Origin of the sequence: Enterobacter cloacae complex sp. 2022EL-00981, assembly GCF_028737495.1 — a bacterium.
Taxonomy (GTDB): Bacteria; Pseudomonadota; Gammaproteobacteria; order Enterobacterales; family Enterobacteriaceae; genus Enterobacter; species Enterobacter cloacae.
Genome location: NZ_JAQZRK010000027.1, coordinates 1 through 57,671 on the forward strand (window position 1 = coordinate 1; position 57,671 = coordinate 57,671).

The 57,671-nt window shown below is 55.1% G+C and carries 51 protein-coding genes, 1 rRNA gene and 1 pseudogene (1 of these 53 running past the window's edge); 38 read left to right on the forward strand and 15 right to left on the reverse strand.

The window, feature by feature from the left end; translation table 11 throughout:
• The 5 genes from rrf to aceK all read left to right on the forward strand — a co-directional run.
• Positions 1-73: ribosomal RNA gene (gene rrf / locus PUZ33_RS25285) — 5S ribosomal RNA — on the forward strand; the annotation flags it as partial.
• Between the two features lie 175 nt (positions 74-248).
• The gene (gene metA, locus PUZ33_RS19375; protein WP_013095021.1) at positions 249-1,178 is read left to right on the forward strand and encodes a homoserine O-acetyltransferase MetA; all 930 of its coding nucleotides are present in this window, start codon (positions 249-251) and stop codon (positions 1,176-1,178) included.
• Between the two features lie 270 nt (positions 1,179-1,448).
• On the forward strand, positions 1,449-3,050 hold the full coding sequence (aceB, locus tag PUZ33_RS19380) for a malate synthase A (RefSeq protein ID WP_013095022.1): 1,602 nt from the start codon (positions 1,449-1,451) through the stop codon (positions 3,048-3,050).
• 32 nt (positions 3,051-3,082) lie between these two features.
• Entirely contained in the window at positions 3,083-4,387 is a 1,305-nt protein-coding gene (gene aceA, locus PUZ33_RS19385) for an isocitrate lyase (RefSeq protein ID WP_023621409.1), read from the forward strand.
• Positions 4,388-4,437: 50 nt separating this feature from the next.
• Positions 4,438-6,177, forward strand: coding sequence for a bifunctional isocitrate dehydrogenase kinase/phosphatase (aceK, locus tag PUZ33_RS19390; RefSeq protein WP_058680834.1), 1,740 nt, complete (start codon positions 4,438-4,440; stop codon positions 6,175-6,177).
• A gap of 68 nt (positions 6,178-6,245) precedes the next feature.
• Here the strand turns inward: aceK and iclR are convergent, their stop codons facing one another.
• The gene (gene iclR / locus PUZ33_RS19395; RefSeq protein ID WP_013095025.1) at positions 6,246-7,073 is read right to left on the reverse strand and encodes a glyoxylate bypass operon transcriptional repressor IclR; all 828 of its coding nucleotides are present in this window, start codon (positions 7,071-7,073) and stop codon (positions 6,246-6,248) included.
• A gap of 193 nt (positions 7,074-7,266) precedes the next feature.
• On the opposite strand from iclR, the gene metH reads away from it, so the two are divergent.
• Positions 7,267-10,950, forward strand: coding sequence for a methionine synthase (gene metH / locus PUZ33_RS19400; protein WP_058680835.1), 3,684 nt, complete (start codon positions 7,267-7,269; stop codon positions 10,948-10,950).
• Positions 10,951-11,065: 115 nt separating this feature from the next.
• Positions 11,066-12,697, forward strand: coding sequence for a Na/Pi cotransporter family protein (locus PUZ33_RS19405; RefSeq protein WP_013095027.1), 1,632 nt, complete (start codon positions 11,066-11,068; stop codon positions 12,695-12,697).
• Here the strand turns inward: PUZ33_RS19405 and PUZ33_RS19410 are convergent.
• A complete protein-coding gene (locus PUZ33_RS19410) occupies positions 12,694-12,981 on the reverse strand; it encodes an addiction module antidote protein (protein WP_013095028.1) in 288 nt (95 codons plus the stop codon). The genes PUZ33_RS19405 and PUZ33_RS19410 overlap by 4 nt on opposite strands.
• Before the next feature lie 6 nt (positions 12,982-12,987).
• Positions 12,988-13,290 (reverse strand): type II toxin-antitoxin system RelE/ParE family toxin, encoded by a 303-nt coding sequence (locus PUZ33_RS19415; RefSeq protein WP_029882644.1) that lies wholly within the window; start codon positions 13,288-13,290, stop codon positions 12,988-12,990.
• A gap of 196 nt (positions 13,291-13,486) precedes the next feature.
• Between PUZ33_RS19415 and rluF the strand changes: the two genes are divergently transcribed.
• Positions 13,487-14,356 (forward strand): 23S rRNA pseudouridine(2604) synthase RluF, encoded by an 870-nt coding sequence (gene rluF, locus PUZ33_RS19420; protein ID WP_013095030.1) that lies wholly within the window; start codon positions 13,487-13,489, stop codon positions 14,354-14,356.
• A 67-nt stretch (positions 14,357-14,423) separates the two neighbouring features.
• On the opposite strand, the gene panS is transcribed toward rluF, so the two are convergent.
• Both panS and lysC read right to left on the reverse strand, forming a co-directional pair.
• On the reverse strand, positions 14,424-15,368 hold the full coding sequence (gene panS / locus PUZ33_RS19425) for a ketopantoate/pantoate/pantothenate transporter PanS (protein WP_013095031.1): 945 nt from the start codon (positions 15,366-15,368) through the stop codon (positions 14,424-14,426).
• A 92-nt stretch (positions 15,369-15,460) separates the two neighbouring features.
• A complete protein-coding gene (gene lysC, locus PUZ33_RS19430; protein ID WP_014830265.1) occupies positions 15,461-16,810 on the reverse strand; it encodes a lysine-sensitive aspartokinase 3 in 1,350 nt (449 codons plus the stop codon).
• Positions 16,811-17,185: 375 nt separating this feature from the next.
• Here lysC and pgi point away from each other — a divergent pair, with 375 nt between their 5' ends.
• From pgi to PUZ33_RS19455, 5 genes are all read left to right on the forward strand, one after another.
• A complete protein-coding gene (pgi, locus tag PUZ33_RS19435; RefSeq protein ID WP_020686615.1) occupies positions 17,186-18,835 on the forward strand; it encodes a glucose-6-phosphate isomerase in 1,650 nt (549 codons plus the stop codon).
• A gap of 367 nt (positions 18,836-19,202) precedes the next feature.
• Positions 19,203-19,445, forward strand: coding sequence for an exopolysaccharide production protein YjbE (yjbE, locus tag PUZ33_RS19440; protein ID WP_013095034.1), 243 nt, complete (start codon positions 19,203-19,205; stop codon positions 19,443-19,445).
• Between the two features lie 63 nt (positions 19,446-19,508).
• The gene (locus PUZ33_RS19445) at positions 19,509-20,147 is read left to right on the forward strand and encodes a YjbF family lipoprotein (protein ID WP_013095035.1); all 639 of its coding nucleotides are present in this window, start codon (positions 19,509-19,511) and stop codon (positions 20,145-20,147) included.
• Positions 20,144-20,881 (forward strand): capsule biosynthesis GfcC family protein, encoded by a 738-nt coding sequence (locus tag PUZ33_RS19450; RefSeq protein ID WP_058680836.1) that lies wholly within the window; start codon positions 20,144-20,146, stop codon positions 20,879-20,881. The genes PUZ33_RS19445 and PUZ33_RS19450 overlap by 4 nt, the downstream gene beginning before the upstream one ends.
• Positions 20,881-22,977: a YjbH domain-containing protein gene (locus PUZ33_RS19455; protein ID WP_029882648.1), complete on the forward strand. Its 2,097-nt coding sequence runs from the start codon at positions 20,881-20,883 to the stop codon at positions 22,975-22,977. The genes PUZ33_RS19450 and PUZ33_RS19455 overlap by 1 nt, the downstream gene beginning before the upstream one ends.
• A gap of 55 nt (positions 22,978-23,032) precedes the next feature.
• Here PUZ33_RS19455 and PUZ33_RS19460 read toward each other — a convergent pair whose 3' ends face one another.
• Positions 23,033-23,485, reverse strand: a complete 453-nt coding sequence (locus tag PUZ33_RS19460) for an acyltransferase (protein WP_020686619.1) — start codon at positions 23,483-23,485, stop codon at positions 23,033-23,035.
• A 96-nt stretch (positions 23,486-23,581) separates the two neighbouring features.
• Between PUZ33_RS19460 and psiE the strand changes: the two genes are divergently transcribed.
• Positions 23,582-23,992: a phosphate-starvation-inducible protein PsiE gene (gene psiE, locus PUZ33_RS19465; RefSeq protein ID WP_000202963.1), complete on the forward strand. Its 411-nt coding sequence runs from the start codon at positions 23,582-23,584 to the stop codon at positions 23,990-23,992.
• Positions 23,993-24,088: 96 nt separating this feature from the next.
• Here the strand turns inward: psiE and malG are convergent, their stop codons facing one another.
• From malG to malE, 3 genes are all read right to left on the reverse strand, one after another.
• Positions 24,089-24,979 (reverse strand): maltose ABC transporter permease MalG, encoded by an 891-nt coding sequence (gene malG / locus PUZ33_RS19470; RefSeq protein ID WP_013095043.1) that lies wholly within the window; start codon positions 24,977-24,979, stop codon positions 24,089-24,091.
• A gap of 14 nt (positions 24,980-24,993) precedes the next feature.
• Positions 24,994-26,538 carry a maltose ABC transporter permease MalF gene (gene malF, locus PUZ33_RS19475; protein WP_020686620.1) on the reverse strand — a complete coding sequence of 515 codons (1,545 nt, stop codon included), beginning with the start codon at positions 26,536-26,538 and terminating at the stop codon, positions 24,994-24,996.
• A gap of 125 nt (positions 26,539-26,663) precedes the next feature.
• Positions 26,664-27,854 carry a maltose/maltodextrin ABC transporter substrate-binding protein MalE gene (malE, locus tag PUZ33_RS19480; protein ID WP_014830274.1) on the reverse strand — a complete coding sequence of 397 codons (1,191 nt, stop codon included), beginning with the start codon at positions 27,852-27,854 and terminating at the stop codon, positions 26,664-26,666.
• 371 nt (positions 27,855-28,225) lie between these two features.
• Between malE and malK the strand changes: the two genes are divergently transcribed.
• From malK to ubiA, 5 genes are all read left to right on the forward strand, one after another.
• Entirely contained in the window at positions 28,226-29,335 is a 1,110-nt protein-coding gene (gene malK, locus PUZ33_RS19485; RefSeq protein ID WP_008500080.1) for a maltose/maltodextrin ABC transporter ATP-binding protein MalK, read from the forward strand.
• Between the two features lie 71 nt (positions 29,336-29,406).
• On the forward strand, positions 29,407-30,717 hold the full coding sequence (locus PUZ33_RS19490; protein ID WP_058680837.1) for a maltoporin: 1,311 nt from the start codon (positions 29,407-29,409) through the stop codon (positions 30,715-30,717).
• A 114-nt stretch (positions 30,718-30,831) separates the two neighbouring features.
• Entirely contained in the window at positions 30,832-31,776 is a 945-nt protein-coding gene (malM, locus tag PUZ33_RS19495) for a maltose operon protein MalM (protein WP_023622494.1), read from the forward strand.
• A 180-nt stretch (positions 31,777-31,956) separates the two neighbouring features.
• Positions 31,957-32,454, forward strand: coding sequence for a chorismate lyase (gene ubiC / locus PUZ33_RS19500; protein ID WP_013095049.1), 498 nt, complete (start codon positions 31,957-31,959; stop codon positions 32,452-32,454).
• Between the two features lie 13 nt (positions 32,455-32,467).
• Positions 32,468-33,337, forward strand: coding sequence for a 4-hydroxybenzoate octaprenyltransferase (gene ubiA / locus PUZ33_RS19505; protein WP_013095050.1), 870 nt, complete (start codon positions 32,468-32,470; stop codon positions 33,335-33,337).
• Positions 33,338-33,435: 98 nt separating this feature from the next.
• On the opposite strand, the gene plsB is transcribed toward ubiA, so the two are convergent.
• Positions 33,436-35,856, reverse strand: a complete 2,421-nt coding sequence (gene plsB / locus PUZ33_RS19510) for a glycerol-3-phosphate 1-O-acyltransferase PlsB (RefSeq protein ID WP_013095051.1) — start codon at positions 35,854-35,856, stop codon at positions 33,436-33,438.
• Between the two features lie 154 nt (positions 35,857-36,010).
• On the opposite strand from plsB, the gene PUZ33_RS19515 reads away from it, so the two are divergent.
• The 5 genes and pseudogenes from PUZ33_RS19515 to PUZ33_RS19530 all read left to right on the forward strand — a co-directional run bounded on the left by PUZ33_RS19515 (position 36,011) and on the right by PUZ33_RS19530 (position 38,828).
• Positions 36,011-36,379, forward strand: coding sequence for a diacylglycerol kinase (locus PUZ33_RS19515; RefSeq protein ID WP_023620295.1), 369 nt, complete (start codon positions 36,011-36,013; stop codon positions 36,377-36,379).
• 108 nt (positions 36,380-36,487) lie between these two features.
• Positions 36,488-37,096: a transcriptional repressor LexA gene (lexA, locus tag PUZ33_RS19520; protein WP_013095053.1), complete on the forward strand. Its 609-nt coding sequence runs from the start codon at positions 36,488-36,490 to the stop codon at positions 37,094-37,096.
• Positions 37,097-37,160: 64 nt separating this feature from the next.
• Positions 37,161-38,498 carry an MATE family efflux transporter DinF gene (gene dinF, locus PUZ33_RS19525; RefSeq protein WP_058680838.1) on the forward strand — a complete coding sequence of 446 codons (1,338 nt, stop codon included), beginning with the start codon at positions 37,161-37,163 and terminating at the stop codon, positions 38,496-38,498.
• Positions 38,495-38,569 (forward strand): annotated as a pseudogene (locus PUZ33_RS25175) (hypothetical protein); the annotation flags it as partial. The gene dinF and the pseudogene PUZ33_RS25175, both read left to right, overlap by 4 nt.
• Positions 38,570-38,618: 49 nt before the next feature.
• Positions 38,619-38,828 carry a CsbD family protein gene (locus PUZ33_RS19530; RefSeq protein ID WP_020686626.1) on the forward strand — a complete coding sequence of 70 codons (210 nt, stop codon included), beginning with the start codon at positions 38,619-38,621 and terminating at the stop codon, positions 38,826-38,828.
• Between the two features lie 69 nt (positions 38,829-38,897).
• On the opposite strand, the gene zur is transcribed toward PUZ33_RS19530, so the two are convergent.
• Complete coding sequence (zur, locus tag PUZ33_RS19535) at positions 38,898-39,410, reverse strand: zinc uptake transcriptional repressor Zur (protein ID WP_013095057.1); 513 nt, start codon at positions 39,408-39,410, stop codon at positions 38,898-38,900.
• A 115-nt stretch (positions 39,411-39,525) separates the two neighbouring features.
• On the opposite strand from zur, the gene PUZ33_RS19540 reads away from it, so the two are divergent.
• The 4 genes from PUZ33_RS19540 (at position 39,526) to pspG (ending at position 42,951) form a co-directional block, all read left to right on the forward strand.
• Positions 39,526-40,014 carry a cupin domain-containing protein gene (locus tag PUZ33_RS19540; protein WP_023620296.1) on the forward strand — a complete coding sequence of 163 codons (489 nt, stop codon included), beginning with the start codon at positions 39,526-39,528 and terminating at the stop codon, positions 40,012-40,014.
• 220 nt (positions 40,015-40,234) lie between these two features.
• Positions 40,235-41,494 (forward strand): conjugal transfer protein TraF, encoded by a 1,260-nt coding sequence (gene traF / locus PUZ33_RS19545; RefSeq protein ID WP_286088501.1) that lies wholly within the window; start codon positions 40,235-40,237, stop codon positions 41,492-41,494.
• Positions 41,495-41,576: 82 nt separating this feature from the next.
• On the forward strand, positions 41,577-42,572 hold the full coding sequence (dusA, locus tag PUZ33_RS19550) for a tRNA dihydrouridine(20/20a) synthase DusA (RefSeq protein ID WP_013095060.1): 996 nt from the start codon (positions 41,577-41,579) through the stop codon (positions 42,570-42,572).
• Between the two features lie 136 nt (positions 42,573-42,708).
• A complete protein-coding gene (gene pspG / locus PUZ33_RS19555) occupies positions 42,709-42,951 on the forward strand; it encodes an envelope stress response protein PspG (RefSeq protein ID WP_013095061.1) in 243 nt (80 codons plus the stop codon).
• A gap of 184 nt (positions 42,952-43,135) precedes the next feature.
• Here the strand turns inward: pspG and PUZ33_RS19560 are convergent, their stop codons facing one another.
• Positions 43,136-44,119: a quinone oxidoreductase gene (locus PUZ33_RS19560; RefSeq protein WP_013095062.1), complete on the reverse strand. Its 984-nt coding sequence runs from the start codon at positions 44,117-44,119 to the stop codon at positions 43,136-43,138.
• A 60-nt stretch (positions 44,120-44,179) separates the two neighbouring features.
• Here PUZ33_RS19560 and dnaB point away from each other — a divergent pair, with 60 nt between their 5' ends.
• The 6 genes from dnaB to PUZ33_RS19590 all read left to right on the forward strand — a co-directional run bounded on the left by dnaB (position 44,180) and on the right by PUZ33_RS19590 (position 49,823).
• Complete coding sequence (gene dnaB, locus PUZ33_RS19565) at positions 44,180-45,592, forward strand: replicative DNA helicase (protein WP_013095063.1); 1,413 nt, start codon at positions 44,180-44,182, stop codon at positions 45,590-45,592.
• A gap of 16 nt (positions 45,593-45,608) precedes the next feature.
• On the forward strand, positions 45,609-46,688 hold the full coding sequence (gene alr, locus PUZ33_RS19570) for an alanine racemase (RefSeq protein WP_038418463.1): 1,080 nt from the start codon (positions 45,609-45,611) through the stop codon (positions 46,686-46,688).
• A gap of 125 nt (positions 46,689-46,813) precedes the next feature.
• The gene (tyrB, locus tag PUZ33_RS19575; RefSeq protein WP_038418465.1) at positions 46,814-48,007 is read left to right on the forward strand and encodes an aromatic amino acid transaminase; all 1,194 of its coding nucleotides are present in this window, start codon (positions 46,814-46,816) and stop codon (positions 48,005-48,007) included.
• A 217-nt stretch (positions 48,008-48,224) separates the two neighbouring features.
• Positions 48,225-48,938, forward strand: a complete 714-nt coding sequence (aphA, locus tag PUZ33_RS19580) for an acid phosphatase AphA (RefSeq protein ID WP_013095066.1) — start codon at positions 48,225-48,227, stop codon at positions 48,936-48,938.
• Between the two features lie 112 nt (positions 48,939-49,050).
• Positions 49,051-49,467 (forward strand): secondary thiamine-phosphate synthase enzyme YjbQ, encoded by a 417-nt coding sequence (locus PUZ33_RS19585; protein ID WP_013095067.1) that lies wholly within the window; start codon positions 49,051-49,053, stop codon positions 49,465-49,467.
• A 2-nt stretch (positions 49,468-49,469) separates the two neighbouring features.
• Positions 49,470-49,823 (forward strand): MmcQ/YjbR family DNA-binding protein, encoded by a 354-nt coding sequence (locus PUZ33_RS19590; RefSeq protein ID WP_013095068.1) that lies wholly within the window; start codon positions 49,470-49,472, stop codon positions 49,821-49,823.
• Positions 49,824-49,826: 3 nt separating this feature from the next.
• Here the strand turns inward: PUZ33_RS19590 and uvrA are convergent, their stop codons facing one another.
• The gene (gene uvrA / locus PUZ33_RS19595; RefSeq protein ID WP_013095069.1) at positions 49,827-52,649 is read right to left on the reverse strand and encodes an excinuclease ABC subunit UvrA; all 2,823 of its coding nucleotides are present in this window, start codon (positions 52,647-52,649) and stop codon (positions 49,827-49,829) included.
• Positions 52,650-52,900: 251 nt separating this feature from the next.
• On the opposite strand from uvrA, the gene ssb1 reads away from it, so the two are divergent.
• Positions 52,901-53,425: a single-stranded DNA-binding protein SSB1 gene (ssb1, locus tag PUZ33_RS19600; protein ID WP_003860284.1), complete on the forward strand. Its 525-nt coding sequence runs from the start codon at positions 52,901-52,903 to the stop codon at positions 53,423-53,425.
• Positions 53,426-53,487: 62 nt separating this feature from the next.
• Here ssb1 and PUZ33_RS19605 read toward each other — a convergent pair whose 3' ends face one another.
• Positions 53,488-53,769 carry a YjcB family protein gene (locus tag PUZ33_RS19605; RefSeq protein ID WP_058680840.1) on the reverse strand — a complete coding sequence of 94 codons (282 nt, stop codon included), beginning with the start codon at positions 53,767-53,769 and terminating at the stop codon, positions 53,488-53,490.
• A gap of 557 nt (positions 53,770-54,326) precedes the next feature.
• Between PUZ33_RS19605 and PUZ33_RS19610 the strand changes: the two genes are divergently transcribed.
• Positions 54,327-55,892 carry an EAL domain-containing protein gene (locus PUZ33_RS19610; protein WP_023622182.1) on the forward strand — a complete coding sequence of 522 codons (1,566 nt, stop codon included), beginning with the start codon at positions 54,327-54,329 and terminating at the stop codon, positions 55,890-55,892.
• Positions 55,893-55,898: 6 nt separating this feature from the next.
• Here the strand turns inward: PUZ33_RS19610 and soxS are convergent, their stop codons facing one another.
• A complete protein-coding gene (soxS, locus tag PUZ33_RS19615) occupies positions 55,899-56,225 on the reverse strand; it encodes a superoxide response transcriptional regulator SoxS (protein ID WP_013095071.1) in 327 nt (108 codons plus the stop codon).
• A 97-nt stretch (positions 56,226-56,322) separates the two neighbouring features.
• Here soxS and soxR point away from each other — a divergent pair, with 97 nt between their 5' ends.
• Positions 56,323-56,781 carry a redox-sensitive transcriptional activator SoxR gene (soxR, locus tag PUZ33_RS19620; protein WP_058680841.1) on the forward strand — a complete coding sequence of 153 codons (459 nt, stop codon included), beginning with the start codon at positions 56,323-56,325 and terminating at the stop codon, positions 56,779-56,781.
• Positions 56,782-57,093: 312 nt separating this feature from the next.
• Positions 57,094-57,671, forward strand: partial view of a glutathione S-transferase family protein gene (locus tag PUZ33_RS19625; protein ID WP_013095073.1) — the 5' portion only. Its footprint extends 94 nt past the window's final position; 578 of the gene's 672 nt are visible here — the first part of the coding sequence; it begins with the start codon at positions 57,094-57,096; its stop codon lies beyond the right edge, outside the window.

Genomic DNA, 57,671 nt, shown 5'->3' on the forward strand with positions numbered 1-57,671 from the left:
ACTCAGAAGTGAAACGCCGTAGCGCCGATGGTAGTGTGGGGTCTCCCCATGTGAGAGTAGGGAACTGCCAGGCATCAAATAAGAAGAACCCCGTACCGTAAGGTGCGGGGTTTTTTGCTTTTGTTTTCTCCCTCTCCTTGAAACTTTCTCACCTTTAGCTTGCAGACTCGACATTCACACCAATTCTGGGTATCGTTGGCTGTCTGGATGTCTAAACGTTTATACGTATGCTGTGAGGATACAAGGTTATGCCGATTCGGGTGCAGGACGAGCTACCAGCCGTCAATTTCTTACGTGAAGAAAACGTCTTTGTGATGACCACTTCACGCGCGACAGGTCAGGAAATTCGCCCCCTGAAGGTGCTCATTCTTAATCTGATGCCGAAAAAGATCGAAACAGAGAATCAGTTCCTGCGCCTGCTTTCGAACTCTCCGCTTCAGGTGGATATTCAGCTGCTGCGGATCGATGCCCGTGAGTCGCGTAACACGCCTTCTGAGCATCTGAATAACTTCTACTGTAACTTCGACGATATCCGCGAGGAAAACTTCGACGGACTGATTGTCACTGGTGCGCCGCTGGGCCTGGTAGAATTTAATGATGTCGCCTACTGGCCGCAGATCAAACAGGTACTGGAGTGGGCAAAAGATCACGTCACGTCCACGCTGTTTGTCTGTTGGGCAGTACAAGCTGCGCTGAATATCCTCTACGGCATCCCCAAACAAACCCGTACCGAAAAACTCTCCGGCGTATACGAACACCACATTCTTCACCCTCATGCCTTGCTGACACGCGGGTTTGATGATTCGTTCCTGGCCCCGCATTCGCGCTACGCCGATTTCCCGGCGCAGCTGATTCGCGACTACACCGATCTGGAGATCCTGGCCGAAACAGAAGATGGCGATGCTTACTTGTTTGCCAGCAAAGATAAGCGTATTGCCTTTGTAACCGGGCATCCTGAATACGATCCACACACCCTCGCGGCAGAGTATTTCCGTGATGTCGAAGCGGGTCTCAATCCGGATGTGCCGTATAACTACTTCCCGAAAAACGATCCTCAGAACAAACCGCGAGCCACCTGGCGCAGTCACGGGAATTTGCTGTTTACTAACTGGCTCAACTATTACGTCTACCAGATAACGCCATACGATCTGCGTCACATGAATCCGACGCTGGAGTAATCTTCTGCATAAAACGATCCTAAAGCGTTTCAGCTATTCACATCAGGCACCTACGGGTGCCTTTTTTATTTCCGAAATTCAACTCAACATGCATTAAAACTTTAAATTCATATTAATCAATAAGTTGAAGTTAAATTGAATTTAAAATGGAAATTGTTTTTGATTTTGTAAAAAATAGAGATAGTCTTAATTCTGCTGAGCGAAAACTACACAACGATCTTTCGTTCGCATTGGGGATGTGAATTTGGATCTTTGATGAGGAGCAGAGTGATGACTCAACAGGCAACGACGGTCGATGAACTGGCCTTTACCCAGCCGTATGGCGAGCAAGAACAGCAAATTTTGACGGCTGAGGCGGTTGAATTTCTGACTGAACTGGTGACCCGCTTTACGCCGCAGCGCAATAAGCTGCTGGCTGCACGCATTCATCAACAGCAGGAAATTGATAATGGCAAGCTGCCTGGGTTTATTTCGGAAACCGCTTCCATTAGACGCGGCGACTGGAAAATCCGCGGCATCCCTGAAGATTTGCAGGATCGCCGCGTTGAGATCACTGGCCCGGTAGAGCGCAAAATGGTGATCAACGCCATGAACGCCAACGTTAAAGTCTTTATGGCGGATTTTGAGGACTCCCTGGCCCCGGACTGGCGTAAAGTGATCGACGGGCAGATCAACCTGCGCGATGCCGTTAATGGCACCATCAGCTATACCAACGAAGCCGGTAAAATTTATCAGCTGAAACCCAATCCGGCGGTTCTGATCTGCCGCGTACGCGGCCTGCACCTGCCGGAAAAACACGTCACGTGGCGCGGAGAAGCGATTCCGGGCAGCCTGTTTGATTTTGCCCTCTATTTCTTCCACAACCACAAAAACCTGCTGGCAAAAGGCAGTGGCCCCTATTTCTACCTGCCTAAGACCCAGGCCTGGCAGGAAGCGGCCTGGTGGAGTGAGGTGTTCAGCTACGCGGAAGATCGCTTCAACCTGCCGCGTGGCACCATTAAAGCCACCCTGCTGATTGAAACGCTGCCTGCCGTATTCCAGATGCATGAAATCCTGCACGCTCTGCGCGATCACATTGTAGGTCTGAACTGCGGACGCTGGGACTACATCTTCAGCTATATCAAAACGTTGAAAAACCACCCCGATCGCGTACTGCCGGATCGCCAGGTTGTCACCATGGATAAACCGTTCCTCAGCGCCTACTCGCGCCTGCTGATTAAAACCTGCCACAAGCGCGGTGCCTTTGCGATGGGCGGCATGGCGGCCTTTATTCCGAGCAAAGACGCTGAGCGTAACAATCAGGTGCTCAACAAGGTGAAAGCTGACAAGGAGCTTGAAGCGCGTAACGGTCACGACGGCACGTGGATCGCCCATCCGGGTCTGGCCGATACGGCAATGGAAGTCTTTAACCACGTGCTCGGCGACAACAAAAACCAGCTGTTTGTCACCCGTGATGACGATGCCCCAATCGCAGAAGAGCAACTTCTGGCGCCGTGCTCGGGTGAACGCACGGAAGAGGGCATGCGTGCCAATATCCGCGTGGCCGTGCAGTACATCGAAGCGTGGATCTCCGGTAACGGCTGTGTGCCCATCTACGGTCTTATGGAAGACGCGGCGACGGCAGAAATCTCCCGTACCTCTATCTGGCAGTGGATCCACCATCAGAAAACGCTCAGCAACGGCAAGCCGGTGACCAAATCCCTGTTCCGCCAGATGCTGGCCGAAGAGATGCGCGTCATTCAGGACGAGCTGGGCGAACACCGCTTCAGCAGCGGACGTTTTGATGATGCCGCCCGCCTGATGGAGCAAATCACAACCTCAGATGACTTAATCGACTTCCTCACCCTGCCAGGCTACCGCCTGCTTGCGTAAATCCACCACATAACAATATGGAGCATCTGCACATGAAAACCCGTACCCAACAAATCGAAGAACTGAAGAAAGAGTGGACACAGCCGCGCTGGGAAGGTATCCGTCGCCCATACAGCGCTGAGGAAGTGGTGAAACTGCGTGGCTCGGTCAATCCGGAATGCACGCTGGCGCAAAATGGCGCGGCGAAGATGTGGCATCTGCTGCATGGCGGCTCCAAAAAGGGCTACATCAACAGCCTCGGTGCACTGACCGGCGGTCAGGCGTTGCAGCAGGCGAAGGCCGGTATCGAAGCCATTTATCTTTCCGGCTGGCAGGTCGCGGCGGATGCCAACCTGGCCTCCAGCATGTATCCGGATCAGTCGCTCTATCCGGCAAACTCGGTGCCGTCGGTGGTGGATCGGATCAACAACACCTTCCGCCGTGCGGATCAGATCCAGTGGGCGGCAGGTATTGAGCCAAACGATCCGCGCTTTATTGACTACTTCCTGCCGATCGTCGCGGATGCAGAAGCCGGTTTCGGCGGCGTGCTGAACGCCTTTGAGCTGATGAAATCGATGATTGAGGCCGGTGCAGCGGCCGTACACTTCGAAGATCAGCTGGCCTCGGTGAAGAAATGCGGACACATGGGCGGCAAAGTGCTGGTCCCGACCCAGGAAGCGATTCAGAAACTGGTTGCTGCGCGTCTTGCCGCTGACGTGCTCGGCGTGCCGACGCTGGTGATTGCCCGTACCGACGCGGACGCGGCTGACCTGATCACCTCTGACTGCGATCCATACGACAGCGAGTTCATTACCGGCGAGCGCACCAGCGAAGGATTCTATCGTACCCATGCTGGCATTGAGCAGGCCATCAGCCGTGGCCTGGCGTATGCACCGTACGCGGATCTGGTCTGGTGCGAAACCTCCACGCCGGACCTGGCGCTGGCAAAACGCTTTGCCGATGCTATCCACGCCAAATACCCGGGCAAACTGCTGGCCTATAATTGCTCGCCGTCCTTCAACTGGCAGAAGAATCTGGACGATAAAACCATCGCCAGCTTCCAGCAGCAGCTGTCAGAGATGGGCTACAAGTATCAGTTCATCACCCTGGCGGGGATCCACAGCATGTGGTTCAACATGTTCGACCTGGCGCACGCCTACGCGCAGGGCGAAGGCATGAAGCACTATGTTGAGAAAGTGCAGCAGCCGGAGTTTGCCGCGGGTAAAGAGGGCTATACCTTTGTTTCTCATCAGCAGGAGGTGGGAACCGGCTACTTTGATAATGTGACCACGATTATTCAGGGCGGCGCCTCCTCCGTCACTGCCTTAACGGGGTCAACAGAAGAAGCACAGTTCTAATCTTTTCCCCCTCTCCCCTCTGGGGAGAGGGTTGGGGTGAGGGGGAATCTATGTCGCGTGGTCTGGAATTACTGATTGCACAGACTATTTTGCAGGGCTTCGATGCCCAGTATGGTCGTTTTCTGGAAGTCACCTCCGGCGCGCAGCAGCGCTTTGAGCACGCCGACTGGCATGCGGTCCAGCAGGCCATGAAGCAGCGTATTCACCTCTACGATCATCACGTGGGTCTGGTGGTGGAACAACTGCGCTGCATTACCGACGGTAAAAGCCCTGACGCGGCATTTTTACTGCGCGTTAAGGAGCACTACACCCATTTGTTGCCAGACTACCCGCGCTTCGAGATTGCGGAGAGCTTTTTCAACTCCGTGTATTGCCGGTTATTTGACCACCGCTCATTATCTCCTGAGCGGTTATTTATTTTTAGCTCCCAGCCGGAGCGCCGTTTTCGCACCATTCCGCGCCCGCTGGCGAAGGATTTTTTCCCCGACCACGGCTGGGAGAAGCTCCTGCACCGCGTGTTAACAGATTTACCGCTGCGTTTGCCGTGGGAGAATAAAGCCCGCGATATTGGCTTTATCATCGCCCATCTCCACGAATCCTTTGGCGAAGAGGCTCTCAGCCACTGCCATTTGCAGGTCGCCAACGAGCTTTTCTACCGCAATAAAGCCGCATGGCTGGTGGGCAAGCTCGTGACGCCCTCCGCCACCGTGCCGTTTCTGCTGCCCATACACCGTACCGATGACGGGGAACTGTTTGTCGATACCTGCCTGACCACCAGCGCTGAGGCCAGCATTGTGTTTGGCTTCGCCCGCTCCTATTTTATGGTCTACGCTCCGCTGCCTGCCGCCCTGGTGGAGTGGCTGCGCGAGATCCTGCCGGGCAAAACCACCGCCGAGCTGTATATGGCGATTGGCTGTCAAAAGCATGCCAAAACGGAAAGCTACCGGGAGTATTTGCGTTATGTCACCACCGCCGATGAGCAATTTATCGAAGCGCCCGGCATTCGCGGCATGGTGATGCTGGTCTTTACGCTGCCGGGGTTTGACCGGGTGTTTAAGGTCATCAAAGATACATTCGCGCCGCAGAAAGAGATGACCGCAGCGCATGTTCGTGCCTGCTATCAGCTGGTGAAAGAACACGATCGCGTCGGACGTATGGCGGATACGCAGGAGTTTGAAAATTTTGTGCTGGATAAGCGGCAGATCGATCCGGCTTTAATGGCCCTATTACTGCAGGAAGCACCGGCAAAAATCACCGATCTGGGCGACAAAATAGCGATTAGCCATCTGTATATCGAGCGCCGTATGGTGCCGCTGAATATCTGGCTGGAACAGGCCGACGGTCAGGCTTTAAAAGATGCCATTGAAGAGTACGGCAACGCGATTCGTCAGCTTGCCGCCGCCAATATCTTCCCCGGCGACATGCTGTTTAAAAACTTCGGCGTGACCCGACACGGGCGGGTAGTGTTCTATGATTACGATGAAATTTGCTACATGACCGAGGTGAACTTCCGCGATATCCCACCGCCCCGCTACCCGGAAGATGAGCTTTCCGGTGAACCTTGGTACAGCGTCTCACCGGGCGATGTCTTTCCCGAGGAGTTTCGCCACTGGCTGTGCGCCGACCCGCGTATTGGGCCATTGTTTGAAGAGATGCATGCCGATCTGTTTCGTGCCAGCTACTGGCGCGGGCTGCAAACGCGGATCAAAAACGGGCATGTGGAAGATGTGTACGCCTACCGTCGTAAGCAGCGGTTTTGCATCCGGTTTTCTCCCTCTCCCGCAGGGTAAGGGCATCATGTTTTTTCCCTCTCCCTGTGGGAGAGGGCCGGGGTGAGGGCAACAGACCGCACTCAATCCTAGCGAATCCCACCATACGCCAGGGTGACCTCTTTCGCCGCCTTAATCACCAGCGCACCCAGCTCGGTGACGCGATCGTCGGTCATACGTGAAATCGGCCCCGAGATGGAGATGGCGGCAAACGGTTCGCGATGCTCGTCAAAGATACAGGCCGCAATGCAGCGCAGGCCCAGGGCGTGCTCTTCGTCGTCAAACGAATAGCCGCGCTTACGGGTCAACGCCAGATCTTCTTTCAGATGCACCGGTGAAACCAGCGTGGCGTGGGTATAGGCGTGCAACCCTTTACGGTGCAGCAGCCCCGTCACCTGTTCCTCGCTCAGCTGCGACAGAAAGGCTTTCCCCGCGCCGGACGCGTGCATCGGCAGCTTACCGCCAATGGGGGCTGACATACGCATCAGCTGGGTACACTGTACCTGGTCAATGATGATCGCCTGATGGTCGCTCTGGTCGAGCACGGCCAGATTCACGGTCTCGCCCGACTCTTCCATTAATTTGCGCAGGATAGGATGCACAATCGCCAGCAGGTTGCGGCTTTGCAGGAAGCTGCTGCCGACGATGAACGCATGGGCGCCGACTGCCCAGTGCCCCAGCTCGCCAACCTGACGCACAAAGCCAAGCTGTTGCATGGTGGTCAGCAGCCTGTGCGTAGTGGAGTTCGGCAAACCGGCCTGTTGGGCCAGCTCCGTCAGGGCCACGCTGCTGTGCGACTCGGCTATCCATTCCAGCAGCTTCAAACCGCGTGTAAGCGATTGAACCTGTCCGCCCTGTTGTGCGGCGGGGGTGGCAGCAGGTTTTCTGCCGCGTTTCGCGGGAACGGTCGTGACCATGACGATCTCCTTTTTCTGTATCGTGGAAATCATTTTCGTTTTATTTGGTGATTTTGCAACCGTTATCCTGACTGATCGGATGAGTGATAGTGAACATGTCTCATGTTACCGCCGTGTGACTTTTCCACCCTGCAAGATTGTGCCAGTATGGACCGCAGCCTTTTGGCCTGGTTGAGCGTTGTCGGGAGCAAGTGTGAGCAGCAAAGTAGAGCAACTGCGTGCGCAGTTAAATGAACGAATTCTGGTGCTGGACGGCGGCATGGGCACCATGATCCAGAGCTATCGCCTCAGTGAAGACGATTTCCGTGGCGAACGTTTTGCGGACTGGCCATGCGATCTCAAAGGTAACAATGACCTGCTGGTATTAAGCAAACCGCAGGTGATTGCGGATATCCACAACGCCTACTTCGAAGCGGGTGCGGATATCGTTGAAACCAACACCTTCAACTCGACAACCATCGCCATGGCGGATTACCAGATGGAATCCCTGTCGGCGGAGATAAACTATGAGGCGGCGAAGCTCGCCCGCGCCTGTGCCGACGCGTGGACGGCGCGCACGCCGGATAAACCGCGCTACGTTGCCGGGGTGCTGGGCCCAACCAACCGCACCGCCTCTATTTCACCGGACGTAAACGACCCGGCGTTTCGTAACATCACCTTTGACCAGCTGGTGGCAGCCTACCGTGAATCAACCAAAGCGCTGGTGGAAGGCGGTTCCGACCTGATCCTGATTGAAACGGTTTTCGATACCCTCAATGCCAAAGCCGCGATTTACGCGGTGAAAGAGGAGTTCGAGGCGCTGGGCGTCGAGCTGCCAATCATGATTTCCGGCACCATTACCGATGCCTCTGGCCGTACCTTGTCCGGGCAGACCACCGAAGCGTTTTATAACTCCTTGCGCCATGCGGAAGCGCTCTCCTTCGGCCTGAACTGCGCGCTGGGTCCGGATGAGCTGCGCCAGTATGTGCAGGAACTGTCACGCATTGCGGAATGCTACGTCACCGCACACCCGAACGCCGGTCTGCCAAACGCCTTTGGCGAATATGATCTGGATGCAGACACCATGGCGGCGCAGATCCGCGAATGGGCCGAATCCGGTTTCCTGAATATCGTTGGCGGCTGCTGCGGTACCACGCCGGAGCACATCACCGCCATGAGCAATGCCGTGGCCGGTCTGCCGCCGCGTAAACTGCCAGAGCTGCCGGTTGCCTGCCGTCTCTCCGGCCTTGAGCCGTTGACCATCGGTGACGACAGCCTGTTTGTGAACGTTGGGGAACGTACCAACGTCACCGGTTCCGCGAAATTCAAACGCCTGATCAAAGAAGAGAAGTACAGCGAAGCGCTGGACGTTGCCCGCCAGCAGGTAGAAAGCGGCGCGCAGATCATCGACATCAACATGGATGAGGGGATGCTCGACGCCGAGGCGGCGATGGTACGTTTCCTCAACCTGATCGCCGGCGAGCCGGATATTGCTCGCGTGCCGATCATGATTGACTCCTCCAAATGGGAAGTGATCGAAAAAGGGCTGAAGTGCATTCAGGGCAAAGGTATCGTCAACTCCATCTCAATGAAAGAAGGGGTCGATATCTTTATTCACCACGCGAAGATGGTGCGCCGCTACGGCGCGGCCGTGGTGGTGATGGCCTTTGATGAAGTGGGCCAGGCGGACACCCGCGAGCGCAAAATTGAGATTTGCCGCCGTGCGTACAAGATCCTGACCGAAGAGGTGGGCTTCCCGCCGGAAGACATCATCTTTGACCCGAACATCTTCGCCGTCGCCACCGGGATTGAAGAGCACAATAACTACGCCCAGGACTTTATCGGCGCGTGTGAAGACATCAAACGTGAGCTGCCGCATGCGCTGATCTCCGGCGGCGTCTCGAACGTGTCGTTCTCGTTCCGCGGCAACGACCCGGTACGTGAAGCGATCCACGCCGTATTCCTCTACTACGCCATCCGCAACGGGATGGACATGGGGATCGTCAACGCCGGACAGCTGGCTATTTATGACGATCTGCCCGCAGAGCTGCGCGACGCGGTGGAAGATGTGATCCTCAACCGCCGTGACGACGCCACCGAGCGGCTGCTCGATCTGGCAGAAAAATACCGCGGCAGCAAATCGGACGACGCTGCCAACGTCCAGCAGGCCGAGTGGCGTAGCTGGGATGTCAAGAAGCGGCTGGAATATTCGCTGGTAAAAGGCATCACCGAATTTATCGAGCAGGATACCGAAGAGGCGCGCCAGCAGGCCGCCCGGCCCATCGAGGTTATCGAAGGGCCGCTGATGGACGGCATGAACGTGGTGGGCGATCTGTTCGGCGAGGGCAAGATGTTCCTGCCGCAGGTGGTCAAGTCCGCGCGCGTAATGAAGCAGGCCGTGGCGTATCTGGAGCCGTTCATCGAAGCCAGCAAAGAGCAGGGCTCCAGCAACGGTAAAATGGTTATCGCCACCGTGAAGGGCGACGTGCATGACATCGGAAAGAACATCGTCGGTGTGGTGCTGCAGTGCAATAACTACGAGATTATTGACCTTGGCGTAATGGTGCCGGCGGATAAAATCCTCAGGACCGCGCGCGAAGTCAATGCTGACCTGATTGGCCTTTCCGGGCTGATTACCCCGTCGCTCGACGAGATGGTTAACGTGGCGAAAGAGATGGAGCGTCAGGGCTTCACCATTCCGCTGCTGATTGGCGGGGCGACCACCTCAAAAGCGCATACTGCGGTGAAGATTGAGCAGAACTACAGCGGCCCGACGGTCTATGTTCAGAACGCCTCGCGCACCGTGGGCGTGGTCTCAGCGCTGCTCTCCGACACCCAGCGCGATGACTTTGTGGCCCGGACCCGCAAAGAGTACGAAACCGTCCGCATTCAGCATGCCCGCAAGAAACCGCGCACCCCACCGGTGACACTTCAGGCGGCGCGCGATAACGATCTGGCGTTTGACTGGGCGAGCTATACGCCGCCGGTTGCCCATCGCCTGGGCGTGCAGGAGGTGACCGCCAGCATCGAAACGCTGCGCAACTACATCGACTGGACACCATTCTTTATGACCTGGTCGCTGGCGGGCAAATATCCGCGCATCCTGGAAGATGAGGTTGTCGGCGAAGAGGCGAAGCGCCTGTTTAAAGACGCTAACGACATGCTCGACAAACTCAGCGCCGAGAAAGCCCTTAACCCGCGCGGCGTGGTGGGGCTGTTCCCGGCTAACCGCGTGGGGGACGACATCGAAATTTATCGCGATGAGACGCGCACTCACGTGCTGACCGTAAGCCATCACCTGCGCCAGCAAACCGAAAAGGTCGGGTTTGCCAACTACTGTCTGGCCGATTTTGTTGCGCCGAAGCTGAGTGGTAAAGCCGACTACATCGGTGCCTTCGCCGTGACCGGCGGTCTGGAAGAGGACGCCCTGGCGGATGCCTTTGAAGCGCAGCACGATGATTACAACAAAATCATGGTCAAAGCGATTGCCGATCGTCTGGCGGAAGCGTTCGCAGAGTATCTGCATGAGCGCGTACGCAAGGTTTACTGGGGCTATGCGGCGAATGAAAATCTCAGCAATGAGGAGCTGATCCGCGAAAACTACCAGGGGATCCGCCCGGCACCCGGCTACCCGGCCTGTCCGGAACATACCGAAAAGGGCACCATCTGGCAGCTGCTGGACGTTGAGGCCCATACCGGAATGAAACTGACCGAATCTTTCGCGATGTGGCCTGGGGCATCGGTATCCGGCTGGTACTTCAGTCATCCGGACAGCAAATACTTTGCCGTGGCGCAGCTGCAGCGCGATCAGATTGAAGATTATGCACTGCGTAAAGGCATGAGCGTCTCAGAAGTGGAGCGTTGGTTAGCGCCGAATCTCGGCTACGACGCCGACTGACGTCACTTTTCCTTACAACTAACAGGGCGCTCATTGAGCGCCCTGTCTCTTTCTTACGTTTAAACCCTTATACTGACCTAAGGAAAACGAATAACGATAAGGAGGATAACCTTCCGTGCTGACCCTGTTACATCTGCTCTCGGCAGTCGCACTGCTGGTCTGGGGCACCCATATTGTCCGTACCGGCGTGATGCGCGTATTTGGCGCACGTTTACGTACTGTTCTCAGCAGCAGCGTGGAGAAGAAACCGCTCGCCTTCTGCGCGGGCATTGGCGTAACGGCGCTGGTTCAGAGCAGTAATGCGACCACATTGCTCGTGACATCGTTTGTCGCTCAGGATCTGGTGGCGCTGGCCCCTGCACTGGTTATTGTGCTGGGCGCTGACGTGGGTACCGCGCTAATGGCACGTATCCTGACTTTCGATCTCTCCTGGCTGTCGCCGCTGCTGATATTTATCGGGGTCATCTTTTTCCTTGGGCGTAAGCAGACGCGCGCTGGTCAGCTTGGACGCGTGGGGATTGGCCTCGGGCTGATTCTGCTGGCGCTGGAGCTGATTGTGCAGGCGGTCACGCCCATTACCGAAGCCAACGGCGTGCAGGTTATCTTCGCCTCGTTAACCGGCGATATTATGCTGGATGCGCTCATCGGCGCGGTGTTTGCCATTGTCAGTTACTCCAGCCTGGCGGCGGTGCTGCTGACGGCCACGCTCACCGCCGCAGGGGCGATCTCCTTCCCGGTCGCACTGTGTCTGGTGATCGGGGCTAACCTCGGCTCGGGCCTGCTGGCGATGCTCAATAACAGCGCTGCCAATGCTGCCGCCCGCCGCGTGGCGCTCGGCAGTCTGCTGTTTAAGCTGGTGGGCAGCCTGATTATTCTGCCGTTTGTGCACCCACTGGCGAACCTGATGGACAACCTCTCTCTGCCGAAGGCAGAGCTGGTGATCTACTTCCACGTCTTCTACAACCTGGTGCGTTGCCTGGCGATGGTGCCGTTTGCTGAACCGATGGCGCGCTTCTGCGAACGGCTTATACGCGATGAACCGGAGCTGGATGCGCGCCTGAAACCGAAGCATCTGGATACCTCCGCGCTGGATACTCCTGCGCTGGCGCTGGCCAATGCCGCCCGCGAGACGCTGCGCATGGGTGATGCCATGGAAACCATGCTCGAAGGCCTGCAAAAGGTGATGCACGGCGAGCCGCGGGAAGAGAAAGAGCTGCGCCGGCTGGCGGATGATATCAACGTGCTCTATACCGCTATCAAGCTCTATCTGGCGCGCATCCCCCAGGATGAACTGGCGGAAGAGGAGTCCCGCCGCTGGGCGGAAATCATAGAGATGTCGCTTAACCTTGAGCAGGCTTCGGATATTGTGGAGCGGATGGGCAGTGAAATTGCTGACAAATCTCTGGCCGCCCGCCGCGCGTTCTCCGTCGAAGGGCTGAAGGAGCTGGAAGCCCTGCACGAACAACTTTTGAGCAACCTGAAGCTGGCGATGCTGGTCTTCTTCTCAAGCGATGTGCCGAGCGCACGCCGTCTGCGCCGCAACAAGCATCGCTTCCGTATCCTCAACCGCCGCTACTCGCACGCCCACGTTGAACGTCTGCACCAGCAGAACGTGCAGAGTATCGAAACCAGCTCCCTGCACCTGGGGCTACTGGGGGATATGAAACGCCTTAACTCATTGTTCTGTGCGGTGGCGTACAGCGTGATGGAACAGCCGGATGAAGATGACGAGCGGGATGAGTATTAATCCCCGGCGGGTTTGATTGTGAGCCCAAGACCCAATGCTTTCATGACCGCCAGCGTGGTTTTAAGCGTTGGGTTCCCCTTATCACTAAATGATCGGTACAGTTGTTCTCGTGACAGGCCAGTTTGCTGTGAAATGGTCGACATCCCTTTCGCTCGCGCGATGACGCCCAAAGCTTTAGCAATATACGCTGAGTCACCGGTTTCTAATGCATCAGCCATAAACACGGCTATTTCCTCATCATCTACCAACGCGATGGCTGGATCGTAGGGTGTTAATTTATGCATGCTCATTCACTCCTGCCATTGGGATACATTGCTCAGCATTTTTGCCATAAGTATGTCTCTGGCCTGGCTGCTTTTGTCACCACCACACAACAGCACGATGATGCAATTGCCCTGGTCTTTAAAATAGATTCTGTAGCCCGGACCAAAGTGGATCCTCAGCTCGCATATACCTTCCCCCACGGGTTTTATGTCGCCCGCTAAGCCATTTGCCAACCGAAAGAGGCGGGACGCGATAATGGTCCTTGCTCGCCGATCTTTTAAATTTTGCTCCCAGCGTCGGAAGGATTCTGTCTGAACGATCTCCTTCATATTACTCCCTGTGATTTATAAACTACAAATAAATGTATGTGGGGAGTAAAGCTAAAAGGAGTTAGCTCAAGGATAAATGGCCTGACGCTAAATCCTGAAAGTGTCTCGCAAACTAAAAAACCCGTCTCAGTTACCGTCGGCTAATCTTTTTTTCCTGCCCAGACCTAAGGTATATTTCGCCTTCACAGGAGAAACTATGCTGCCAACTCAATCAATCCGATTAAACAAATACATTAGCGAGAGCGGGATCTGCTCACGTCGCGAGGCGGACCGTTACATCGAACAAGGTAATGTGTTCCTCAACGGCAAACGCGCCACTATTGGTGACCAGGTGATGCCTGGCGACGTGGTCAAAGTGAATGGTCAGCTCATCGAACCGCGTGATGCAGAAGACCTGGTGTTTATCGCGTTGAATAAACCGGTTGGGATTGTCAGCACCACAGAAGATGGCGAGCGGGACAACATCGTTGATTTTGTTAACCACAGTAGCCGTATCTTCCCGATTGGCCGTCTGGATAAAGACTCGCAGGGGCTGATTTTCCTCACTAACCACGGCGATCTGGTGAATAAGATTCTGCGTGCCGGGAATGACCACGAGAAAGAGTATATCGTGACGGTGAATAAGCCGGTCACGGACGAATTTATTCGCGGCATGGGCGCCGGTGTACCCATCCTCGGTACCGTCACGAAAAAGTGTAAGGTGAAGAAAGAAGCGCCGTTCGCGTTCCGCATTACCCTGGTGCAGGGCCTGAATCGTCAGATCCGCCGTATGTGCGAATACTTCGGTTATGAAGTGACGAAGCTGGAACGCACGCGCATCATGAACGTCAGCCTGTCCGGTATCCCGCTGGGCGAGTGGCGTGACTTAACGGACGACGAGCTGATTGAGCTGTTCAAACTTATCGAGAACTCCTCGTCTGAAGCAAAGCCGAAGGCCAAAGCCAAACCGAAAACTCAGGCGATTAAACGCCCGGTCGTGAAAGCACCGCAGTCGGAAGAGAAAGGGCGAGGCAAGCCCGCGGGTAAACGCTTTACGCAACCGGGACGTAAAAAGAAGGGGCGTTAAGCCCCTTTTTTCCCCGGCTTGCGCGTGCGGAGAGTGTAGGTCGGGTTAGCGTAGCGCCACCCGACTGTTAAAGACGATATTCGTCTGTTTTCTGTGGTTTTTCTTCTATCGGTTTGCCGGACCAGTATCCCGCCAGCAGCGAACCGGACAGGTTATGCCAGACCGAGAAGAGCGCACCAGGCAGAGCCGCCAGCGGCGAGAAGTAAATTTTCCCGAGTGCCGCTGCCAGACCGGAGTTCTGCATTCCTACCTCAATTGCCAGCGTCCGGCAGGTTGATTCATCGAAGCCAAACAGTTTCCCGCCCCAGTATCCGCCCAGCAGGCCAATGGTGTTATGCAACACTATCGCGATAATCACGACAAAGCCCACGGATGCAATGTGCGACGCAGAACCGGCCACCACGGCGCTGATGATGGCCAGAATACAGACCATCGAAAACGCAGGCAGATAGGGCTCAACGGCTTTTACCACGCGCGGGAACAGGTGGTGAATAACAAGGCCCAACGCGATCGGAATCACCACGATTTGCAAAATGCTCAGCAGCATTCCCATCACGTCCACCTGAATATGGGCGTCAACGTACAGGCGTGTTAGCAGCGGCGTGGCAATCACACCCACCAGCGTGGATACCGAAGAGATGGTCACGGAGAGCGCCACATCGCCTTTTGCCAGATAGATCATGACATTGGAGGCGGTTCCGCTGGCCACGCTGCCCACCAGCACCATCCCGGCGGAGAGGTCGGGTGGCATCTTAAAGGCCATTGCCAGCAGCCAGGCCGCAAGGGGCATCACCAGGTAGTGCAGGAAAATCCCTGCAGCAACCGGAGCCGGGCGCGAGAGCACGCGTTTAAAGTCGTCGATTTTTAGATGCACACCCATGCCGAACATAATCAGCATCAGCAACGTGGTCACCCACGGACCAATGCCCGTGAACGTAGTGGGGGTGTAATACGCGAGTATGGAGAGCAGCAGCGCCCATAACGGGAACAGCCGGGTGATGGCGGATAACATAGATATTCCTTGCAGTATTGTCGTGTTGTTTAGTTATAAAAAAGCCGGGTCTGTGCCCGGCTTATAGATATTGTTTATCGTGCTAACGAATTTTATTCAAACAAATTCTGATGAAGTTTCTGCACCACCTGTTCAGCCTGTTCAGCAGGCACCAGGAAGCAGAGGTTGTAGCTGGAGGCACCGTAGCAAATCATGCGGATATTGAACGGGTCGAGCACACCGAAGACCTCTTTGCCCACGCCACACGCGCGCGACAGCTTATTGCCGATGATGGCTACCAGCGCCAGGTTTTCTTCTACTTCCACGCGGCACAGTTCTGACAGCTCAATCAGCAGCGACTGCGTCAGCAGGGTGTCACCCGTTGAGGTTGAACCGGTGGTGTCCAGCGTCAGTGCGATACTCACTTCGGAGGTGGTGATCAGATCCACGGAGATGTTATGACGCGCCAGGATGCCAAACACTTCCGCCAGGAAGCCGCGCGAGTGCAGCATATTATGGCTGTGCAGCGTAACCAGCGTTTGCTTACGGCGCAGGGCCAGCGCGCGGAACAGCGGTGGATTTTCGGTTTTCTTGCACACCAGCGTACCGCCCGCTTTCGGATCTTTACTTGAACCGACGAAGACCGGGATATCACTACGCACGGCAGGCAGCAGCGTTGCCGGGTGCAGCACTTTCGCACCGAAGGTCGCCATTTCCGCCGCTTCTTCAAACGCAATCACATCAATACGTTTTGCCGCAGAGACGACGCGTGGATCGGTGGTGTAGATCCCCGGGACGTCAGTCCAGATATCGACGCGGGTCGCGTGCAGCGCTTCGCCCAGCAGCGCCGCGGTGTAGTCACTGCCGCCACGGCCAAGCGTGGTGGTGCGGCCTTTGGCTTCGCTGCCGATAAAGCCCTGGGTGATCACGATACCCTCATCCAGGCGCGGGGCCAGCTGCTGATTGGTCAGCTCGGCCAGCGCTTCCACGTCCGGCTCGGCGCGGCCAAAGCGATCGCTGGTGCGCATGATTTTACGCACGTCGAACCACTGTGCCTGAACATGACGTTCACGCATGATTTCAACAAACAGCAGGGTGGACATGAGCTCACCGTGGCTGACCAGTTCATCGGTCAGGGCGGTGGAGGTGGCCAGAGAAGCGGCTTCTGCCAGCGTGGTGATATTTTCCAGCAGGCGCTCTACTTCCTCGCGGATCACGTTCGGGTTCTGCAGACGTTCAAGGATATCGAACTGAATTTTGCGCAGTGCGTCCAGCTTAACGAAGCGCTCTGTGGCCTCCAGCCCTTCAGACAGAGAAACCAGCAGGTTCGTCACGCCAGCAGAGGCAGAAAGCACTACCAGGCGGGTATTCGGATCGGCCAGCACCACATCGGCGCTGCGGTTCATGGCATCGTAATCTGCCACACTGGTGCCGCCAAACTTGGCGACCACAAAACTCGTCATAACAACCTCGTGTCAGGGAATGAATAAAGCGACCATGGCACAAGAATGAAACGAAAACAGGTGCAGGCGCAAAATACGGCCCTATAAATAAAATGTGGGGGAGGTCCTGTCAATGCCGGGATTATGCGGATTTTTCATGGGGGGGTACCCCTGAGAAACAGGACTTATAACAGGGCCATATTTTATGCTTCGTTTTCCCCGGTTTTGACCGACATTTCGCCGCCACGGGTGGGCGCGTCAGCAGCTATACTTTTCGGGTCTTTTCACCTGCGTTTGATGCAGGCCAGGGCAATGGCATAAAAACCATCACAATTTTTATTTGCAGGCGCTACAATCGACCGCAGTCACAATTCTCAAATCAGAAGAGTATTGCTAATGAAAAACATCAACCCAACGCAGACCGCTGCCTGGCAGGCACTACAAAAACATTTTGATGAAATGAAAGACGTCACCATCGCGGAGCTGTTCGCGAAAGATGCCGATCGTTTCAACAAATTCTCCGCGACCTTCGATGATCTGATGCTGGTGGATTTCTCCAAAAACCGCATCACCGAAGAGACGCTGGCGAAACTGCAGGATCTGGCGAAAGAGACGGAACTGGCAGACGCCATCAAATCCATGTTCTCCGGTGAGAAGATCAACCGTACCGAAGACCGTGCCGTGCTGCACGTGGCTCTGCGTAACCGTAGCAATACGCCAATCATCGTTGACGGCAAAGATGTGATGCCGGAAGTGAACGCGGTGCTGGAAAAGATGAAAGCCTTCTCTGAAGCAATCATCTCCGGAAGCTGGAAAGGCTACACCGGCAAAGCCATCACCGACGTGGTGAACATCGGTATCGGCGGTTCTGACCTCGGCCCGTTCATGGTGACCGAAGCGCTGCGTCCATACAAAAATCATCTCAACATGCACTTTGTCTCCAACGTCGATGGTACCCACATCGCCGAAGTGCTGAAGAACGTGAACCCGGAAACTACACTGTTCCTGGTGGCTTCTAAAACCTTCACCACCCAGGAAACCATGACCAACGCCCACAGCGCGCGCGACTGGTTCCTGAAAACCGCAGGTGACAACAAACACGTGGCGAAACACTTCGCAGCGCTGTCCACCAACGGTAAAGCGGTTGGCGAGTTCGGTATCGACACCGCGAACATGTTCGAGTTCTGGGACTGGGTTGGTGGCCGCTACTCTCTGTGGTCTGCGATTGGCCTGTCCATCATTCTCTCCGTGGGCTTCGACAACTTTGTTGAGCTGCTCTCCGGCGCGCACGCGATGGACAAACACTTCTCCACCACCGCACCTGAGAAAAACCTGCCGGTGCTGCTGGCGCTGATCGGTATCTGGTACAACAACTTCTTCGGCGCAGAGACCGAAGCGATCCTGCCGTACGACCAGTACATGCACCGCTTCGCGGCCTACTTCCAGCAGGGCAATATGGAATCCAACGGTAAATACGTTGACCGTAACGGCAACGCGGTGGATTACCAGACTGGTCCAATCATCTGGGGTGAGCCAGGCACCAACGGTCAGCACGCGTTCTACCAGCTGATTCACCAGGGGACCAAAATGGTACCGTGCGATTTCATCGCCCCGGCTATCACCCATAATCCACTGTCTGATCACCATCCTAAACTGCTGTCTAACTTCTTTGCTCAGACCGAAGCGCTGGCGTTTGGTAAATCCCGCGAGGTGGTAGAGCAGGAATATCGTGACCAGGGTAAAGATCCGGCCACCCTGGAACACGTTGTGCCGTTCAAAGTGTTCGAAGGCAACCGTCCAACCAACTCCATCCTGCTGCGTGAAATCACGCCGTTCAGCCTGGGTGCGCTGATTGCTCTGTATGAGCATAAGATCTTCACGCAGGGCGCAATCCTGAACATCTTCACCTTCGATCAGTGGGGCGTTGAGCTGGGTAAACAGCTGGCGAACCGTATTCTGCCTGAACTGGGTGATGACAAAGCGATCAGCAGCCACGACAGCTCGACAAATGGTTTGATTAACCGTTATAAAGCATGGCGCGCGTAATTAAATCGTCATAAAAACGTGCCGGCGATATGCCGGCATTTTTTTATCAGACAATTCCTGATGTCTGTTATTTAACTCAAATTCCCGTTATGAGTTTTATCCGAAAATACCTTTTAACCCGTTAATGAGTGCGGTTTATTTTAGGATTATACGGAGAGTTACTTTCGCCTTATGTAATTATATCTATTTGATTTTAAATAAATAATTTATTAGTTAATTATTCTTATACTTCACATTTATCCAATAGTCCGAAAACCCTTCCTCTATTTATCCGTACGGCAATCCCTCTGCTTTAGTTGTGTATACTCGAATCCGCCTGAATTTCTTTTCGGGCAAATCTCCATTCATTCATTGAAGGGAAATTGTTATGAAGAAAGTACTGTATGGCATTTTTGCCATATCTGCACTTGCGGCGACATCTGTCTATGCAGCTCCGGTCCAGGTCGGGGAAGCAGCAGGGTCGGCAGCGACGTCTGCGTCTGCGGGGAGTTCTACCGCGGCCAGCACCAGCACCGTAAGTTCAGCCGTGGGTGTCGCGCTGGCGGCAACCGGTGGCGGTGATGGCTCCAATACCGGAACCACGACCACTACGACGACCAGCACCCAGTAATTCCGGGTGTTTTAATCATAACCACACTTCGGTGTGGTTATTTCGCCCCTTCGGAGAAGAGTCGTGAAGCGACCTGCAATCATCCTGATTTGCCTGCTGTTGCAGGCGTGCTCGGCCACCACCAAAGGGCTGGGCAACTCACTGTGGGACAGCATATTCGGTACGCCGGGTGTGCATTTGACCGATGATGAACTTCAGAACATGCCGTATGCCAGCCAGTACATGCAGCTCAACGATGGTCCGCAACTGTTTGTGGTGCTCGCTTTCGATGAAAACGGGCAGCAGAAATGGGTGACGCAGGATCAGGCCACCATCGTGACGCAACATAGCCGTATTGTGAAAACCCTGCTCGGTGGCGATAACCTTCTTGAGGTCAACAACCTTGCGGCCGATCCGCTCAGCAAACCGAACCAGATCACCGACGGGGCAAGCTGGACGCGGACAATGGGCTGGACGGAACACAAGCAGGTGCGTTACGCCACCGCCCGCTCTACCTTCCGCTGGGACGGTACGGACAGCGTCAGGGTAGGCAGCGACGAAACCCGGGTTCGCGTACTGGATGAAGAGGTCACGACCGATCGGGCAACCTGGCATAACCGTTTCTGGGTGGATGATGAAGGGCAGATCCGTCAGTCCCTGCAATATTTGGGTGCCGGATTCTTCCCGGTTAAAACCACGCTGATCAAGGCCGCGAAATCATGAAAACACTTATTCGCGTTGCGCTGATCGCAAGCTTTGCCACACCGCTCGCCTGGTCTGCCGGGATGGTGAAGGTGTACACGCCGGACAGCACGCAGCCCAAAACGTTGACGAACGCCGGCCACCTGATCGATCTCGTCGGCCAGCCAAAGCTGGCAGACAGCTGGTGGACAGGTGCGGTGATCGCCGAGCGGCAGGCAACGGTGGCGGCGGAACAAAAGCACAAGGCGCTGCTCGCCAGATTAACGGGGTTAGCAGAGCAGGAAGACGGCGACGATGCGGCAGCCATTAACAGCCTTCGTCAGCAGCTTCTGGCGCTGAAGGTTACCGGAAGACAAAACATCGATCTCGATCCGGATAAAGTCCGCGTGACGGAAAAAGGTAATCCGGCTCTGGAGGGCGATTACACGCTCTGGCTCCCGGCGCAGCCTTCCACCATCACGGTGATGGGGCTTATCAGCAGCCCGGGTAAAAAACCGTTTACTCCTGGCCGCGACGTGGCGAGCTATCTCGACGAGCAGAGCCTGCTGAGTGGTGCGGATAACAGCTATGCCTGGGTGATTTATCCTGACGGGAACACGCAAAAGGCGCCGGTTGCCTACTGGAACAAGCGGCATGTCGAACCCATGCCGGGCAGCATCATTTTTGTCGGTTTTGCCGACCATTTCGAGACGAAGGCATATGACGGGCTGAATGCCGATATCCTTCATTCCCTGACACAGCGGATACCGGAATAATGAAAAAGACCTATCTCTACAGCATGCTGGCACTGTGTGTGAGTGCCGCCTGTCATGCAGAAACATATCCGGCACCCATTGGCCCGTCTCAGTCAGACTTCGGTGGCGTCGGTTTACTGCAAACCCCTACCGCGCGTATGGCGCGAGAAGGGGAAATTAGCCTTAACTATCGTGATAACGACCAGTACCGCTACTATTCTGCATCCGTACAGCTGTTCCCATGGCTCGAAACCACGCTGCGCTACACCGACGTACGTACGAAACAGTACAGCAGCGTGGACGCGTTCTCCGGCGATCAGACCTACAAAGATAAAGCCTTCGATCTCAAACTGCGCCTGTGGGAAGAGAGCTACTGGATGCCGCAGGTTTCCGTGGGGGCCAAAGATATCGGCGGTACCGGCCTGTTCGACGCGGAGTACATCGTTGCCAGTAAGGCCTGGGGGCCGTTTGACTTCTCGCTGGGGCTTGGCTGGGGCTATCTCGGCACCAGCGGCAACGTGAAAAACCCGTTCTGCACCTACAGCGACAAATTCTGCTATCGCGACAACAGCTATCAGAAAGCGGGTTCCATTAACGGTGATCAGATGTTCCACGGTCCGGCTGCCCTGTTTGGCGGCGTGGAGTATCAGACGCCGTGGCAGCCGCTGCGCCTGAAGCTGGAGTACGAAGGTAACGACTACTCGCAAGAGTTCGCCGGAAAGATTGAGCAAAAGAGCAAGTTTAACGTCGGCGCCATTTACCGCGTCACCGATTGGGCCGACGTTAACCTCAGCTACGAGCGCGGCAACACCGTGATGTTTGGCTTTACGCTGCGCACCAACTTTAACGACATGCGGCCGCACTACAACGACAACGCACGGCCTGCGTACCAGCCGGAGCCGCAGGATGCCATTCTGCAGCACTCCGTGGTGGCCAACCAGCTGACGCTGCTGAAGTACAACGCCGGTCTGGCGGATCCGAAAATCCAGGTGAAAGGCGATACGCTGTACGTGACCGGTGAGCAGGTGAAATACCGCGACTCGCGGGAAGGGATCGAACGTGCTAACCGGATCATCATGAACGATCTGCCTGAGGGGATCCGCACGATCCGCGTAACGGAGAACCGCCTGAACCTGCCGCAGGTGACGACGGAAACGGACGTGGCCAGTCTGAAGCGCCATCTGGAGGGCGAGCCGCTGGGGCATGAAACCGAACTGGTACAAAAACGCGTTGAGCCAATCGTGCCGGAGACGACCGAGCAGGGCTGGTATATCGATAAATCGCGCTTCGATTTCCACATCGACCCGGTGCTAAACCAGTCTGTCGGCGGGCCGGAAAACTTCTACATGTACCAGTTGGGCGTGATGGCAACGGCGGATCTGTGGGTGACCGACCACCTGCTGACCACCGGCAGCCTGTTTGGCAACATTGCCAACAACTACGACAAGTTCAACTACACTAACCCGCCGAACGACTCGAAGCTGCCGCGCGTGCGTACCCGCGTGCGTGAGTACGTGCAGAACGATGCCTACGTAAACAACCTGCAAGCCAACTACTTCCAGTACTTCGGCAATGGCTTCTACGGCCAGGTCTACGGCGGTTATCTGGAAACCATGTATGGCGGCGCGGGGGCGGAAGTGCTTTATCGTCCGGTGGACAGCAACTGGGCGTTTGGTATTGATGCCAACTACGTTAAACAGCGTGACTGGCGTAGCGCGCAGGACATGATGAAGTTCACCGACTATAGCGTGAAAACCGGTCACCTGACGGCCTACTGGACGCCGTCGTTCGCCCAGGACGTGCTGGTGAAAGCCAGCGTGGGTCAGTACCTGGCGGGCGATAAGGGCGGCACGCTGGATATCTCCAAACACTTCGACAGCGGAGTGGTGGTGGGTGGTTACGCCACCATCACCAACGTCTCGCCGGACGAATACGGGGAAGGGGACTTCACCAAAGGGGTGTATGTGTCGATTCCGCTGGATCTGTTCTCATCCGGTCCAACCCGCAGCCGTGCGGCCATTGGCTGGACGCCGCTGACGCGCGACGGGGGCCAGCAGCTGGGTCGTAAGTTCCAGCTGTATGACATGACCAGCGATAAGAACATTAACTTCCGCTGATAGCCCTCATCCTTTTCTGTTGTAGGCCCGGTAAGCGCTTGCGCCACCGGGCAACTCACAAGCGGCGCAGCAGCCTCGCCGGGTTTCCCGCATAAACGCCTTTCTCGGTGATGGATTTGGTCACCACGCTCCCCGCACCAATCACCACCCCGTCGCAGATGGAGACCGCCAGGATGGTCGCCCCGCTGCCTATCGACACATCATTTCCCACAGTAATGCGTCCCCAGCTGTTCCGGTCAGCATTGGGTTTGCCGTCGCGAAACATATCGTTGGCAAACATCACCCCATGGCCAATGAAACAGCGTTCGCCCAGGGTGACGTACTCGCAAATGAAGGTGTGCGACTGAATTTTGCTCTCGTCGCCAATGCGCGTATTGCCCTGAATTTCAACAAACGGGCCGATAAACACACCGTTGCCAAGCACGCAGTCATAGAGATTGCAGGGCTCATACAGGGTGACATTTTCACCACAGGTTACGTTGCGAACCCCGGTAGGTCTGCGCTCCATTCGTTACCTCCGTACATAAAACATAATTAAAAAATATAGATCCACGTCACATTTTTGCGTTATACAGGAACCTCGCCCTGGAGAATGAGGTGCTGTATGACATCCCTGACTCGCCCGCGCGTTGAGTTCATCTCAACTATCCTCCAGACCGTGCTCAACCTCGGTCTGCTGAGCCTTGGCCTGATCCTGGTCGTCTTTTTGGGTAAAGAGACGGTGCATCTGGCGGATGTACTGTTCGCCCCCGAGCAAACCAGCAAATATGCGCTGGTGGAAGGCCTGGTGGTCTACTTTCTCTACTTTGAATTTATCGCCCTGATTGTGAAGTATTTCCAGTCAGGCTTTCACTTCCCGCTGCGCTATTTTGTCTACATTGGGATCACCGCGATAGTGCGGCTGATCATCGTCGATCATAAATCTCCCCTTGATGTACTGATCTACTCGGCGGCGATCCTGCTGCTGGTGATCACCCTCTGGTTGTGTAATTCGAAGCGGCTGAAGCGCGAATAAAAAAATGGCGCTCCGAAGAGCGCCTAACAACAGTCACAAGTTGGGTTAATACAATACGTCTAAAGTTGAGGGTTGCAGTGGCATAACAGATGAAACTTAACCTTTCACACCGCCCGCCGTCAGGCCGTTGACCAGCCAGCGCTGCGCCAGCAGGAACACCACGGTAATCGGGATGGCAGAGAGTACGGCCGCCGCGGCAAAGTCGCCCCACAGGTAGTTTTGCGGGTTGAGGTATTGCTGCATACCCACGGCCAGGGTGTAACTATTCACATCACGCAGTAACAGAGACGCGACCGGCACTTCGGTGATGGCGGCGATAAACGACAGGATAAACACCACCGCCAGGATAGGCACCGACAGCGGCAGCAGAACCAGACGGAACGCCTGCCATGGTGTCGCGCCATCCAGCGCCGCCGCTTCTTCCAGCGAGCCGTCGATGGTTTCGAAATAACCTTTGATGGTCCACACATGCAGGGCGATACCGCCAAGATAGGCGAAGATCACGCCGCCGTGGGTGTTCAGGCCGATAAACGGCACATACTGGCCCAGGCGGTCAAACAAGGCATACAACGCGACCAGAGACAGTACCGCCGGGAACATCTGGAAAATCAGCATCCCTTTCAGCAGTGAGGCCTTGCCCGGGAACTTCATACGGGCGAAGGCGTACGCACAGGTGGTGGAGAGCGTCACGATGCCGATCGCGGTGATGGTGGCCACTTTCACCGAGTTCCACAGCCACAGCAGTACCGGGAACGGCGGCGGCGTAACGCGGCCATCGGCATGCTCCACGCTGAAGCCCAGCGCAAGCTTCCAGTGCTCCCAGGAGATTTCGTCCGGGATCAGGCTGCCGGTAGCGAAGTTACCCGAACGCAGGGAGATGGCGATGACCATCAGCAGCGGGAACATGATCGCCGCAATAAAAATCAGCAGCCCTAAATGCGTCGCCAGGAGGCGCAGTTTCTGAGATTTGGGTTGTACCATAGCCATGATCGATGCCCTCCTTAGTCAAATTTCATACGTGTGGCTTTCAGGTTCACTATCGCCAGCGCGCCAACCAGCAGGAAGATCAGGGTGGCAATCGCTGCCGCCAGACCAAAGTCCTGACCGCCGCCGCCTTCAAAGGCGATGCGATAGGTGTAGCTCACGAGCAGGTCGGTATAGCCAGCTGGCGTGGTGGTACCGAGACGATCCGGGCCACCGTTGGTCAACAGCTGAATCAGCACGAAGTTGTTAAAGTTGAAGGCAAAGCTGGCAATCATCAGCGGAGTCAGCGGCTTGATGAGCAGCGGCAGCGTAATCTTAAAGAAGTTCTGGAACGGACCCGCGCCATCCATTGCCGAGGCTTCATACAGGTCGTCCGGGATAGCCTTCAGCAGGCCCATGCACAGGATCATCATGTACGGATAACCCAGCCAGGTGTTGACGATGATAATCATCGAACGGGCGGTGGTCGGGTCGCTGAACCAGGCCGGTTTGATGCCGAACAGCGCGCTCAGCATCATGTTGATTTCACCGAAGCTCTGGTTAAACAGCCCTTTGAAAATCAGAATTGAGATAAACGACGGTACGGCATACGGCAGGATCAGCAGCACGCGGTAGATCGCTTTGCCTTTCAGGGCTTCCCACTGCACGAGGCAGGCCAGCACCATACCCACGGCAACGGTCAGGAGTACCGTCAATACGGAGAAGACCACCGTCCAGACGAAGATAGCAAAGAACGGCTTCTGGATCCCTTCGTCGGTAAACACGCGGGTAAAGTTGTCCCAGCCGATAGTCACGGTATAGCCCGGGCTGAGTTTGTCATCGCCCCAGCTGCCGTCGGCGTTTACAGACTGATAGAAACCAATATCGTTGTTCGGACGGTACTTCACGCCGCTCTGGTTATTCGTCAGCGTGCCGTCATCCGCCAGGGTATAGAGTGGCTGCGTGCCGGAAAACTGGCGCAGCGAGCTCATGGTCACTTTGCTTTCATCTGGCAGCACGGCGGTGAGCTGAGTCAGCGCCTGACGGTTCTGGGTAATGATACGCAGGTTAGCGCGTTCGCCTTCCGGCAGGGCAGGGGCCTCTTTTAAGGCCAGCTTCTGCTCGCCACCAAATTTGAAAGCGTCGGAAATATAGGTTTTGCCGCTCTCGCCGTCAGTCAGTGCTAATTTCCATTCGTCACCCGCAGGATACAAACCAAAGTTGAAGGTCTTGCCTGCCTGATAAGAACGGTCCAGAAGTACCTGAGTGGCGCGCTCTTGTGCGAGCTGGTTGGTGCTGCTGTAGTTAGTGAATGCGATAGCGATAGTACAGATCAGCGGGAACAGGACAAACAGCCCCATCCCGGCCACGCCCGGATAGACATAACGCCAGGCATACGCCTTACGGTTGGCGAAAATATACAGGCCAGCAGAGCTTAAAATCAGCGTCATGATGGCGAACAGATATTCCCCTTGTACGTACATTAAAACAACAAGGTAACCCACCAGCAGACAGAGCAGACCGATCGCTGACCACTTCAGCACGTCGCTTTGCCACCAATGTTTCTTTTTAATGACATCCATGGGGTTCTTCCTCTACAACGTTTGATCTTTTCTCCCTCTCCTGGGGGAGAGGGCCGGGGTGAGGGCGTGCGGATAGCGACAACCCTCACCCTAACCCTCTCCCAGAGGGAGAGGGGACTACGGCATTACTTAGTAATACGACCCTGCGCATCTTTCAGCGCGGCATCGACAGTCTGACGACCGCTTGCGGCGTTAATTACCGCAGTACGGGTGGCATACCAGAACGCGGCCATCTGTGGGATGTTCGGCATGATTTCGCCTTTCTGGGCGTTATCCATGGTTGCCGCGATACGTGGGTCTTTTGCCAGCTGATCCTGGAAGGATTTCAGCGCAACGGCACCCAGCGGTTTGTCCTTGTTCACTTCATCCAGACCCTGATCGGTCAGCAGGTAGTTTTCGAGGAACTCTTTCGCCAGCTCTTTGTTCGGGCTGGCGGCGTTGATACCTGCGCTCAGCACGCCAACAAACGGTTTAGACGGCTTGCCGTTGAAGGTTGGCAGCAGCGTCACGCCATAGTTGATTTTGCTCTTGTCGATGTTGGTCCAGGCCCACGGACCGTTGATGGTCATCGCGGTTTCGCCTTTGTTGAACGCCGCTTCCGCGATGGAGTAATCGGTATCCGCGTTCATGTGTTTGTTCTTGATCAGATCGACCAGGAAGGTCAGACCCGCTTTCGCACCCGCGTTGTCCACGCCCACGTCTTTGACGTCATATTTGCCGTTTTCAAACTTGAACGCGTAACCGCCATCGGCAGCAATCAGCGGCCAGGTGAAGTACGGCTCCTGCAGGTTGAACATCAGCGCGCTCTTACCTTTCGCTTTCAGCTCTTTATCCAGTTTCGGGATCTCTTCCCAGGTTTTCGGCGGGTTAGGCACCAGGTCTTTGTTATAAATCAGAGACAGGGCTTCCACTGCAATGGGATAAGCGATCAGCTTGCCGTTATAGCGAACGGCGTCCCAGGTGAACGGGAACAGTTTGTCCTGGAAGGCTTTATCAGGCGTGACTTCCGCCAGCAGGCCGGATTGTGCATAACCCCCGAAACGGTCATGCGCCCAGAAGATGATGTCCGGGCCGTCACCGGTTGCCGCAACCTGCGGGAATTTCTCTTCCAGCTTGTCCGGGTGTTCTACGGTGACTTTGATACCGGTGTCTTTTTCGAATTTTTTACCCACTTCGGCCAGGCCGTTATAGCCTTTGTCGCCGTTAATCCAGATAACCAGCTTACCTTCTTCAATTTTGGCGAGAGCCGGTGCGGAAATCATCATTGCTGCAAGGGCGGACAATGCGAAAACGCGTGCGCCAGTCTTGATCTTCATATCTGCCATCCTTTTTTGGTGATGTGCTCGTGGATACATAAGGTGGTTCAACGTCACTCAGTCTCCTTATTTGACATCCTCTTTCCATCCTCCCAACCCCTACGCCCCACCCCCGGTTTGTGTGATCTGTGTTGCATAAATTTAAGTTATGAGTGCTGGCGCACATAAAAACACGCTGAATTTTGCAGGTGGCTTCACGAATTTTGCCTCAGCCCGCCAGCTGCGGTCGCAGAGCCTGCTCTCTCATCCTCCCGCCTCCTCCCCCATAAAAAAGCCGGGGGGTGGAGGATTCGCGAAAGTAATGGATACCCCATAGTGAACTTATCTTGAATGTTTCTGTCGGTGACAGGTTGTAACGAAGGGAGAAGGGCATGGCGAGCGTACAGCTGCGTAATGTAACGAAAGCCTGGGGCGACGTAGTGGTGTCAAAAGACATCAATCTCGACATCCACGAAGGTGAATTCGTGGTGTTTGTTGGCCCATCTGGCTGCGGTAAATCAACTCTGCTGCGTATGATTGCCGGTCTTGAAACCATCACCAGCGGTGATTTGCTGATTGGTGATACCCGAATGAACGACATTCCGCCTGCCGAACGTGGCGTTGGCATGGTGTTCCAGTCTTATGCACTTTATCCCCATCTCTCCGTCGCCGAGAACATGTCCTTTGGCCTGAAGCTGGCGGGGGCGAAAAAAGAGGTGATTAACCAGCGCGTCACGCAGGTGGCAGAAGTGTTACAGCTGGCACACCTGCTGGAGCGTAAACCGAAGGCGCTTTCCGGTGGTCAGCGTCAGCGCGTCGCGATTGGCCGTACGCTGGTGGCCGAACCACGCGTCTTCCTGCTGGATGAACCGCTTTCTAACCTGGATGCCGCGCTGCGCGTCCAGATGCGTATCGAAATCTCCCGTCTGCATAAACGCCTTGGCCGCACGATGATTTACGTCACCCACGATCAGGTCGAAGCGATGACGCTGGCCGACAAAATTGTGGTGCTGGACGCAGGCCGCGTGGCACAGGTGGGTAAACCGCTGGAGCTTTATCACTATCCGGCAGACCGCTTTGTTGCGGGCTTTATTGGCTCGCCAAAGATGAACTTCCTGCCCGTCAAAGTCACTGCGACAGCCATTGAACAGGTACAGGTGGAGTTGCCAAACCGTCAGCAAGTCTGGCTGCCGGTCGACAGCGCCAACGTACAGGTGGGGGCCAACATGTCCCTCGGTATTCGTCCTGAGCATTTACTGCCGAGCCACATCGCCGATGTGACGCTGGAAGGTGAAGTTCAGGTCGTCGAACAACTTGGTCACGAAACACAGATTCATATCCAGATCCCCGCCATCCGTCAGAACCTGGTCTACCGCCAGAATGACGTGGTGTTGGTAGAAGAGGGTGCCACATTCGCTATCGGTTTGCCGCCAGAGCGTTGCCATCTGTTCCGCGAGGATGGCACTGCATGTCGTCGGCTGCACAAAGAGCCAGGCGTTTAAGCAATCCCAAAAGAAGACACGAAACCGACAGGTCAAGTGTTCAAAGAAAAGCAATGATCTCAGGAGATAGAATGATGATTACTCTGCGCAAAGTCCCTCTGGCACTCGCCATTGCGGCAGGCATTATGTCTGCCCAGGCAGGCGCTGTAGACTTTAAAGGTTATGCTCGTTCCGGCATTGGCTGGACCGGGAGTGGCGGTGAACAACAATGTTTTGCAACGACGGGTACTGGCGGTACTAAATATCGTCTCGGTAACGAATGTGAAACCTATGCTGAATTGAAACTGGGCCAGGAAGTGTGGAAAGAGGGCGACAAGAGCTTCTATTTCGACACTAACGTAGCGTATTCCGTTTCTCAGCAGAACGACTGGGAATCCACCAGCCCGGCCTTCCGTGAAGCTAACGTGCAGGGTAAAAACCTGATTGAGTGGCTGCCAGGCTCCACCATCTGGGCCGGTAAGCGCTTCTATCAGCGTCATGACGTTCACATGATCGACTTCTACTACTGGGACATCTCAGGTCCTGGTGCCGGTATTGAAAACATCGATCTGGGTTTTGGTAAACTCTCTCTGGCAGCTACCCGCTCTTCTGAATCAGGTGGTTCTGCAACCTTCGCCGATCGTGATGAAAACGGCGATCGTGTTTATGACAACATTGTACCTAACGACGTCTTCGACGTGCGTTTAGCCGGTCTGGAAACTAACCCGGGCGGTACGCTGGAGCTGGGCGTTGACTATGGTCACACCAACATTCCTGACGACTACTACCTGCAGCCTGGCGCTTCTAAAGATGGCTGGTTGTTCACTGCTGAACACACCCAGAGCATGATGAAGGGCTTCAACAAGTTCGTACTGCAGTACGGTACGGATTCCATGACCTCTAACGGCAAAGGTATTCCACAGGGCGGTAGCGTTGATAACGATGGCTCCATGTGGCGTGTGCTGGACCACGGTGCAATCACCCTGGCAGACCGTTGGGACCTGATGTACGTCGGTATGTACCAGAACATCGATCGTGACAACAACAACGGTACCGAGTGGTGGACTGTGGGTGTTCGTCCGATGTTCAAATGGACGCCAATCATGAGCACCCTGCTTGAAGTGGGCTACGACAACGTCAAATCTCAGAGAACTGACGAGAAGAACAGCCAGTACAAAATCACCCTGGCACAGCAATGGCAGGCAGGCGACAGCATCTGGTCCCGTCCGGCTATCCGTGTCTTCGCAACCTACGCGAAGTGGGATGAGAAATGGGGTTACGCAAACAACAGCGACACTGGCTACACCTCCGGTGTGGCTTACAGTGACACCTCTGCGAAAACCTTCAGCCGTGGCGACAACGATGAGTGGACCTTCGGCGCCCAGATGGAAATCTGGTGGTAATTCGTTAGACCTGACGTAATGACCTGAAAAGAGGGGCGCAAGCCCCTCTCTCCTTAGGGTGCTGCGCGCTATTGCCTGGCCACCGCAGTGCTCACGCTATCAGAGGTAATAACAATGAAAATGAAGAAAAGTCTCGTCGCGCTGTGCCTCTCTGCGGGGCTGTTAGCCTGTGTTCCGGCCGTCTCCTTTGCAGACGTGAATTTCGTGCCACAAAATACCAGTGCTGCGCCCGCTATCCCGGCAGCGGCACTCCAGCAACTGACATGGACGCCGGTTGATCAATCCAAAACGCAGTCGACTCAGCTCTCTATGGGTGGCCAACAGCTGAATGTGCCGGGGATTTCTGGCCCCGTTGCGGCTTATAGCGTACCGGCGAACATTGGTGAATTGACCCTGACGCTGACCAGCGAAGTGAACAAACAGACCAGCGTGTTTGCGCCAAACGTCCTGATCCTCGATCAAAACATGACGCCATCGGCGTTCTTCCCGAGCGACTATTTTAGCTATCAGGAACCGGGCGTGATGAGTGCGGACCGCCTGGAAGGCGTTATGCGCCTGACGCCTGCTCTGGGTCAGCAAAAGATTTACGTGCTGGTATTCACAACAGAGAAAGATTTGCAGCAGACAACAAAGCTGGTTGACCCGGCGAAAGCTTATGCCAAAGGCACCGGTAACTCTGTCCCGGATATTCCGGATCCGCTTGCCCGCCATACCACTGATGGCCTGGTCAAACTGAAAGTTTCTACCAACAGCGCTTCCAGCGTACTCGTTGGCCCACTGTTTGGCTCGTCTGGTCCAGGTCCGGTGACTGTGGGGAATACCGCTGCACCTGTTTATACCGCGCCAGCGGCTACGGCAGCCGCGACCGCAGCCCCAGCTCCGGCGAAGAAAGCTGAGCCGGTACTGAACGACACCGAAGAATACTTCAACAACGCCATTAAGCAGGCGGTGAAGCGCGGCGATGTCGATAAAGCGCTGAAACTGCTTGATGAAGCCGAACGTTTAGGTTCAACCACTGCCCGTTCCACCTTTATCAGCAGTGTAAAAGGCAAGGGGTAACCGTTTCCCCACAGTGCTGATTTGTTAGTAGTTTAGTGCGCCTGAGTGGGCGCACTTTTTTTCGTGCCGCTCGCGCTGTTGCACCATTGTTGCGATAGTGATCGCTAAATAACGTTTGACCGCCCTCAATGCGCTTTTCTGCGATACAATGCCATTACGTTATGTATCGGAGAGTCCGGCATGTCACACCCTGCGCTAACGCAACTGCGTTCGCTGCGCTATTTCGACCAAATACCTGCGCTTGACCCGCAGCAGCTTGACTGGTTGCTGCTGGAAGATTCCATGACTAAACGTTTTGAGCAACAGGGCAAGACGGTTACGGTGACGATGATTCAGGAAGGGTTTGTCACCTCCGCTGACATTGCCAGTGAGCTGCCGCTGTTACCAAAAGAAGAACGCTACTGGTTGCGTGAAATTCTGCTCTGCGCGGATGGTGAGCCGTGGCTCGCCGGACGAACCGTGGTGCCTGAATCCACCCTTTCCGGGCCAGAGCTGGCACTGCAACGGCTGGGAAATACCCCGCTCGGGCGGTACCTTTTCACCTCGTCTGAACTTACCCGTGATTTTATTGAAATTGGACGCGATGCCGAACTGTGGGGACGTCGTTCCCGTCTTCGCCTGAGCGGTAAACCGTTAATACTGACGGAGCTTTTTTTACCGGCATCGCCGTTGTACTGAGAGGAAGAAAAAAATGGAGTGGAGCCTGACGCAGAACAAGCTGCTGGCCTATCACCGCTTAATGCGTACCGATAAACCCATCGGCGCGCTACTGCTGTTGTGGCCGACATTATGGGCGCTATGGGTGGCGACGCCGGGCGTTCCACCGCTGTGGATCCTGGGCGTGTTTGTGGCCGGTGTCTGGCTGATGCGTGCGGCGGGCTGTGTGGTCAATGACTACGCCGATCGTAAATTCGACGGACATGTGAAACGGACAGCCAATCGTCCGTTACCCAGCGGGCAGGTCACAGAGAAAGAGGCCCGTGTGCTGTTCATCGTGCTGGTGCTGCTCTCCTTCCTGCTGGTGTTAACCCTCAACACCATGACCATCCTGCTTTCCGTTGCGGCCCTCGCGCTGGCATGGGTCTATCCGTTTATGAAACGCTATACCCATCTGCCGCAGGTGGTGCTCGGCGCGGCGTTTGGCTGGTCGATCCCAATGGCGTTTGCGGCGGTCAGCGAGTCGGTACCGCTGAGCTGCTGGCTGATGTTCCTGGCGAACATTCTCTGGGCCGTGGCTTATGACACGCAATATGCGATGGTCGACCGCGATGACGATCTGAAAATTGGCATTAAATCGACCGCCATTCTGTTTGGTCGTCACGATAAGCTGATTATCGGTATCCTGCAGGTTGCGGTGCTGGCGCTGATGGTGGCGATTGGTCGCCTGAACGGGCTCAACTGGGAGTTTTACTGGTCAGTGCTGGTGGCGGGGCTGCTGTTTGCATATCAGCAAAAGCTGATCGCAAAGCGTGAGCGTGATGCCTGTTTTAAAGCGTTTATGAATAATAACTACGTGGGCCTGGTGCTGTTCCTGGGGCTGGCGATGAGCTATTTTGGCTGAAAAAAAGCCCGGTGACGCTGAAGCTTACCGGGCATGCATGATATGAAGCGTCAGATTGTGAGCCGGGTAAGGCGAAGCCGCCACCCGGCTTTTTCACATCACTCGCCCTGCGTCGCACTCTCAATCGTCAAACGCACGTCGGAGGTAATCAGCTCTGCCAGCATCTGATACACCTTCAGCGTCTCTTCCGGCTCGGCATCGCCCGTGTCGCTAATGAACCCTTCATCACGCAGCGTCAGTACCAGTGAACTGAAGACCGCTTTGTCGAAGAATTCCGGGGCGTTGATGCCGTGCAGAACGGAAAGGCGCTGTGCCAGCGTCCGGCTCTCTTTCTCCAGCGTACCGCGGTTAATGGATGGGTTCGCGCTCAGCAGCCAGAAGGTGATAGCGTAGCGCTGCAGCGTTTCACGCGCACCCGCCGCCAGCAGTTGCAGCGTACGGGAGCGTGACGGATTGATATGTAGCTCGTCGTTAACAACGGTAATCAGCCCCTGACGACGCAGCTCCTCGGTCATTTTATCCAGCTCAATCGCCAGCTCATCCTTGCTCCAGCGCAGGAACAGCTCTGCTTTCAGCATCGGATAGAGCGTCTCCACGTGACGCAGCAGCTCCTGACGAGAAATACGGCGATGCTGGGTAATGATCGCCGCCATCAGCGACGGCAGCATCAGCATATGCGCGATATTGTTACGATAGTAGGTCATCAGCACCGCCTGCTCGCGCGGGAGAATGATGATGTCGCCAATCGTATCTTTCTCGACTTCAAACTTGTTCATCTGCAGCGCATGGTCGATCAGCTCGCTCGCCGTGCTGGCAGGCGTCGTTGAATCCACCGAGTAGGGAACGTTGCGCATCAGGTCAAGATAGCAATCCAGCTGCTCCGTAAGCTGTTCACGGGTCAGCGAGCGTTGACGTGACGCCAGCAGCGCCGTACAGCACAGGTTCATGGCGTTTGCGGCACCGGCGTTGTTAATACGCACCATCAGCTCAGCCGCGATACCGTTAACCGTTGGCGTCAGCCAGGCTGGACGCACCGCTTCGATAGGATCGATAGACTCGCGCCAATCGGGAACATGGTTGTTCAGGTACGTCATCAACGGCATTGGCTCGCCGAAGTTCACGTAGCCCTGACCAAGATTACGTAGCTTGCTCAGCCCGCGCAGCATCTGCGGCAGGCTCTCTTTCTCTTTAGTCGCCCCGCGTAGCTCTTTGGCGTAAGTCCCCACTTCCATGACGTGCTCATAGCCAATGTAAATGGGCACCAGCGTGATGGGACGAGTGCCGCCGCGCAGCATCGCCTGGATGGTCATCGACAGCGTGCCGGTTTTCGGATCCAGCAGACGGCCGGTTCGTGAACGTCCCCCCTCCACGAAGTACTCAACGGAATAACCGCGGCTGAACAGCTCGCCCAGATATTCACGGAATACGGTGGAGTAGAGCTTGTTGCCCTTAAAGGTACGACGAATGAAGAACGCCCCCAGGCGGCGGAAAATCGGGCCTGCTGGCCAGAAGTTCAGGTTGATACCGGCTGCGATGTGCGGTGGCACCAGCCCCTGGTGATAGAGCACATACGAGAGGAGCAGGTAGTCCATGTGGCTGCGGTGGCAGGGCACATAAACAATTTCATGCCCGTCATGCGCCAGTTGGCGAACGCGCTCGGCGTTATGGACGTTAATGCCCTGATAGAGGCGGTTCCATGTAAAGCCCAGGATGCGGTCAGAAAGACGGATCATCTCATAGGAGAAGTTCGCAGCAATCTCTTCCATCAGCGCAATGGCGTTCTGCTGTGCTTTTTCATGAGAAATCTTTTTACTGCGCGCTTCGTCTTCAACGGCACGGGCGATCGCTTTGGAAGCCAGCAGCTTGTTGAAGAGATCCTGACGCGCCGGAAGGCGAGGGCCAACGGCGGCCAGACGCTGACGAGCGAAATGCATGCGCGCCACGCGCGCCAGTTTTTGCGCGATGATCTTATCGGTGCCGTGCTCATCGGCCATCCGGCGCAGCGAGACGGAAGGGGAGAAGCGCACAAAGCTGTCGCGCCCCAGCCAGGAGACGGCGAAGAATTTCTGGATGCCATTAAGCATGCGTAACGGTGGGTTCTCTTCCCCTTTTTCGCGGCCCGGACGACGACCAAACATCACCGACACCGGCACCATCTGCACATCCAGATCGGGATTGCTGCGATGCAGGTCGAGATAGTCGTGGAACAGCTTAATGGACTCTTCTTTTGGCGTGTAATAGGTAAACACGCGTGGCCCACCGTGAATGAACACGTATCGCGGCAACAGCGTACCGTCGACTTCTAACGGTTCAAGCGGGTCAGGTAAATCATGCGCCAGACACTGGGCGCGAAGCGTCAGCAAGTCTGCCTTCGAGTTATAAGGCAAAACATACATAATAGGGCGCGACGTATCGAGCCCCAATTCCAGCGCGGGTTCTGCTGGGATAGACTTACTTTTTACCAGGACGCTTAATGGTAAATTAAGTAATTTGTAGTAAATTCGTGGCCAGCCAGACATAAACGATGTAAAGCCTCTGGTTAATAATGCAATTGCGGCGCAAGGATAACAGAAAGCGCGCGAAATTACTGTTGTTACCCGTCATACTTCAGGCTACAGCGCAACACGTTGCGCCTCCTGTTATTGACGCTATTTCAAATAAAAGGTTCTTTTAATGGCCAATAATACCACTGGGTTAACCCGTATCATTAAAGCTGCTGGCTATTCCTGGAAAGGTTTTCGCGCCGCTTGGGTCAACGAAGCCGCGTTTCGCCAGGAGGGTGTCGCCGCGATTGTCGCGGTGATTATCGCCTGTTTCCTTGATGTTGATGCCATTACCCGCGTGCTTCTGATCGGCTCCGTGCTGTTGGTGATGATAGTGGAAATTATTAATAGCGCTATTGAGGCCGTTGTGGACCGTATTGGCTCTGATTTCCACGAACTTTCTGGCCGGGCAAAAGACATGGGCTCTGCTGCCGTGTTGCTGGCGATTATCACTGCGGTCATCACCTGGGTCACGCTGCTTTGGTCACATTTCCGATAAGCCTCGAGGAATAATTAAGTCCCTGGTTTTTTGTGCAGTTTTTGGTTCCAAAATCGCCTTTGACTGTATATACTCACAGCATAACTGTATATACACCCAGGGGGCGGAATGAAAGCGTTAACGACCAGGCAGCAAGAGGTGTTTGATCTCATTCGGGATCATATCGGCCAGACGGGTATGCCACCCACGCGTGCGGAAATCGCGCAGCGTCTGGGCTTCCGTTCTCCGAACGCTGCCGAGGAACACCTGAAAGCGCTGGCGCGTAAAGGCGTAATTGAGATTGTATCGGGTGCTTCACGCGGTATCCGCCTGCTGGTGGAAGAAGAGACGGGCATTCCGCTGGTGGGGCGCGTCGCGGCAGGTGAACCTCTGCTGGCGCAACAGCATATTGAAGGCCACTACCAGGTTGATCCCGGCATGTTCAAGCCGAGCGCGGATTTCCTGCTGCGCGTAAGCGGTATGTCCATGAAAGACATCGGTATTCTTGACGGCGATCTGCTTGCGGTGCATAAAACGCAAGACGTGCGTAACGGCCAGGTTGTGGTGGCACGCATCGATGATGAAGTCACCGTTAAACGCCTGAAAAAGCAAGGTAATACGGTTCAGCTGCTGCCGGAAAACAACGAGTTTTCCCCCATTGTGGTAGACCTCCGCGAACAAAACTTCTCTATCGAGGGGCTGGCGGTAGGGGTCATTCGCAACGGAGAATGGCTGTAATCTCATCCTGACAGGCTACGGATCTGCCGTGGCCTGATTCCTTATCCACTCCCGGTATTTTTTCATGTCACTGCTTACGGCATCCGATAAGGCATTGTGGCGTCTTGCACTGCCGATGATTTTTTCCAATATCACCGTTCCTCTGCTGGGGCTGGTGGATACGGCAGTTATTGGTCACCTTGATTCACCCATCTATCTGGGCGGCGTGGCGATTGGCGCGACGGCGACCAGCTTCCTTTTTATGCTCCTGCTCTTTTTGCGCATGAGTACCACCGGGCTTACGGCGCAGGCGTACGGTGCTAAAGATCCTTTGCGTCTGGCGCGTGCGCTGGTTCAGCCGTTAATTCTGGCGCTTGGGGCAGGCGCGTTAATCGCTATATTACGTACCCCACTGATTGATCTGGCGCTGCATGTCGTTGGCGGCAGCGAGGCGGTACTGGAGCAGGCACGACGCTTCCTGGAAATTCGCTGGCTCAGCGCGCCCGCGTCGCTGGCCAATCTGGTTCTGTTGGGGTGGTTACTCGGCGTGCAGTATGCCCGCGCGCCCGTAATCCTGTTGGTGGTAGGCAACCTCCTCAACATCGTGCTCGATCTCTGGCTGGTGATGGGCCTGCACATGAACGTGCAGGGTGCGGCACTGGCGACGGCGATTGCCGAATACGGGACGTTTATCCTTGGTCTGTGGATGGTCTGGCGAGTGCTGGTCATGCGGGGGATTTCCCTTGCTCTGCTCAAGAGTGCATGGCGAGGCAATATCCGCACCCTGTTGGCGCTTAATCGCGACATTATGCTGCGCTCACTGCTGCTGCAGCTCTGTTTCGGCGCACTGACGGTCTTTGGCGCCCGGCTTGGGCCAGATATCGTCGCGGTGAATGCCGTTCTGATGACGCTGCTGACCTTTACCGCCTATGCACTGGATGGCTTTGCCTATGCTGTGGAAGCGCATTCCGGCCAGGCATACGGCGCACGTGAAAGTGGTCAGTTGCGGGATGTCTGGCGGGCGGCCTGTCGGCAGTCGGGGCTGGTGGCGCTGGCGTTCGCGCTGATTTACGCCTGGTTTGGCGAACAGATTATTGCGTTACTCACCTCCCTTCCTGCACTGCGCGAGCTGGCAAGCCATTACCTTATCTGGCAGGTCATTTTGCCGGTGGTGGGGGTTTGGTGCTATCTGCTGGACGGTATGTTTATTGGCGCGACGCGAGGAGCGGAGATGCGTAACAGCATGGCGGTGGCGGCGGCTGGTTTTGCCCTGACGCTGCTCACGCTCCCCTGGCTGGGTAACCATGGTTTATGGCTCTCCCTGGCGGTCTTTCTCGCGTTGCGAGGCCTGTCACTGGGCTTTATCTGGCACCGGCACTGGCAAAACAATACCTGGCTTCCATCCCGCAATGATATATCGTGACGGTTAAAGATTCCGAATATGAAATCAACTGCCGAATCCTTAACTACAATTATTATCACGTCCAGCAGAAAAGAACGTAACGGACGTTACGACCCGACGCTTAACTAAGAGGACACGATGATGAATAAAGACGAAATCGGCGGCAACTGGAAGCAGTTCAAAGGTAAAGCGAAAGAACAGTGGGGTAAGCTGACGGATGACGATATGACGGTCATCGAAGGTAAACGCGATCAGCTTGTCGGTAAAATTCAGGAACGCTACGGTTACGAGAAAGACCAGGCGGAAAAAGAGGTCGGCGACTGGGAAAAACGCAACGACTACCGTTGGTAACCGTGTGATACCCGACAGTACAAGGAAGTACTCCCTGAGGGCGGCCATGGGCCGCCTTTGTTTTGGCTGTTAACGCGGCTTTTTCTTTACGAGGATAGAGTGGTCATGGTGGCACGCGTCCTGATGCCGGCAGGCCTCCACTTCTACACACGCAGAGCATAATCCGTGTGCTTCAATGACGTTATGGCGCAAGGCAAAGCCCATTCTGGCCGCCAGCGTATGCATAATATCTTCTACGCCTTCCGCCCCTTCTTCTTTCACCACGCCACAACGGTCGCAGATAAACATGGCCGACGTATGGGTTGGCTGGTCAAAAAGATGACACAACACATAACTGTTTGTGGATTCGACCTTGTGTACAAAGCCTTGTTCCAGCAGAAAATCTAGCGCACGATAGACCGTAGGCGGTTTAGCCTGTGGCTCGCTTTCGCGCAGCAGGTCGAGCAGGTCGTATGCGCTGATGGCGCCCTGCTGCAGGGTCATCAGACGCAAGACTTCAAGGCGCTGCGGAGTCAGGCGCACATTGCGTTGCGCGCACAGCTTCTCTGCCTGCGCTAACAGCTCTTTTGTGGACTTATCCATTTAGCACCTCGGATGTTATAGGCTGGAAAACCCTCACTTTACCATATTCTGGTAAAAACGCCGAGATCCGCCAGGCTGTGCTATACCTGACCCATCGCAAACCGGGAAATTAATGATGAAAAAACCTGACTGTATTCGGCACTGGCGAGACGTGGAAGAGCCAGATAATTCAACCTATCCCGACAGTAACGAGCTTTTCTCCATCGGTGCACCGCTGGCTCGTCACCTGGGGCTCAGGCGAATCGGTATTCACCACGAGCGTTTGCCGCCCGGGCGTCGAACCTCCTATCCCCACGCGGAAAGCGACGAAGAAGAGTTCATCTATGTGCTGGAAGGGTATCCGGAAGCCTGGATAAACGGCTATTTGTGGAAGCTTGAACCCGGCGACAGCGTAGGGTTTCCTGCTGGCACCGGCGTCTGCCATACCTTTATTAATAACACCGAAGAAGAGGTGCGATTACTGGTTGTTGGCGAGGCTAACAAGAAGCACAACCGAATCTACTATCCGCTTAATCCGGAGTATGCCGCCACGCGTGAAGATCGCTGGGTTGATCATCCCCCTCAGTTCTTTGGGCCGCACGATGGAAAACCTGGGAAAAAATAATTTCCTCTTCTATAAATATTGAGGGCCGTCACAAATAACAACAGGCCTGTCCGGAGTTTTACTTAAGGAAATAGCGGGTCTTTTTGTACTTATTCACAGCAATAGTTCGTTCCTGTTTGGGTGATAACAAACAGGGTGATGTTATTAACGACAATAAGACGAGCATACTGTGAAAAAACATTTTAAATTTTCGGTGGTTAGCATCGCTGTCTCCCTGTTTATGGCAAATCAGGCGGGAGCAGCCAATACCTGGACAGAATCACGTAGCGACGCAATGGGTGGCACGGGCGTCGCTTCGGGCAGCTATGGCAGCGGGGCGTTAATCAACCCCGCGTTATTGGCAAAGGCGAAACCGGACGATGATGTGACGGTTATTTTACCGTCCGTCGGCGTGCAGGTGACGGATGAAGACAATCTTCAGGATGAGATTGATACCATCAACGACAAAATCAAACACTACAAGGATGTGGTTGATAGCCTTACCCCCATTGAAGTGATTACCAATCCGCTGGGCTCAATCGATCAGTTCCAGGGCGCGGCAAAAGATCTTGCCGATGAACTGGACTATCTCAAGGGCAAAACTGCACGTGCAACGGCAGGCGCGGGGATTGCGGTGAGTATCCCTAACGATGTGCTCTCAGTGGCCTTTATGGCGAAAGGCTATGCCCACGGGCGCGTCAGCTCTTCTATCGATCAGCAAGATATTGACTACCTGCGCGGTATTCAAAACAGTGATGCGGTGGCGGCGGGGGTTGCACTGGATGCGGCCCTGAACGGTACCGATCAAATCACAAAAAACCTCAACTCTACGGCGTCTGGCCGGGCGGCGATTGTCTCCGATTATGGTGTTGCGATTGCCCGTCAGTTCGATCTGGGTGGCGTCCCGGTTTCCCTTGGCGTCACGCCGAAGCTGCAGAAAACATGGGTCTACAACTACACCACCTCCATTTACGATTACGACAGTAACAAGTGGAACGACAGCCGCTACCGGACAGACGATACCGGCTTTAACGTGGATGCGGGTATCGCGGCAGATTTCGGCGAACACTGGACGGTCGGGGTGAGTGGGCAAAACCTGATGTCACGCGATATCGACACCAAAGATATTCGCATCCGCAACGGGCGCACGGGGGAAGTGGTGAGCTATAAAGACACCTATCAAATCCGTCCGCTGGTGACGGCGGGGGCTGCCTGGCACAACGATCTCGTGACCCTGACCGCCGATGGCGATCTGACAGAAACCAAGGGCTTTAAAAGCGAGGATACCTCGCAGTATGTTGGCGTAGGTGCGGAAGTGACGCCGCTGAGCTGGCTGGCCGTGCGGGCGGGTTATCGCGCCGATATGAAAGGGAATGACAGTAACGTCTTTACCGGTGGTGTCGGTTTTGCACCGTTTAACACGGTTCACGTCGACCTGATGGGGCTGTACGGTGAAGATGAAACCTGTGGTGCAGGGGCACAGTTAAGTATGACGTTCTAAAGGGCACCGGAGGCGTTGCGCCTCCGGCTTTTCTTTATGCTATAGTAGCGCCCCTTTTCCACCAGATGCTTAAAACTTCGCCATGTCGTCAGAACACCAGACTGCCTTTCCCGCACACCGTTTCTCCATTGCGCCTATGCTCGACTGGACGGACAGACACTGCCGCTATTTCCTGCGCCAGCTCTCCCGCCATACGCTGCTGTACACCGAAATGGTCACCACCGGTGCAATTATTCACGGTAAGGGCGACTATCTGGCGTACAGCGAAGAAGAGCATCCGGTTGCCCTGCAGCTGGGTGGCAGCGATCCGGCTGCGCTGGCGCACTGTGCGAAGCTGGCTGAAGAACGTGGCTACGACGAAATTAACCTTAACGTTGGCTGTCCGTCCGATCGCGTGCAAAACGGCATGTTCGGCGCCTGTCTGATGGGGAACGCACAGCTGGTAGCGGACTGCATCAAGGCGATGCGTGATGTGGTCTCCATTCCGGTGACGGTGAAGACCCGTATCGGTATTGATGACCAGGACAGCTACGAATTCTTGTGTGATTTCATCAATACGGTTGCCGGAAAGGGCGAGTGCGAGATGTTTATCATCCATGCGCGTAAAGCCTGGCTCTCTGGCCTTAGCCCGAAAGAGAACCGCGAAATTCCGCCGCTGGACTACCCGCGTGTGTATCAACTGAAGCGGGACTTCCCGCACCTGACCATGTCGATCAACGGTGGTATCAAGTCGCTCGACGAGGCCAAAACACATCTGGCGCATATGGATGGCGTGATGGTCGGTCGCGAGGCATATCAGAACCCGGGTATTCTGACGACGGTCGATCGCGAGATCTTCGGCGTTGAAGGCGCAGACACTGACCCGGTAGCCGTGGTGCGGGCCATGTATCCGTACATTGAACGTGAGCTGAGTAACGGCACTTACCTTGGCCATATCACGCGTCATATGCTTGGCCTGTTCCAGGGGATCCCGGGCGCACGCCAGTGGCGTCGCTATCTGAGCGAGAACGCGCATAAAGCTGGCGCGGATATCGAAGTGCTGGAACAGGCGCTACGCCTGGTTGCAGATAAACGATAAATCTCGCTAAAAATTCGTCAAATTCACCACGCCCCGCACAGTCTTGCGGGGCGTTTTGCTTTTATAACAACACGTTAGTATTGGCATGGATCTTGTAATGATTGCGACATCATTCGGGAACTCGTGGGAGAGAACCATGCTGGAACTGCTTTTTGTGATTGGCTTTTTTGTCATGCTGTTAGCCACCGGCGTGTCGCTGCTCGGCATTCTGGCAGCGCTTGTGGTGGCGACAGTGGTCATGTTTATTGGCGGATTATTTGCCCTGACGATCAAACTTCTGCCGTGGCTGCTGCTGGCCGTTGCGGTGGTGTGGGTTATACGGGCGATTAAATCACCAAAACTGCCCACTTATCAGCGTAATAACCGCTTTCGTTACTAAGGTATTGAGGGGTTCGTCACATACCTGCAACTTTTCCGGCGGCATTGCTTAGAACGGAATAGGATTTACTTATCGAATCTGTCACTATGGCTGCCGCTAAAGAATTCATCGAGCTGTACCCTACATACAGCCGAACTAAAAAAAGAAAGGGCTTCCTCAGGGAAGCCCAATTTCTTTTATGGGATCAGGGAATTAACAGACTTGACCCCTGCGTTGACCGGCTCTCCAGCACCTCATGCGCACGTTGCGCATCGCTTAGCGCGTACTTCTGCGCATCTGCCACATCCACTTTGATGACCCCGCTGGCAATCAGCGAGAACAGTTCGTTACTGGCTTCGAGCAACTCTTCGCGATTGGTGATGTAGCCCTGCAGGGATGGACGAGTGACATACAGCGAGCCTTTCTGGTTCAGAATACCCAGATTCACACCGGTCACCGCGCCTGACGCGTTACCGAAGCTCACCATCAGACCGCGGCGCTGCAGGCAGTCCAGAGACGCTTCCCAGGTATCTTTCCCTACCGAGTCATATACCACGCGCACTTTTTTGCCGCCGGTTACCTCTTTTAAGCGTTCAACGATGCTCTCTTCCCGGTAGTTAATCACCTGCCAGGCGCCGGCCTGCAGCGCGCGCTGGGCTTTTTGCGCGCTCCCCACGGTGCCGATCAGTTTTGCGCCTAACGCTTTGGCCCACTGGCAGGCGATGAGCCCTACGCCGCCCGCAGCCGCATGGAACAGGAACTGCTCGTCGGGTTTGATTTCATAGGTTTTGCGCAGCAGATAATAGACCGTCAGCCCTTTCAGGAAGGAGGCCGCGGCCTGTTCAAACGAAATGGCATTGGGCAGGAGGGCAACTTTGTCAGCCGGAACGTTGTGCACGGAGCTGTAAGCGCCCAGCGCCGATTGCGCATACACCACGCGATCGCCTTCTTTAACATGCTTAACGGCGCTGCCCACTTTGCTGACCACGCCCGCCGCCTCGGTACCCAGACCGCTCGGCAGTGACGGCGGTGGATAAAGACCGCCGCGAATATAGGTGTCGATGTAGTTAATGCCGATGGCTTTATTTTCAACCTGCACTTCATTTTCGCCAGGCGCGGCGGGGGTAAACTCCACCGCGTTGAGTACGTCAGGGCCACCATGCTTGTGAAATTCAATACGTGTTGCCATGCTTCCTCCAGAATGTGGTAATCTTTCGACCCACTCTTTATCTCGGTAACTCCATTCACTATGGCAGGAAACAAACCCTTCAACAAACAGACTGAACCTCGTGAGCGTGATTTTCAGGTCGCCGGGTTAAAAGTCCCGCCGCACTCGATTGAAGCGGAACAGTCGGTGTTGGGCGGTTTAATGCTGGATAACGAGCGCTGGGACGACGTCGCCGAGCGCGTCGTGTCCGACGATTTCTACACCCGCCCGCACCGCCACATCTTCACCGAAATGGCGCGCCTGCAGGAGTCCGGTAGCCCGATTGACCTGATTACGCTCGCGGAATCGCTGGAGCGGCAGGGGCAACTGGACAGCGTTGGCGGTTTTGCTTATTTAGCAGAACTGTCGAAAAACACGCCAAGTGCAGCGAACATTAGCGCTTATGCTGACATCGTTCGCGAACGCGCCGTGGTTCGTGAGATGATCTCGGTCGCGAATGAAATCGCCGAAGCGGGCTTTGATCCGCAGGGTCGCACCAGCGAAGACCTGCTCGATCTCGCGGAATCCCGCGTCTTTAAAATTGCTGAAAGTCGCGCCAATAAAGACGAAGGCCCAAAAAACATCGCCGATGTGCTCGATGCCACCGTCGCCCGTATTGAACAACTCTTCCAGCAGCCGCACGATGGCGTAACCGGAGTTAACACCGGCTATGACGATCTCAATAAGAAAACCGCAGGCCTGCAGCCGTCGGATTTGATTATCGTCGCCGCGCGTCCGTCAATGGGTAAAACCACCTTTGCGATGAACCTCGTCGAAAACGCGGCGATGTTGCAGGATAAGCCGGTCTTAATCTTCAGTCTGGAGATGCCATCTGAGCAGATCATGATGCGTTCTCTGGCGTCGCTTTCTCGTGTGGATCAGACCCGTATCCGTACTGGTCAGCTCGACGATGAGGACTGGGCGCGTATCTCCGGCACCATGGGGATCCTGCTGGAAAAACGTAACATCTACATAGATGACTCCTCCGGCCTGACGCCGACAGAAGTGCGCTCCCGTGCGCGCCGTATCGCCCGCGAGCATGGCGGTATTGGCCTTATCATGATCGACTACCTTCAGCTGATGCGCGTGCCGTCGCTCTCCGATAACCGTACGCTGGAGATTGCGGAAATTTCCCGCTCGCTCAAGGCATTAGCCAAAGAGCTGCATGTGCCTGTCGTGGCGCTCTCGCAGCTTAACCGCTCCCTGGAACAACGTGCCGACAAACGCCCGGTCAACTCCGACCTGCGTGAATCCGGCTCCATCGAGCAGGATGCCGACTTAATCATGTTCATCTACCGTGATGAGGTTTATCACGAGAACAGCGACCTGAAAGGGATCGCCGAAATTATTATCGGTAAACAACGTAACGGCCCTATCGGTACGGTACGTCTGACCTTTAACGGACAGTGGTCGCGTTTCGACAACTATGCCGGTCCTCAATATGATGATGAGTAATTTCTAAGGAAATCAAATGCAAGCGGCAACTGTTGTGATTAACCGCCGCGCTCTGCGACACAACCTGCAACGTCTGCGTGAACTGGCTCCTGCCAGTAAACTTGTTGCAGTCGTGAAAGCGAACGCTTACGGACACGGTCTTCTTGAGACCGCGCGAACGCTCCCCGATGCCGACGCCTTTGGCGTTGCCCGTCTTGAAGAAGCCCTCCGCCTGCGCGCAGGGGGGATCACCCAACCGATTTTGCTGCTCGAAGGCTTTTTTGAGGCTGCAGACCTGCCGACCATTGCAGACCAGCATCTGCACACGGCGGTACACAACGAAGAACAGCTTTCCGCCCTCGAAACCGCTGAGCTGAGCGAGCCAGTCACCGTCTGGATGAAGCTCGACACGGGCATGCACCGTCTGGGTGTACGTCCGGAACACGCGCAGGCGTTTTATCAGCGTCTGTGCCAGTGCAAAAATGTCCGCCAGCCGGTAAATATTGTCAGCCATTTTGCCCGGGCTGATGAGCCTGACTGCGGCGCTACTGAACAACAACTCGACATCTTTAACACCTTCTGCGAAGGCAAGCCGGGGATGCGCTCTATCGCGGCCTCCGGTGGCATTCTGCTGTGGCCGCAGTCGCACTTCGACTGGGCGCGTCCGGGGATTATTCTTTACGGCGTATCGCCGCTGGAGAACAGACCCTGGGGACCGGACTTTGGCTTCCAGCCGGTGATGTCCCTGGTGTCTAAGCTGATTGCGGTGCGTGAGCACAAGGCGGGGGAACCGGTGGGTTACGGCGGCACCTGGACCAGCGAGCGTGACACCCGGCTGGGTGTGGTGGCGATGGGGTATGGCGACGGTTATCCACGTGCTGCGCCGTCCGGTACGCCGGTTCTGGTCAATGGCCGCGAAGTGAAGATTGTCGGTCGCGTGGCGATGGACATGATTTGCGTAGATCTGGGCCCCGATGCCCAGGATAAAGCGGGCGACGATGTGGTGATGTGGGGTGACGGTTTGCCCGTCGAACGCATCGCGGAAATCACGAAAGTGAGTGCTTACGAACTTATAACGCGCCTGACATCAAGGGTGGCAATGAAGTACATCGATTAAACTGCTGTGAATGCCGGGGGGCAGCGTTGCCTGACCCGGCATGGAACAGGTTAAACGCTCGATCTTCTGTCATATCCGGTTTATTGTTGAATTCCCTACCTCATCGAATTCCGGAGAACCATCGCGTGTTTCAGAAAGTTGACGCCTACGCCGGCGACCCCATTCTCTCCTTAATGGAGCGTTTCAAAGAAGATCCTCGCAGCGACAAAGTGAATCTCAGCATTGGTCTGTATTACAACGAGGACGGCATTATTCCTCAGTTGAAAGCCGTTGCTGAAGCGGAAGCGCGTCTTAACGCCGCCCCGCACGGTGCTTCTCTTTATCTGCCGATGGAAGGGCTCAATACTTACCGTAACGCCATCGCGCCGCTGCTGTTTGGTGCCGATCACGCGGTGCTCGCACAAAAACGTGTGGCAACCATCCAGACCCTGGGCGGTTCAGGCGCGCTTAAAGTGGGTGCGGACTTCCTGAAAAAATACTTCCCGGATTCAGGGGTATGGGTCAGCGATCCCACCTGGGAAAACCACGTGGCGATTTTTGAGGGTGCTGGCTTTAAGGTGGCGACCTATCCATGGTTCGACAGTGAAACCAACGGCGTGCGCGTTGACGCGCTGCTGGAAAAACTGAATACCCTGCCAGAGCGCAGCATAGTGCTGCTGCACCCGTGCTGCCACAACCCGACCGGGGCAGATCTCACCAACGCCCAGTGGGATGCGGTGATTGAGGTGCTGAAAGCGCGCAACCTGATCCCCTTCCTCGACATCGCCTATCAGGGCTTTGGCGCCGGGATGGAAGAAGATGCCTATGCTATCCGTGCCGTGGCCAGCGCCGGTCTGCCAGTTCTGGTCAGCAACTCGTTTTCAAAAATCTTCTCCCTGTACGGCGAGCGCGTGGGTGGCCTCTCTGTGGTGTGCGAAGACGCCGAAGCGGCAGGTCGCGTACTGGGGCAACTGAAGGCGACCGTGCGCCGCATCTACTCCAGCCCGCCAAACTTTGGCGCGCAGGTGGTGGCGACCGTGCTGGGAGACGAACAGCTAAAAGCCAGCTGGCTTGCAGAAGTGGAATCCATGCGTAAGCGTATTCTGTCGATGCGTCAGGAGTTGGTCAACGTGCTGAAAGAGGCCGTACCGGGGCATAACTTCGACTATCTGCTTAAACAGCGCGGGATGTTTAGCTACACCGGGCTGAGCGCCGCACAGGTTGAACGTCTGCGCGAAGAGTTCGGCGTCTACCTGATTGCCAGCGGACGTATGTGCGTGGCGGGTCTGAATGCCAGCAACGTTCATCGCGTGGCGCAGGCATTTGCTGCAGTAATGTAAGTACTTACTCACCCTCCCTCTCCCCGTGGGAGAGGGCCGGGATGAGGGCATCAGGCCGCACAAACAGGTTGCCCGGCATTCTGTGATCTTCTTCTTTTTATCCAACCTCATAAGCAAAAACTCCTTCCCTTCATCTCCCGCTGGGGTTATGGTCGGATAGATTTTTGACCAGTCGCTCAAATTAAAACGATAACAAACTGAATATTCAGGGGAAAATATGCGCAAGATCACACTGGCGCTCAGCGCCGCCTGCTTATTGTTCTCGCTTAACAGTACGGTCGTCGCGCGCGCTTCCGCACCGACGCCGCTTTACACCGGCACTACCGCCGCTATTCTGGCTGAACAAGCCCCCATTCACTGGGTTTCTGTAGCCCAGATTGAAAACAGCCTGATGGGCCGCCCGCCAATGGCCGTGGGCTTTGATATTGACGATACCGTTCTCTTCTCCAGCCCCGGGTTCTGGCGCGGTAAAAAAACATACTCGCCGGACAGCGAAGCGTATCTGAAAAACCCGGAATTCTGGGAAAAGATGAACAACGGCTGGGACGAATTCAGCATCCCGAAAGAGGTGGCCCGCGCGCTTATCGCCATGCATGTAAAACGCGGCGACAGCATTTACTTCGTTACCGGACGCAGCCAGACCAAAACGGAAACCGTCTCTAAAACCCTGCAGGATGATTTCCTGATCCCGGCGGCCAGCATGAACCCGGTGATTTTCGCAGGTGACAAACCGGGACAAAACACCAAAACCCAGTGGCTGGAGCAGAAACATATCAAGGTCTTCTACGGTGATTCAGACAACGATATCAGCGCCGCGCGTGATGTGGGAGCCAGAGGGATCAGGGTGTTACGCGCCTCAAACTCGACCTATCGCCCGCTGCCAATGGCCGGGAAGTTTGGCGAAGAGGTCATTGTGAACTCAGAGTATTAAATCGTTGGCGGCGAGTTTGGCTCTTTTTTAATCAAATCTCGTCGCTGCGGGTTTTACCTTTCGTCTTCTTGCTGCACACTTAGAAAGATTCACTTTCATAACGGAGCAGCACATGTGGTACCAACAAACCCTGACCTTAAGCGCTAAACCTCGCGGATTTCACCTGGTGACGGATGAAGTTATCGGGCAGATCCGCGATCTGTCGCGCGTCAAAACGGGTTTGCTGCATCTGCTGCTTCAGCACACGTCGGCCTCTCTCACGCTTAATGAAAATTGCGATCCCACCGTCCGGTCTGATATGGAGCGGCATTTTCTGAAAACCGTTCCGGACAACGCCTCCTACGAGCATGACTATGAGGGGGCGGACGACATGCCTTCGCATATCAAATCTTCTCTGCTGGGCGTATCGCTAATGCTGCCGGTACACAACGGGCGGCTTCTGCTGGGAACATGGCAAGGGATCTGGCTGGGAGAACATCGCATTCACGGTGGTTCGCGTAAAATTATCGCAACGCTACAAGGGGAATAAAGATGACAATTTCGGAGCTACTGCAGTACTGCATGAGTAAGCCAGGCGCGGAGCAGAGCGTTCACAGCGACTGGAAAGCCACGCAGATTAAAGTGGGAGATGTGTTGTTTGCGATGGTGAAAGAGGTGGAAGGCCGCCCGGCGGCGTCGCTGAAAACCAGCCCGGAGCTGGCGGAGCTATTACGTCAGCAGCACGACGATGTCCGGCCGAGCAAACATCTGAACAAAGCGCACTGGAGTACGGTCTATCTCGACGGTTCACTCCCGGGGTCGCAGATTTACTACCTGGTGGACGCGTCTTATCAGCAGGCGGTTGAGCTGCTGCCGGAAGCGACCCGACAGCAACTCTCCGTGTGACAATTACAGCAACGGTTTAAGGAAGCGCGCGGTGTGCGAGGCTTCGCACTCTGCAACGGTCTCTGGCGTACCGGAGACGAGGATTTCACCGCCGCCGCTGCCGCCTTCCGGGCCGAGATCGACAATCCAGTCCGCGGTTTTAATCACGTCCAGGTTGTGCTCAATGACCACAATAGTGTTGCCCTGATCGCGAAGCTGATGCAGAACGTCGAGCAACTGCTGGATATCCGCAAAGTGCAGACCGGTGGTCGGCTCATCGAGAATGTACAGCGTCTGCCCGGTACCGCGTTTGGACAACTCACGCGCCAGCTTCACGCGCTGCGCTTCACCTCCAGAGAGCGTGGTCGCTGACTGCCCCAGACGAATGTAGGTCAGGCCTACGTCCATCAGCGTCTGCAGCTTACGCGCCAGCGCAGGAACGGCATCAAAGAACTCGCGCGCCTCTTCGATGGTCATGTCCAGCACTTCGTGGATGGTCTTGCCTTTGTACTTAATCTCCAGCGTTTCACGGTTATAGCGTTTGCCTTTGCACTGGTCGCACGGCACGTAGATATCCGGCAGGAAGTGCATCTCAACCTTGATCACGCCGTCACCCTGACACGCTTCACAGCGGCCGCCGCGAACGTTAAAGCTGAAACGTCCTGGCGTGTAGCCGCGCGAACGCGCTTCCGGTACACCGGCGAAGAGTTCACGGACGGGCGTGAAGACGCCGGTATAGGTCGCCGGGTTGGAACGCGGCGTACGGCCAATCGGGCTTTGGTCGATGTCGATAACTTTATCGAAATGTTCCAGCCCCTGAATGTCGCGGTACGGTGCAGGTTCGGCCAGCGTCGCGCCGTTCAGCGCCGTCTGCGCAATCGGGAACAGCGTATCGTTGATCAGCGTCGACTTACCGGAACCGGATACGCCGGTGATACAGGTAAACAGCCCGACGGGCAGCGTCAGCGTCACGTCTTTCAGGTTGTTGCCGCGAGCGCCGGTGAGCTTCAGCACTTTTTCCGGGTTCGCCGCCACGCGCTGTTTCGGCACTTCAATTTTGCGCTTGCCGCTCATGTACTGGCCGGTTAACGACTCTGGCACCGCCATGATGTCTTTCAGGGTGCCTTCCGCGACCACCTGGCCGCCGTGCACGCCCGCGCCCGGGCCGATGTCGATCACATGGTCGGCAGCACGGATCGCATCTTCGTCGTGCTCGACCACAATCACCGTGTTGCCGAGGTTACGCAGATGAATAAGCGTTCCGAGCAGACGCTCGTTGTCTCGCTGGTGCAGGCCGATGGACGGTTCGTCCAGGACATACATGACGCCCACCAGGCCCGCGCCAATCTGGCTGGCCAGACGGATACGCTGGGCTTCACCGCCGGACAGCGTCTCTGCGGAGCGGGAAAGCGTCAGGTAGTTCAGGCCGACGTTCACCAGGAATTTCAGACGGTCGCCGATCTCTTTCAGCACTTTTTCGGCAATCTTCGCACGCTGGCCGGAGAGCTTCAGGTTGTTGAAGAAGTCCATTGCGTGACCGATGCTCATGTCTGAGATGGTCGGCAACGCCGTGTTTTCGACAAACACGTGGCGCGCTTCGCGACGCAGACGCGTGCCCTCACAGGTGGCGCAGGAGCGGTTGCTGATGAACTTCGCCAGCTCCTCGCGCACCGCGCTGGATTCGGTCTCTTTGTAACGGCGCTCCATGTTGTGCAGCACCCCTTCGAACGGGTGGCGACGCACGGAGGTATCGCCGCGATCGTTCATGTATTTGAACTCGATGTTCTCTTTACCGGAACCGAACAGGATCACTTTGTGCACGTTCGGGCTCAGGCTGGCCCACGGCGCCTCCACGTCGAACTTATAGTGCTCTGCCAGCGATTTAAGCATCTGAAAGTAGTAAAAATTACGCTTATCCCAGCCACGGATCGCACCGCCAGCCAGCGACAGTTCCGGATTCTGGATCACGCGGTCCGGGTCAAAATACTGCTGTACGCCCAGGCCGTCACACGTCGGGCAGGCTCCCGCCGGGTTGTTAAAGGAGAACAGACGTGGCTCCAGCTCACGCATGCTGTAGCCGCAAATCGGGCAGGCAAAGTTGGCGGAGAAGAGCAGTTCTTCCGCGTTCGGGTCGTCCATATCGGAGACCACCGCCGTACCGCCAGAGAGTTCCAGCGCAGTTTCAAAGGATTCCGCCAGACGGGTCGCCAGATCGTCACGCACTTTAAAGCGGTCAATCACCACTTCGATGGTGTGTTTTTTCTGCAGCTCCAGCTTAGGGGGATCGGACAGGTCACACACCTCGCCGTCGATACGGGCGCGGATATACCCCTGGCTTGCCAGGTTTTCCAGCGTTTTGGTGTGCTCGCCCTTACGCTCTTTAATGATTGGGGCAAGCAGCATCAGGCGTTTGCCTTCTGGCTGCGACAGCACGTTATCCACCATCTGGCTCACGGTCTGCGCCGCCAGCGGCACGTCGTGATCCGGGCAGCGCGGCTCTCCTACGCGGGCATACAGCAGACGCAGGTAGTCATGAATTTCGGTAATGGTACCGACCGTTGAACGCGGGTTGTGGGAGGTGGACTTCTGCTCAATAGAGATAGCAGGCGAAAGCCCCTCGATATGGTCTACATCCGGTTTTTCCATCAATGACAGGAACTGGCGCGCATACGCAGAGAGTGATTCAACGTAACGGCGCTGTCCTTCGGCATACAGGGTGTCGAAAGCCAGTGAGGATTTGCCAGACCCCGAAAGCCCGGTCACGACGATGAGTTTGTCGCGAGGGATTATGAGGTTGATATTCTTGAGATTGTGGGTGCGGGCGCCCCGAACTTCGATCTTATCCATTCACCTTTCCCGGTTGGAACACGGATTGCCTGGTTTGTTTGAAGGACAAACGGCTGTCAGAAACGGCTAATTATGACACAATTTAACCTGTTTGAATATACAGTATTGGAATGCATTTTCTGAATAGCTGTGTAACAATGCCGAGTTCGCGAGAGATTTCTGAACCCGCCACGCAACTATGCAAATTGACGCGTGGAAATGGTACACTCGCGCGTTTACACTATTAAGAAACGTATTCAGGAGACACGAACATGGCCAGCAGAGGCGTAAACAAGGTGATTCTCGTCGGTAATCTGGGCCAGGACCCGGAAGTACGCTACATGCCGAGTGGTGGCGCAGTTGCCAACATTACGCTGGCTACTTCCGAATCCTGGCGTGACAAAGCGACCGGTGAGATGAAAGAGCAGACCGAATGGCACCGCGTTGTGCTGTTTGGCAAACTGGCAGAAGTGGCCGGTGAGTATCTGCGTAAAGGCTCTCAGGTTTATATTGAAGGCCAACTGCGTACCCGCAAATGGACCGATCAATCCGGTCAGGAAAAGTACACCACTGAAGTGGTGGTAAACGTTGGCGGCACCATGCAGATGCTGGGTGGCCGTCAGGGCGGTGGCGCTCCAGCAGGTGGCGGCCAGCAGCAGGGCGGTTGGGGCCAGCCTCAGCAGCCACAGGGCGGCAACCAGTTCAGCGGCGGCGCGCAGTCTCGTCCGCAGCAGCAGTCCGCTCCGGCACCGTCTAACGAACCACCAATGGACTTCGACGACGATATTCCGTTCTGATTCACGGATATGCAAAATAAAAAAACCCAGACATCGGTCTGGGTTTTTTATTCAGTCAGGTATCAGGTAATCACCATCGGCCAGTCTGGTGGCGTATGGCTCATTGCCTCAACCATCACTACTTTAATATTTTCCCAGACGGCGGCAATATCCAGCAGGGTGATACCAAGCAGACCCATTGCAAACCAGCAAGCCGCGCCCAGTCCTAACAGCGTACTGATGACCGCAAGACCCGCGTAGTCAGATTTACGAAACTGAATGTTCAGCGTGCTGGCTAAAAACATCAGTACCGCACTCAACAAAGGCCAGCGCAGGAGAACCATGCTGGTCGTAATGGTTGCCATAAAACCCATCCTCTCCAAAACAGACGAACTGAATGAAACAGTGTTTCTCGTTACATGATATGTGTGAACTATATCACATTTGTTGATTTATTCGCCAGTGTCTGTGCGAGCAGATTAGGGATTTTATTACGCTGAAAAAGAGAGGCGGCAGGATGGGGTTGCCTTCGACATCGGCGTATGCGAACCCACCACGTGCCGGGAGCAACCTCCTTCGAACGAGCGGAGGAGAGCAATGGCGCCGTCAGCTATGCCTTTTTATAAGTGAAGCGTTATTCTCTGCTGATCCTGGAAATAATGTGGTAATAGCAGAACGTTTATAAAACATTGATCAAATTACACCCGTTCAGGCTGGATAAATATTTCCCTTAATAGAAACGGAACGAATACTTTTAGTTTAGCTTACGGACAAATATTATCGTCATAACGAAATTTAAGATTTTTAATACTAAAAGTCAGTTGCTAACTTCGCATGATTCATGCAACGTAATCACCTGTTTATCAAAGCATCCGGCCTTCATTACTACAGGCGTACAACATGCAGGGATATAGGGCGGGAAATGAATCGTAGCGCGCGGCGCAAGATGCTCAGAGTGGTAGGGATCATCATGGTAGTTATGCTGCCGGTGATGCTTGCGCTATGGTTTGCCCAGCTAAGAGCGGTGTCGGAAACAAGCGCGCAGTTACGCACATTTGCTGAACTGGCTTTAGACAAAACTGAACTGGTTATTGAACAGGTTGATCTGGCCCGGGCCGAAGCGGAAAAATATCAGGGTAAAGTTTGTACGCCGTCACATCGGCAATATATGTTGAACGTGGTTCGCGGCCGTCTGTTCATCGCTGATTTAATTTATGCCGAAGGCCAGAATTTTCGTTGTTCATCCATTTTTACCCCGGATCGGCCCTATGCGATCTCCCCCGCTAATTACATCCGAAAACCCGATATCGCTATCTATTATTACCGTGATACGCCATTTTTCACTGGCTATAAAATGACATATATGCAGCGCGGGAATTATGTCGTGGTGGTTAATCCACTCTCGTACAGTGAAGTGATGTCCACCGATCACTCTCTCTCATGGGGCGTGTACGATACGGTAACGAATGCCTTCTTTTCCGTCAGTCAGAAAGCCAACGTTTCTTTATTAAACTCGATGATTCGGGATAAGGACGTGGTATTTCAAAAAGATGACCGTTTTTATACGGTGGTAAAATCGGATAAACGTCCGATTGCCGCCATCGTTTCAACGTCGAATAAACGCTTCTATGAAACGCTCTACCATCAGGCGACGTTGACGCTGCCGCTGGGAATGATCTGTAGCATCATTATTTTGCTGGTCTGGTCGCGCACCCACCGTGAGCTGAACTCCCCAGGACGATTGCTGCATCGGGCGCTGAATAAACGTCAGCTTTGTGTCCATTATCAGCCAATCATCGATATCAAGAATAATCAGTGCGTGGGGGCAGAGGCGTTGTTGCGCTGGCCTGGTTTTAACGGGCCTGTCATGAGCCCCGCGGAATTCATCCCGCTGGCGGAAAAAGAGGGGATGAGCGAACGCATTACGGATTATGTTGTAGAAGAGGTCTTCAGCGATCTGGGCCATTTCCTGGCCGCGCATCCTGACCTCTATATTTCGATCAACCTGTCGGCGACGGATTTTCACTCTTCGCGGCTGATCGCCATGATATCCGACAAAGCGCGGCACTATGCCGTGCGTGCGCAGCAGATCAAAATCGAAGTGACGGAGCGCGGTTTTATTGATGTGCCGAAAACTACGCCGGTTATCCAGGCTTTTCGTCAGGCGGGTTATGAAGTGGCAATCGACGATTTTGGTACAGGTTACTCGAACCTGCATAATCTCTACTCGCTGAATGTCGATATTCTGAAAATCGACAAATCCTTCATCGACACCCTAACCACCAACAGCACCAGCCATCTTATCGCCGAGCATATTATCGAGATGGCGCAGAGCCTGCGGCTCAAAACCATTGCGGAAGGGGTAGAAACTGCCGAGCAGGTAAGCTGGTTGTTGAAGCGCGGTGTACAGTTCTGTCAGGGATGGCACTTCGCGAAAGCGATGCCGCCCCAGGAGTTTATGACCTGGCAGCAGCAACCTTTGCACTGATAAACCTTAATTCAACTGGTGACGGTAATCGCTTGGCGTGCGGTCAAACTCGCGGCGAAACACGCGGGAAAAGGTTTGTTGCGACACATACCCCAGATCCATCGCGATATCAAAAATAGGCCGCTGCGTAGAGCGTAACGCCTGCGCTGCCAGTAGTAACCTGCGCTGACGAATGTACTCACCCAGCGTCTGGTGCATTACGGTCCGGAACATTCTCTGTAAATACCATTTCGAATAGCCCGACTTTTTCGCGACCACATCAATGTTCAACGGTTGGTCGATATGTTCATCAATCCATTCAATAAGTGTCTGAATAATTTGCTGATGCGACATAAGGTTGCCCTCTGTAGATACAACTTTCCTGGTTGATTCGTCGTTTTCTCTGTGGGGGAGTATAATTCCTCAAGTTAACTTGAGGTAAAGAGGTTTTATGGAAAAGAGATTGCCGAGAATAAAAGCGCTTTTGACCCCGGGTGAAGTGGCTAAGCGAAGCGGTGTGGCAGTATCGGCGCTCCACTTCTATGAAAGTAAAGGGTTAATCAAAAGCATCCGTAACGCCGGAAACCAGCGGCGCTACACCCGTGACGTGCTCCGCTATGTGGCGATTATTAAAATTGCGCAACGAATCGGAATTCCCCTGGCCACCATCGGTGAGGCGTTCGGCGTGTTACCGGAAGGCCACACGCTGAGCCCGAAAGAGTGGAAAGAGCTGTCATCCCAGTGGCGAGAGGAGCTGGACCGGCGTATTCATACGCTGGTGGCGCTGCGTGACCAACTGGACGGGTGCATCGGTTGCGGCTGTTTGTCGCGCAGCGATTGCCCGTTACGCAACCCCGGTGACAAACTGGGCGAACAGGGGACGGGGGCGCGGCTGCTGGAAGAAGATTGAGATCTGTTTGCCGGGTGGCGGCTGCGCCATCCAGCAAAAAGCATAATAAAGAACTAAAGCGCCACATAAGGGCGCTTTAGTTTTTTCCGGTCTTTGTCTTTCTCTCTATCCCGCTGGCTCACGGGAGGGTTTCCCCCGACATCAGCACCCCTCATGTCGAGCTGGTTGAGGAGGTTCCGGTTTGTGCTGACACTTTAATTCTATGTAAGGGCCGCTTTTTCGCCAGTCACCGGGGCCGCTTTTTTGGCGAATATTTTTCGCGGTGTTGTTCAATTTTCTATAGTTAAAAAGTATGAATAACAGGAGACCACTATGCTCACGGTACATCACCTTAACCAGTCGCGCTCACACCGCGTGATCTGGGCTCTGGAAGAACTTTCTCTGCCCTATGAGATTGTTCACTACCAGCGCGAAAAAACGATGCTGGCTCCCGAGTCCCTTAAACGCGTGCATCCGTTGGGCAAGTCTCCGGTCATTGAAGACAACGGGCTGATCCTTGCTGAATCCGGTGCCATTCTGGAGTATCTGCAGGAAACCTACGACGCAGAATCGCAGCTTAAGCCGCTGGATCCTGCCCATAAGGTGCAATACCGCTTCTGGCTACACTATGCAGAAGGTTCTCTTATGCCGCTGCTGTTAATGAAGCTGGTATTTAGCAGCCTTGGTAAACCGCCCGTGCCGTTTGGAATACGCACGCTGGGGAAAGCGCTGGGTCAGGGCGTGCAAAAAGCCTATCTCAATCCCCAGCTCGAAACCCACGCGCGTTTTATTGAATCTCACCTGGCTGAAAATAGCTGGTTTGCCGGAGAGACTCTCAGCATGGCCGATATTCAGATGAGTTTCCCGATTTTTGCCCTGCTGGCACGCGGCGGTGTCGAGGATCTTCCGCA

What these genes read in the sequence shown, in the direction of transcription:
- panS (WP_013095031.1), bottom strand. Translation starts at nt 15,368, where the DNA reads ATGTTATCCGCCATCACCCGGCTGTTCCCGTTATGGGCGCTGCTGCTC.
- PUZ33_RS19515 (WP_023620295.1), top strand. Translation starts at nt 36,011, where the DNA reads ATGGCCAATAATACCACTGGGTTAACCCGTATCATTAAAGCTGCTGGC.
- ssb1 (WP_003860284.1), top strand. Translation starts at nt 52,901, where the DNA reads ATGGCCAGCAGAGGCGTAAACAAGGTGATTCTCGTCGGTAATCTGGGC.
- soxS (WP_013095071.1), bottom strand. Translation starts at nt 56,225, where the DNA reads ATGTCGCATCAGCAAATTATTCAGACACTTATTGAATGGATTGATGAA.
- PUZ33_RS19460 (WP_020686619.1), bottom strand. Translation starts at nt 23,485, where the DNA reads ATGGAGCGCAGACCTACCGGGGTTCGCAACGTAACCTGTGGTGAAAAT.
- PUZ33_RS19490 (WP_058680837.1), top strand. Translation starts at nt 29,407, where the DNA reads ATGATGATTACTCTGCGCAAAGTCCCTCTGGCACTCGCCATTGCGGCA.
- iclR (WP_013095025.1), bottom strand. Translation starts at nt 7,073, where the DNA reads ATGGTCACGACCGTTCCCGCGAAACGCGGCAGAAAACCTGCTGCCACC.
- dusA (WP_013095060.1), top strand. Translation starts at nt 41,577, where the DNA reads ATGTCGTCAGAACACCAGACTGCCTTTCCCGCACACCGTTTCTCCATT.
- malG (WP_013095043.1), bottom strand. Translation starts at nt 24,979, where the DNA reads ATGGCTATGGTACAACCCAAATCTCAGAAACTGCGCCTCCTGGCGACG.
- PUZ33_RS19455 (WP_029882648.1), top strand. Translation starts at nt 20,881, where the DNA reads ATGAAAAAGACCTATCTCTACAGCATGCTGGCACTGTGTGTGAGTGCC.
- PUZ33_RS19410 (WP_013095028.1), bottom strand. Translation starts at nt 12,981, where the DNA reads ATGCATAAATTAACACCCTACGATCCAGCCATCGCGTTGGTAGATGAT.
- uvrA (WP_013095069.1), bottom strand. Translation starts at nt 52,649, where the DNA reads ATGGATAAGATCGAAGTTCGGGGCGCCCGCACCCACAATCTCAAGAAT.
- yjbE (WP_013095034.1), top strand. Translation starts at nt 19,203, where the DNA reads ATGAAGAAAGTACTGTATGGCATTTTTGCCATATCTGCACTTGCGGCG.
- psiE (WP_000202963.1), top strand. Translation starts at nt 23,582, where the DNA reads ATGACATCCCTGACTCGCCCGCGCGTTGAGTTCATCTCAACTATCCTC.
- malE (WP_014830274.1), bottom strand. Translation starts at nt 27,854, where the DNA reads ATGAAGATCAAGACTGGCGCACGCGTTTTCGCATTGTCCGCCCTTGCA.
- aceB (WP_013095022.1), top strand. Translation starts at nt 1,449, where the DNA reads ATGACTCAACAGGCAACGACGGTCGATGAACTGGCCTTTACCCAGCCG.
- ubiA (WP_013095050.1), top strand. Translation starts at nt 32,468, where the DNA reads ATGGAGTGGAGCCTGACGCAGAACAAGCTGCTGGCCTATCACCGCTTA.
- malM (WP_023622494.1), top strand. Translation starts at nt 30,832, where the DNA reads ATGAAAATGAAGAAAAGTCTCGTCGCGCTGTGCCTCTCTGCGGGGCTG.
- aceA (WP_023621409.1), top strand. Translation starts at nt 3,083, where the DNA reads ATGAAAACCCGTACCCAACAAATCGAAGAACTGAAGAAAGAGTGGACA.
- ubiC (WP_013095049.1), top strand. Translation starts at nt 31,957, where the DNA reads ATGTCACACCCTGCGCTAACGCAACTGCGTTCGCTGCGCTATTTCGAC.
- PUZ33_RS19605 (WP_058680840.1), bottom strand. Translation starts at nt 53,769, where the DNA reads ATGGCAACCATTACGACCAGCATGGTTCTCCTGCGCTGGCCTTTGTTG.
- PUZ33_RS19415 (WP_029882644.1), bottom strand. Translation starts at nt 13,290, where the DNA reads ATGAAGGAGATCGTTCAGACAGAATCCTTCCGACGCTGGGAGCAAAAT.
- zur (WP_013095057.1), bottom strand. Translation starts at nt 39,410, where the DNA reads ATGGATAAGTCCACAAAAGAGCTGTTAGCGCAGGCAGAGAAGCTGTGC.
- rluF (WP_013095030.1), top strand. Translation starts at nt 13,487, where the DNA reads ATGCTGCCAACTCAATCAATCCGATTAAACAAATACATTAGCGAGAGC.
- alr (WP_038418463.1), top strand. Translation starts at nt 45,609, where the DNA reads ATGCAAGCGGCAACTGTTGTGATTAACCGCCGCGCTCTGCGACACAAC.
- PUZ33_RS19590 (WP_013095068.1), top strand. Translation starts at nt 49,470, where the DNA reads ATGACAATTTCGGAGCTACTGCAGTACTGCATGAGTAAGCCAGGCGCG.
- PUZ33_RS19560 (WP_013095062.1), bottom strand. Translation starts at nt 44,119, where the DNA reads ATGGCAACACGTATTGAATTTCACAAGCATGGTGGCCCTGACGTACTC.
- pgi (WP_020686615.1), top strand. Translation starts at nt 17,186, where the DNA reads ATGAAAAACATCAACCCAACGCAGACCGCTGCCTGGCAGGCACTACAA.
- PUZ33_RS19530 (WP_020686626.1), top strand. Translation starts at nt 38,619, where the DNA reads ATGAATAAAGACGAAATCGGCGGCAACTGGAAGCAGTTCAAAGGTAAA.
- aceK (WP_058680834.1), top strand. Translation starts at nt 4,438, where the DNA reads ATGTCGCGTGGTCTGGAATTACTGATTGCACAGACTATTTTGCAGGGC.
- malK (WP_008500080.1), top strand. Translation starts at nt 28,226, where the DNA reads ATGGCGAGCGTACAGCTGCGTAATGTAACGAAAGCCTGGGGCGACGTA.
- lysC (WP_014830265.1), bottom strand. Translation starts at nt 16,810, where the DNA reads ATGACGAGTTTTGTGGTCGCCAAGTTTGGCGGCACCAGTGTGGCAGAT.
- dinF (WP_058680838.1), top strand. Translation starts at nt 37,161, where the DNA reads ATGTCACTGCTTACGGCATCCGATAAGGCATTGTGGCGTCTTGCACTG.
- PUZ33_RS19610 (WP_023622182.1), top strand. Translation starts at nt 54,327, where the DNA reads ATGAATCGTAGCGCGCGGCGCAAGATGCTCAGAGTGGTAGGGATCATC.
- PUZ33_RS19450 (WP_058680836.1), top strand. Translation starts at nt 20,144, where the DNA reads ATGAAAACACTTATTCGCGTTGCGCTGATCGCAAGCTTTGCCACACCG.
- plsB (WP_013095051.1), bottom strand. Translation starts at nt 35,856, where the DNA reads ATGTCTGGCTGGCCACGAATTTACTACAAATTACTTAATTTACCATTA.
- PUZ33_RS19585 (WP_013095067.1), top strand. Translation starts at nt 49,051, where the DNA reads ATGTGGTACCAACAAACCCTGACCTTAAGCGCTAAACCTCGCGGATTT.
- aphA (WP_013095066.1), top strand. Translation starts at nt 48,225, where the DNA reads ATGCGCAAGATCACACTGGCGCTCAGCGCCGCCTGCTTATTGTTCTCG.
- traF (WP_286088501.1), top strand. Translation starts at nt 40,235, where the DNA reads ATGGCAAATCAGGCGGGAGCAGCCAATACCTGGACAGAATCACGTAGC.
- soxR (WP_058680841.1), top strand. Translation starts at nt 56,323, where the DNA reads ATGGAAAAGAGATTGCCGAGAATAAAAGCGCTTTTGACCCCGGGTGAA.
- lexA (WP_013095053.1), top strand. Translation starts at nt 36,488, where the DNA reads ATGAAAGCGTTAACGACCAGGCAGCAAGAGGTGTTTGATCTCATTCGG.
- pspG (WP_013095061.1), top strand. Translation starts at nt 42,709, where the DNA reads ATGCTGGAACTGCTTTTTGTGATTGGCTTTTTTGTCATGCTGTTAGCC.
- PUZ33_RS19540 (WP_023620296.1), top strand. Translation starts at nt 39,526, where the DNA reads ATGAAAAAACCTGACTGTATTCGGCACTGGCGAGACGTGGAAGAGCCA.
- metA (WP_013095021.1), top strand. Translation starts at nt 249, where the DNA reads ATGCCGATTCGGGTGCAGGACGAGCTACCAGCCGTCAATTTCTTACGT.
- dnaB (WP_013095063.1), top strand. Translation starts at nt 44,180, where the DNA reads ATGGCAGGAAACAAACCCTTCAACAAACAGACTGAACCTCGTGAGCGT.
- malF (WP_020686620.1), bottom strand. Translation starts at nt 26,538, where the DNA reads ATGGATGTCATTAAAAAGAAACATTGGTGGCAAAGCGACGTGCTGAAG.